The following is a 57,671-nucleotide window of genomic DNA, read 5'->3' on the forward strand; positions in this document are numbered from 1 at the left end:
ATCGGCACAAAATGGCGTTAACATTGAAGTTCAGCCAAGCACATTCAGCCTGAAAAAAGGCGAGAGCCAAACCATTATTGTTAAAGCATCAATTATGGACACCCAAGATTGGTTTAGTAACGCAGAAGTTGAATTGCATAGCCGACTAACTTTCAAGGCTGAACAGGCTGACATTCCTGATGCGCAGTGGCCAGTGGTGTTTAAATATGATCGTGGCGACCTTCCATCATCGGTGAAAACAACAGCGCATGCAGACCAAGGTTCATTTGTCGTTAATAATGTAAACTTACCAAATGTGGCTGCACCTGTGGCTCAGGCTTATAAGCCAGTTAAAGCAACTGTTGAAACCTTTGTAATACCTAAAGATAGTGACCAAGTTTTCCCATGGGCAATGAACCGCACTGATGACGTTAACCCAGATGATATTTTAGATGAAGCAACGGCCACTAAATTTGTAACAGTGCCTGCAAATGCTAAGCGTTTTACTGTTGAAGTTGTTGGTATTGAATCACCTTTTGAAGGCACTCATAATCGAGGCAATCCAAACGTTTACATCGGTAAAGATTACAACGGTGATGGTATTATTCAACCGCAAGATGAGATCCTATGTGTATCAAGTCATGTACTTTACAAAAACTTTTGTAATATCAACAACCCAGAATCAGGTGAATATTGGGCTGTTATCTATAACTCAAAAGATCCAGGTCAAGAAGGGGTTGAAGAGACGTTTGATGTTGCATTTGCTGTGGTCACTGATCAATACGCAGATGAAATTGACGTAACACTACCGGGTAGTGATGGTGTTGAAACCGTTGATATGACTATCAATTGGGATATGGCAATGGAACCAGATGCCATTTATTATTCAATGATTGATGTAGGCACATCTGCTGTTAATGTAGGTAATATTGGCTCAGTACCATTGAAAATTGAACGTGGTGTTGATGCGGTTAACTTAGATGTTCCTAATTCAACTGCTAAAGTGGGCGACCGCATACCATTCACTTTTGAAGTATTAGCCAATAACTCAGGGCAAGATCGCGATTTCTCATTCGAGCTTGATATTCCTGAGGGTTTAAGCGTTCGTCCTAGCGATGTACTTGTTGGCAGTGCTAGTGAGGTAAGTACAGAGGTTGTTGACGGTAAAGTTATTATTTCAGGTGTGCAGCAAGATACATCAGATTTATCGGCTGACTATATTGTCACCAATAACATCACAGACGAAATGTGTAAATTGCCAGATTTAGGCAATAGTAACCCAGGTGGCTATATTAACTTATCTGAGTTTGGCATTAATCCGTCACTGAGTGGCTTTGATGACAGAGGAATGATTCAATATAGCAGAGGTTGGGTTGTCCCATTAAATACGTTATTTGGAGGTTACTATGATGCCTTCAGCTTGTATAACAATACTGAGGATAGCAACGTACCAGGCTCTTTAATACAAATCAAAGGTAATGGTATGGTCGACTTTTCTGGTGCACCAATTAGAGGCACAGGGCATTCTCGTTTACCATTTAATACCTTCCCCAATGAAGTATTAGCACCATTGTGGCGTGCTGAATACAACTCTAAAGATACCGGTTTGAAAGTTAAAGACATGATGTCAGTTGGCTTATCGGTTAATGAAGGTATCTCAATGGCCAGTACAGCCTCCGGTTGGGCTATTGTTGAATGGGATAACGCCGCTGATTATGGCGATATAGCGCAAGACCCTCAGACACGTCAGATCACTTATACTAAGCGAGACAATAGCTTTGACTTTCAAGTGTTATTTAATGCCAATACACGCTTTGGTAAAAATGAGCACGAAATCTATTTTGCCTATGACAATATAGACTTTGGCAGTACCCAAGGTCAGGGAAGTATTGGTATACAAGGCTTTAAAGGCATGTGGGATTTATGGGGCCCGTTAAATGGCCACAAAGGCGATAGCCAAGCGTATAACAACTTAGATGAAGTTATAAAAGACGACTACATCATTTGTATGGATTACGTAGGCCCAGAGTCATCAAAATTTGAAGTAACGGCATGGGCAGAAGTACTTCCTTCAGCATCAGGTCAAAACCTTGCAATTACAGCGACTACATCAATGTCAGGCATGGCAGATACAGCTGTGACTAAAACGGTATCAGTACCGGGTAACATCACGGTTGCGCCATTGAATGATATGACTACCACAGAAGAAACCGCTATTACGTTTGATGTTAGCTACATTGATGAAATGAACTCGAAGAATCAAGTTTCAATCATTGCAGATAACGCCAGCTATACAGTTGATGGTGATACGGTAACGTTAACACCAGCAGATAACTTCTTTGGTGAGATTGCAGTAGAAGTTGTGGTATCAGATATTGAAAACCCAACAGATGCAGCAAGTACAATGTTTACATTGACAGTTACCGGTGTTAGCGATGCACCAACGGCTGAAGTTGCTACAACGGATGTGGTTATTACTGAAGGTGAAGTAGTCACGCTAGATGCATCAACATCAGTTGACCCAGACGGCGATGAGATTACCTTTGCATGGTCAGGAAATGGCGTGATTGCAGATGCCACAGCAGCAATGACCACAGTATCAGGTCTTATGGCAGGTGAGCACACGTTTACAGTAACAGTGTCAGATGGTGAACTTGAAGCAACAGCTACAGTAAATGTAACAGTAGTGACAGTTGCTGAGCGCTTAGCGATTGATGCGATAACAAATCTATCAGTTGATGAAGATAACAGCACAGAAGTAGCCGTGAACTTTGATAATCAACTAGGTAAAGAAACCGTTATTACAGCGATGGCAAGTAACGCAAGTGTTGAAGTGATGGGCCATGAAACAGGTTCAATGCTAAAACTAACACCAAATGCAAACTACAATGGTGACATTGAAGTAACAGTTATGGTTGCTTATGCAGATGAGCCGACAGCGGTTGCACAAACGACATTCACATTAACAGTGAATGCAGTGAATGATGCACCTGTTGTTGAGCTAAGCGAAACGCATATCTATGTTCGTGAAGACCAAGTACCAACGTTAACAGCGTCAGCGACAGACCTAGATGGTGATGAGCTGAGCTTTACATGGGAAGGTCCAGGTAGCATTGCAACGCCAACTGCAGCGAGTACACAAATCTCAGGTCTAGTACCGGGTGATTATGTGTATACAGTGACAGTAAGCGATGGCAGCGAGAGTGTATCGCAAAGCATGCAAGTGTCAGTGACAGCCGCTCCTGAGGTTGTAGAGCCAGAAGATAATGATGATTCAAGCGGTTCATTAGCTTGGTTAACCGTGTTGATGGCAGGTTTTGCAGGATTAAGACGTCGTACTGTAAAACGTAAATAATCACTCCCCTAAGTGTGTTATGTAACAAAGGGCCCATTCGGGCCCTTTTTTCGCATATACGAAAATTAATATTAGTAGCGGTTTCCTATATTTTAATGATATATCAATGATATACTGGTTAGTGCTAATAGCTTACTAATGTAGCAAAATGTACCGCTTATTTAATTTTTCGTGCATTGTGTTACATTGCAATGAGGTGGAGTTTTATCTTATCTATTTAAATTATTATACAAACTTTTAAGTAGCAGATATGCTCTGTAAATTGTTACTGTAATTGATGTTGAGTAATTGCATCACTTCTCTAAATAAGCTGATAAATTAAGGTGGTTTGAATACAATGATGAGGTTTTTAGGGTTGCTGTGTTTTATATGCACAAGTGCAAGTGCGAAAGATGAGTTGAAACAGCAACAATTAATAAAAAAATCAACATTACATGCCAGTATTACTGTCGGCTATGGCGGTATTCAAAACCCTTTGGTGAATTCCAAAAATATCACATCCCCAGTTTTACCTAACTTTTCATATTATGGTGATCGTTGGTTTATAGATAATTTTGCAATTGGTTATAGCCTTGTTGAAACAGATAGTTACTATATAGATATAGCAGGGCGCTTTAATGATGACGGTTTTTTCTTTGAGTTAGACGGTATTGATAAGCTGTTTGCTAGTGGAATTATCTCTGATAATCCTAAAGCACCTACACGGCCATCAGCTCCAACAGTATCATTAACACCAATAAAGCGTGACCTTTCTTATTTAGCTGGATTGTCTAGTGGTATCAAGATTGCTGATAGCACCTGGTTAGAGCTTTCCTTAATGCAGGATATAACAGGTGTCCATGATGGTCATGAAGCACAAATCAATGCGTTTAAATCGCTCAAACTTTATGATGGTTTATTGGGTATTGAATTAGGTGCTAGTTATAAAAGTACAGATTTAATCGCGTATTATTATACTGTAGGTAAGTTAGAGGCATTAAGCCGATTACCTAAATATGAGATTAGTAGCGCTGTTAACTACCATCTTAAAGTCGTTTATGAATACCCTATCAACGAACAGTTTAGTATCGACCTGAAGCTTAAACATACCTGGCTAGACAGCGAACTTGCTCATAACCCTATGCTTGATGAAAATGGCTATTTTTCTGGTTTTGCGGGCATTACTTACCATTTTTAGAGCAGTATTGACTGTTAGATATTATAGCAATTATAAACTCCAGCCAAAGCGACGCTTAATTCGGTAATCCTTAGCTTCATAGCTGGCAATTGATAGTTCTTGTTCTTTGATAACTAAGTTTGTTAGCGGATCAATGAGTAGAACTTTAAGAGAGCGATTTGTATTAATTTTAAATCTTTCTTCGATTAGACCGTCGCGAGTATAACATTGGGTGTACTGGGGTCGGTTGGAAACTTCTAGGCATAGCTCTTTAAATGGAGCTAGTATGAAATTGACTTGGATATTAACTTCACATAACGCTTGTTTAGCTTCGGTAATACACACAGTAGGTGAGACTTTAAAAAAAGGCTTATTAGTTGATTTTGCAAAGCTATCTATACTGCTAACTATACAATAAATACACACTATGTTGATTAATGCTTTATGTCGGTTTTTCACTTCAGTTTAAAAATCCTTGGGGTGTTACACAACTGAGTACCTATTAATAATGGCGTTACATTCTATTTAGCTTTGGATCCCGAAAATGTTGTCAGTTTGTTAGCACAAAATAATACACTTCATTAAAGAGGGAGTAAATCCCAGCTAAAAATTAATTTACGTCTATTGGCTTATATCTGCTTGAATAAGTAGTAGGAAATTATTTACTAATAAAAAAGCCGCGCTAGAAAAATTAGCACGGCTTTTTTATGGATTGGGTTCGCTTAGACTTTAAACTTATCCACAGATAAACGTAACTCTTCAGCTAGTTTTGCCACTTCTGAGCTGGAGATATTGGTTTGATTTGCCCCTTCAGCCGTTTGTTCTGCAATCGCGACAATTGACTCAAGGCGTTCACTGATTTCTTGCGATACTTGCTGTTGCTCTTGTGCTGCGGTTGAGATCTCTTCACTCACGTCATGAGCTAAGGCCACAGCTGCGGTGATGGAATCTAATGCTGTATTGGCTAAATCGGACTGCTCAACACAGGAATCAGCTTGTTGTTTCCCTTTCGACATTGCCGTTACGGCTGCTTCAGCGCCTGTTTGCAGTGATTCTATCATAGCTTGAATTTCTTGTGTCGAGGCTTGTGTTTTACTTGCAAGCGATCGAACTTCATCAGCAACAACAGCAAAACCACGACCTTGCTCACCAGCACGGGCTGCTTCAATAGCAGCATTAAGTGCAAGTAGGTTGGTTTGATCTGCAATACCGCGAATAACGTCAAGGATGCTACCAATCGAGGCGCTATCTTGATGAAGTTTATTAATGACTTTAGATGCAGACTCAACTTCACGGGCAAGTTGTTCAATAGTTGATTTATTTTGGTTAGAAATACCTTTAACGCGATCTGCTTCTTTATCAGCGTTTTTAATTTCTTTAAGTGCTTGTTGAGCGCTATTACTGACCGTTTGTGAAGTGCTACTCATTTCTGTGGTTGCCGTTGCAGCTTGCTCTACTTGCGCTTGCTGGTTACGAATAGCTTGGCTTGATTCACCTGTAATTGCTGAAGTTTCTTCAGAAGCAGCAGCAAGCTGTGTAGAGCGAGAAATAATGCCTTGGATCAAGCTGCGTAAACTTGTGATCAATGTATTACAGCTACGCGATAATTCACCAAATTCATCTTTGGCACTGTCATCAAGGCGCTGTGTCATATCGCCACTGGCGACGATATCAAGAATACGATTAACTTCAGCCAATGGTTTGATGATGCGATTGACCGTAATATAAGCAACAATGATAGCTAACAGAGTGGCGCTGATCATACCAATCCAAGTCCAAAGGTTTGCAGCAGCAACATCGCGGCTTACTTCTTTTTGCAACTCAAAAGCGACATTACTTGCTTGGCCAACTAACTCATTAAGTTGTTTTAATGCGGTTGTTGTTGCTTGCTCTGCTTGAGCGAGTTCAGCTTCGGTAGTGGCAATAACATCGATTAAACGTTTTTTGTTAGCCGAAATACTATTATTGCCGAGAATGTTATCGCGAATAGAGACAAAGTAATTATTTAGGTCATTATATAAACCCGGCTCTGTAGCTTCCACCGCAGGTTTTAGAAGGTTTAAGCTACGCTCTATTTCTTCTAAATAATAAAGTTGCTCATTTTTAACGATATCTAAGGTATTTTGAGTTTTCACTGTCAGCATGTCAGTGCTATTTGTTACTAACGATAAAAAGTTATTTTCTAATTTATTGGCTGCTTGATACGCTCTGTTATCATTGCTTTCTAAGCCATCAATATCAATGATATCTAAAACTACAGAATTAGCGTCTTCCGCCGCAAGTTCAATAGCTTCCAGTTGGGCGCGAAGCGATTTATTGAGTTCTAGTTGATTACTTTTATCTTGTAATAAATTTTCTACTGATTTAATAAAGCGTTTGTAAGTTTGCTCAACGTTTTGGCTACTTTGATTAAGCTGTGGATTGCTATGAACAACCTGCTTTAATTGCGAGTAAGATTTATCAAAGCGTTGTTTTTGTTCTAATACAGATTGTTGAATTGGCGCAAGTTCCGCGGCTGATGCGGTGTAAAAACTTGCTTGTGCAGCTTTACTGATTAAAATAAATTCAACTTGTAGTTCTGAGCTTTGCTCTAAGGCTGGCAGCGATAATTGATTTACTTGCTGCGCTGAATTATTAATGTTTGCGATTCTAAGCAGTGAATTCCCCCCAATTAAAAGAAGCAATAAGGTGATACATATAAATCCACCCCAAATACGCTGGCTGACAGTTAAGTTCATATAAAATTCCATAAAGAGAGAAGCAATTAGACTTTATCGGCTTTATTGCGGATAAGTTAAGTAATTAAATTTAATTACTTTTAACAATTAGTAAACTAAATCTAACAGAAGATGAATTTTTTTTCAGGTTATTTAGATAGAATTAGCTGAATTAATGCTGAATCGCTGCTTATTTTTTAATTCTAGCAAGGTCATGGCTCCACCCCACACACAGCCTGTATCTAAAGCATGGATATTAGCCTGCTCGGTTATGCCTTCAAGTGCAGCCCAATGACCAAAAACAATGTGCTTTTTAAACGTATTAAAGCGTGGGTGTTTAAACCAAGGGATCATTGCATTTGAGTCAGTAATACCACCTTTAAATGTCAGCTCTAATTGATCATCAAGGGTCAAAAAGCGCATTCGTGTAAAGTAATTTACAATATAGCGAAATTGCTCAAACTCAGTAAGTTGTTCATTCCAAACCGCAGGGTGTTGCTCATACATATGTTTGAAATAGTCACTTGCATCAGATCCCTGATAACAGTGTTGTGCAAATTGAGCATGCTGTAGAGCTTCCTTAACAGACCAAGCAGGGTTTAGACCTGCGTGGCTAATAAATACCTGTTCTTGTTTAAGCCATAGCGCCAGTGGTTGCTGCTGCAACATGGCAATATAAGCAGGTAGCTTTTCTGAACTCAGTAGGGCGGCGAGTTTATCTTTGGGGTTAGCTGGTTTGCTTAGCATGTAGTTGGCAATCAGGTGTAAATCATGGTTGCCTAAGGTAACGGTGATACTATCTTGGTGTTTATATAAGTAATCTAAGCAGGCGAGGGAGTCGGGGCCGCGGGCAACAATGTCGCCCACTAAATAAAGGTGATCTTTGCTAGGGTTGAAATCAACGTGTAGCAACAAAGCTTGAAACTCTTGATAACAGCCTTGTAGATCACCTATTGCATAGTTAGCCATTTAATGCAAAATATTAGGCTGTGCTAAGCGAAAAACATTAATAGGTGCATCAAACTCGGTGCCAAATTCATTTTTCAAGGTGTAATAACCTTGCATTGTTCCTACTGGCGTATCCAGTACTGCACCGCTGGTGTATTTATAGCTTTCACCAGGGCCAATAGTTGGTTTTTCACCGACTACACCTTCACCTTGTACTTCGACTTCTTTACCATTTGCATCAGTGATCAGCCAATAGCGGCTAATTAACTTAGCACTGCATAAGCTGTGATTTTTAATGGTAACTGAATAAGCAAATACATATTTATCAAGCTCAGGTTGTGACTGACCTTCAACATAAAATGTTTCTACCGAGACTTTAATAGGGGAACCCAAATTACTGCTTGTTGTCATAAATCCAATTAGCTATATCAATAAATTGTTGTAATGAAAGGCTTTCAGCGCGTAAGGTGATATCGATACCGATACTTGTTAATTCATCTGCAGTGACTAAATTAGCTAAGCTATTACGCAGTGTTTTCCGGCGTTGGTTAAAAGCCTCTAAGCACACAGTGTTAAGAATTTTAGTACTTTTTGCTGTGCGTTGTTCTGGTTTTTTCGGAATTAAGCGAATAACGGCAGAGTCGACTTTAGGAGCTGGTTTAAAGCACTCAGGTGGCACTTCAATAACAGGCATGGCATTGCAGTAATACTGCGTCATCACACTTAAACGGCCGAAAGTTTTGCTGCCCGGGCCTGCAACCATGCGCTTAACTACTTCTTTTTGAAGCATAAAGTGCATGTGCTCTATGTTGTCAGCAAACTCAAATAAGTGAAATAGCAATGGCGTTGAAATATTGTAAGGTAGATTTCCAAACACTTTTAATTTACGCTCATCTTTCATCAAGCTTGAAAAATCAAACTTCATGGCATCGCCTTGATGCACGCTAAGCTTTGGCCCTAAAAATGGGTGTTCAGTTAAGCGTTGGGCTAAATCTTTATCGAGTTCAACAACCGTTAAGTGGCCGCTTAATTCGCTTACTGGTTCAGTGATAGCACCTAGACCAGGACCGATTTCAACTAAATTATCTTGCGGTTTAGGATCAATTGCGCTGACAATTTTATCGATGATCATCTCATCACATAAAAAGTTTTGCCCAAAACGTTTACGGGCGCGGTGTCCTAAATGTACTTTATCTGTCATTGATTTTGTGCTTTTTCATGGGCGAGCTTAATTGCTTCGCGGATCGCTAATTCAAAACTACCAACATCAGCATCACCACTGCCGGCTAAATCAAGTGCCGTACCGTGATCGACTGAGGTGCGTATAAACGGCAAGCCAAGTGTTATATTCACTGATTTACCAAAACCTTTGTATTTTAGCACAGGTAGGCCTTGATCGTGATACATTGCCAACACCGCATCGGCTTGTGATAAATATTTGTCTTGGAACAAAGTATCAGCCGGTAATGGACCAATCAAATTCATTCCCTCGCTGTTGAGTTTTTCTAGCGTAGGAGTAATGGTATCAATTTCTTCATGGCCTAAATGACCATCTTCACCGGCATGAGGGTTAAGCCCACAAACTAAAATACGTGGCTTTTCGATACCAAACTTAGTTTGTAAATCGTGATGTAAAATCCCCACCACTTTGCTCAGGCGTTCACTGGTGATAGCGCGCGATACATAAGCCAGTGGGATATGGGTCGTTACTAGTGCTACTCTTAAGCCCTCAGTAGCTAACAACATTACAACATCAGGTGTATTTGACTGCTGCGCAAAATATTCGGTGTGGCCGCTAAATGAAATCCCCGCTTTGTTAATAATACCTTTATGAACAGGGCCAGTTACGACCGCTGCAAATGTACCATTCATGTTCATTTCACAGGCGATGCGCAATGTATCGAGTACATACTGACCATTAGCATCATTTAACACACCCATTTCAACATCAGCACCTAAATCAACTTGGTGTAGATACACACTGCCAGCAGGTGCAAGTGCTGCTGGGGTATTTTCATCAAACGGGATCAAGTTGATTGTTAAACCAAGTTGCTTGGCTCGCTGCTGCAATAACTGTTTATCAGCAATTACCACCAGCTGTGCTGGCCAGTCATGTTGAGCAAGTTGTAACAGTAGATCAGGGCCAATCCCGGCAGGCTCGCCGGGAGTAATTGCAATACGTAGTGTCATTGGTTATTCATCAATTGGGAAAATTTCAACATGGGCTTGTTCGCGCATTTCTTGCTGCCAGTTAAAGCTTTCTTCTTTAAATTTACGATTAAATAGCATGCCGTGAGCGCGGTTTCGTTTCGCTATTTCTGTTTTATCGGCTACGCGTTTATCTAATAATTGCACTATATGCCAACCAAATGTAGTTCTAAACGGGTCACTTATCTCGTTTTTATCAAGCGATAACAGGGCATCTCTAAACTGCGGCACATACGTTGTAGGATCTGTCCAATCGTACTCGCCGCCTTTAAGTGCAGAACCTGGATCTTCTGAATATTCTTTCGCAAGTTCGCCAAAGTCAGCAGTCCCCGCACGTAAATCTTTAGCAAAACCATTGAGCATATTACGGGCTTTTTCTTCGCTTAAGATGATTGATGGCTTGATCAAGATATGACGTGAACGTACTTCTGTTGTTTCAACAACTTGGCGGCCGCGAATATCTTGTACTTTAATGATATGAAAACCAGCGCCTGAGCGAAGTGGACCAATAATGGCATCTTTTTTGGTGCCTTTTACAGCTTCAGCAAATAAAGACGGCATTTCATTAATGCTCATCCAACCAAGTTGGCCGCCTTCAAGTGCTTTTGAGCCACTTGATGATGAAATAGCGATACGTTTAAATTCTTTGCCGTCTTGTAAAAACTCGATCACTTTATCTGCACGGGTTTTAGCACTAGCAATTTCGTCAGCAGTGGCGTTATTAGGAATATCAATTAAAATATGGCCAATATCGTACTCTTCAGTATTTTGCCCTTGGCTTTCCATTATTTTTAATAGGTTATCGACTTCTTGTGGGCTGATATAAATACGACGGTCAACGTTTGCACGCATTACTTGTTGAGTGGTAATTTCTTTACGAATTTCTTCGCGATAAGATTGAAAGCTCTCGCCTGATGCTTCAATTGTACGGCGTAAGTCTGCGATCGACCCGCCTTGCTCTTTCGCCATGCCAATCAATGTTTGATCAAGTTGGCTATCAGAGATTTCTAAGCCCATGCGATCTGCCATTTGCATCATCAGTGTTTGATTTACTAAACGTTCCATTGCTTGGATACGCAAAGTTTCATCGGATGGCAATTCTTGACCTTGTTCTTTGGCTTGCGCTTTTACACGGTTAACAATAGTGTCAACTTCACTTTGTAAAATAACCCCTTGGTTTACAATACCCACCACCTTGTCGATTTCAACAGGGGCTGCGAAAGCACTTTGGCATAAACCAAGCGTTAATAATGCGGATGCTAATAATTTTTTTAAATTCATACTTTTTCTAATACTCTTGCTAATAGTACGGTAATACTAGTTATTAAGAAAATACGGTCTACGATAGCCAAAAATACCTTGTTGTAATAATTTTTGTGCATCATAACGGCTTTTACTACCTAACCCTTTTAAGACAATGTTAAATCCAATACTTGAATCAAAAGTGGCTTGTTCTTGGCCTATCGCTTGATTTAAATCAGTTTCAATTTGACGACGGGCTGTAATTTGAAAGGCCCAACAGCAAGATTCATATTGCAATCCACTGAATACCTCAACGCTACGGCCGCTTTCTAAATCGCGGTGATAGCTACTTACAAATTGCCATTGCTCACTTAGCGGGAAGCTAGTAAATAAGCCAACTTGCTCGATTGTATTGCCTGAGACATCATTTGCATAGCGATGGTTCAATTGTACCAGCTGATTATCGTCACCTTTATAATCTAAGGTCACATTCGACTGGATGATTTGCTTACCATCAGTGTCATATTGGATCCCGCCAGATAAATACCAACGACGGTGCCAATGTAACATGGTTTGCGCGGCAAACAAGGCATTATAGTTAGTATCTGAATCTAAGTTTTGTGCGGTTGGCTTGGCTGAATCGCTTAAATAGAAGATTTGCCCGGCGCTAAAGTTAAACAATTCTTCACTGTTATCGTCAAATAATCGCGTAGTGGCACCAAGCGTAAATTGATTTGCTGCGGCGATACGGTCGACGCTTGAGAAGCGGCTATCACGGAACAAACCAAAAAAATCATCTTGTAATTTAGTGGTGTCATATAGGCCGATATCAGATTGATCTTTGTCTGGTGTGTAAAGATACTGTACTTGCGGCTCTAACGTTTGAATACCATTGGCAATCATGCTGGTATCACGTTCAAAATTCAGTTGGCTGTATAAGCGCACTTTCGGCAAGGTACGCGATACTGTTTCAGCATAGTCAGTATTCGTTAAATCACCTTCTTGCTTATAATTAGTGTGCAGCACACTAAATTCAGATAAAAACGACCAAGCATGCTCTTGATAACCGTAGCTGGCTTTAGGTTCGATATGTACCCGAGTTGCTTTTTCTATTATTGCCGTATCATTGGTAAAATGGCTTAATTCACCATTGAATGTTAATTCAATATCGCTAAAGCGAAACGGTGTGGTTTGCGAAAAGCTAATTTGCGGTAACGCAGCATAAGATTCGGTATGATCGCCCAAAACTTCAAAGTTTTGGACTTTAATATCCGTGCGCCATGTTTCACCTAAGTAAGACAGTGAACCAGTACGATAAAGTTGCGTATCTGTACGTGTTGCGTAATTAGAGCCTAAATCAGTGAGATAGTTGTCATCACTGACATTAGTTATATCTATAGCCGCACGCCAGTTTTCATTAAAATAGCTTTGTTGTTGCCAGTGAAATAGAAAGCGTTCTTTGAGTTCTGGCTCTGAGTCATCTTTATCTAGATACTCAAGCGCAACCAAACCTTCGTTACTATCGCTTAAATATCGAAATTCACTTTGTAATTGCAGACCTTTTTTAGACATATAGCGTGGCGTGATAGTGGCATCGTAATTAGGCGCTATATTCCAATAATACGGTGTGATACTTTCAATACCATAACGGTCTGAACTGGAAATGTTAGGCGTTAATAGGCCTGACTTTCTTCGCTCATCAATCGGAAAAGTAAAATAGGGTAAGTACAGCACAGGCGTATCCATAATACGCAACACCATATCATGGGTTTCACCCCAGCCTTCTTCACGGGAGAGGAGTATTTCTTCTGCTTGAATTGCCCATAATGGCGTTTCATTTGGGCAGGTAGTAAAGCTTGCGTTCAGTAGCTCTAAGCCAGACTGATTCACTGTGAGCTTTTCTGCACCGCCGTGGCCTTGTTGATCGGTTAATTTATAATCGGCACCGAGTAAGCTGATTTCAGAACTATTTAAATCAGCATTGAGACCTGAGCTATTTACTTCGCTTATTCTATCACGGTAAGTAATAGGGCCAGTTGCATTAAGTAACCCACGCTGTTTGTCAATTAGCGCACTTTGTGCGGACAAACTCATAGTAAGGGTGTTAATATCAACATTACCGGTAAATTCTGCGCTTTGGGTACCAAGTAGTTCAATATCATCTGATTGGATATCGACCATGCCTAAATCAAGGCCAGCAAGCGGTTGCCAAGCTCTGGTTTGCATTGAATTGCCACAAAAGTTGTGTGTCAGTTCAGTTTCGGCAAGCGATGGTGCGCTGATCACACTTAGCATCATTATGCCCCAGGTTTTGCTCATTTATTAACCTTAATACGCTGTCGTTGAATATAAGAGTGACATAATAAAGGAAAACAATGGCAAATACAGTAATTGACTTAGTGAAAAATAGATATCTTACGAAATGAACCGTTATAAAAGTTTACAGCAGTTTTTAAATCCGCACTTCGAAGATGAAGTATATCAGCTTGCTGCGATCACGGGAGATGCGAGCTTCCGCCGCTATTTCCGCTTAAATCGTGGCCAAGATAGCTACATAGTAATGGACTCAGATCCAACTAAATTGGATAACACACCTTATATAGAACTTAATAAAGTTTTTTCTGAGCATGGTTTCAAACTACCAAAAATATTACATGCCGATGAAAAACAAGGGTTCTTCTTATTAAGTGATTTAGGCAATGTACACCTTGCTGATATGCTCGATGATAAAGAACGTATCAATCACTATAAGCATTTAATAAAACTCAGCGCGCAGTGGGCAAAAATGCCTGCGGTTGAACATATGAAAGATTTTGACCGTGCGTTTTTAGAATTAGAACTGAGTATTTTTTTACAGTGGCTAGTTGAAGAGTTTTTACAACTGAAAATCAGCTCAGCTGAGCGCTTAGTATGGCAAACTAGCTGTGAGTTACTGATTGCTAATGTGCTTGCTCAACCAAGTGTGACTGTGCATCGCGATTTTCATAGCCGCAACATTATGCGCAGTGAGCAACAGTGGGCGATTATTGATTACCAAGACGCTGTGCAAGGACCGGTTTGTTATGACTTGGTTTCGCTACTACGAGATTGTTACTTTAAGCTCCCTCACGATGAGCTCGAATATCTGCTTGAACATGCATTTAGCGAGTTTGAGCAACAGGGACTGATCAGCAATATTAGCTTTGCAACCTTTAAACAGTGGTTTGATTTAACCGGCATTCAGCGACACTTAAAAGCCGCGGGTATTTTCTGTCGGTTGAATTTGCGTGATGGTAAATCCGGATATATGAATAATGTACTGCCAACTCTACGTTACATTAGTGATGTTGCCCAAGATCACCCGTCCTTAGTGGAGTTAGGTCAGTGGATCAACAACACTATTATACCGGCTACTATTGTGGCACTTGATAAAGCAGCTGATAAATAATGAAAGCGATGATTTTAGCCGCGGGTCGCGGTCAGCGTATGATGCCATTAACCGCAGAGTTACCTAAACCAATGTTAAAGGTACAAGGTAAACCCTTAATTGAACATCATATTGAACGCCTAAAAATCGCCGGAATTACTGATTTTGTGATCAACCTTGCATGGCAAGGCGATAAAATTCGTGATTACTTTGCCGACGGTAGCCAGTTCGGTGTGCACATTGAGTATAGCCAAGAGCCACAGCAGGGACTTGAAACTGCGGGCGGTATTATCCAAGCACTGCCTTTACTTGGTGAGCAATTTATTGTTATTAACGGCGATATATTTACCGATTATGACGTCAGTTCATTACTGCATATTCATTTAGATGCAGGGGAAGGGCATATCGTCTTAGTTGAAAATCCGCCTCATAACCCACATGGTGATTTTAACTTGCGCCATTTAGATGCCAGTAGCCCAAAATACACATTCTCTGGGATCAGTCGTTTTCATCAACAATTTTTCGCCAAAATTGCTGCGGGTTCACATCGCTTAGGCCCGTTATTAAAAGAAAAATTAGCTGAACAGCTTGTCTCTACTGAGCTTTATATTGGTCGTTGGGATGATATTGGTACGCCTGAACGATTAGCGCAATTAAATGAGTCACTGATAGCGCAGCAAAATAATTTTCACAGTCTAGGAGCGCCACATGTGGGGTAAAATTTTAGGTGCCTGTTTTGGCTTTATGTTTGGGCGCATTATAGGCTTATTTATAGGCTTATATTTAGGCCATATGTTTGATAAAAGTTTAAAGCAAAACTTTGACAAAGCCGGTGGTTTCTCAAGTTTATTTAAAGGTGATGATGATATTCATCAGCGCCAAGCATTGTTTTTCACCAGTTGTTTTGGGGTGATGGGGCACATTGCTAAATCAAATGGACGGGTAAGCGAAACTCATATTCGTGCTGCCAGTCTCTTTATGGATGAAATGGGCCTTACGGGTGATGACCGTAAAGAAGCACAAGATGCTTTTAAAGCGGGAAAAGACAGTGATTTTTCGCTCAAAGAAACCGTCTTCGATTTTAAAGAGCGTTTTGCTCGCCGCCATGACTTATTGCAGCTGTTTTTAGAAATTCAGATCCAAATGGCATTTTCTGATGGGGTACTGGCCGCACAAGAAAAAGAATTGCTACAAGAAGTCAGTAAGTTATTAGGGGTTTCTAAAACTCATTTTGCGTTTGTACTTAAACGTTACCAAGCAGAGTTTTCATTTCGCCAGCAACAACAGCGCTATCAACAGCAGCAACAACGCCAACAAGGGCAGAGCAGTAGTTACCGTGAAGGTTCAGGTCACCATGTACCGCCAAATAGTGGCATGAGCCGCCCCCAAGCTTTGGCTTTATTAGGGTTAAATAATGAAGCAAGCGAGCGAGAAATAAAAGTAGCGTATCGTAAGCTGATGGCACAACATCATCCGGATAAGTTAGTTTCTCAAGGGTTACCTAAGCACATGATGGAATTGGCGGTAAAGAAAAGCCAAGATATTCAGGCAGCTTATGAATTCTTAAAAAAGGCGGCGTAAAAACCCGTCTACTTCTTTGGTGAGGCGTTCATGTTGCTGCGGCTCTGAGCGCAACCCAAATAACTCACGCTGGCGGTAATCATATTTACTATGGCGTTTTACCCAGCGCTTTCTATCTTCTATATTAAGTAATAAATCAGCGCTATCAACACTGTAGTAAACATCCAATAATGGTGGGCTAATTGTTGATACTATTGCGTTAAGTTGCTGATTACGTTTGCTGTTTGGTAAATAGCTACTGAGACTGACAAATGCATCAATATTGGTATTTGGGTATTCACCATAGTACTCAAGCAACACTGCGGCACTCGCGCCTTGGGCAATGACCACTATTTTACCATCTTCATTCAATGCACTTTGATACAAGGCATTAAAGCGTGCAATTAAGTTGAGTTTGTAATTATCGATTATCGCATTGCTTATTTGAGCAATCGCATCAACATGTACAGGGGCTTTGAGGGGAGCTTCAGAAGCGGCCGATTCGCTGTTGTCTGCTTGGTTATTCTCAGCAGGCTCACTTTGGGAGTTTTTCGGATCAGCAGGCACAGCTTGCCAGTCAATATCAGGTACCGTCATCGCCAATGTGGCATAGCCTAAATCATTAAGCTGGGTACGTAAAAAGTTAATGCCGTCATTATTGGTAGGTAAATGCTGCCAGTCAGGAATGATCAATACCACACCTCGCTGCTGGGCACTCATGTGCTCACGGTATAAACTCAAAAATTCAGTGTCACCAGCAAGCAGCGGCTTTAGTTCATCTTGCGGCATTAAGCGTGATAAATCACTACTGACAACGGTTGACCAGGGAGTAGGTGCTATAAAGTCGGCAGCTTGAATAGGCATCGTCAGTGCAATACCTATAGCCAAGCTCATTAATTGCGGTATTTTAAATTGTTTACCAGTAAACATATCAGCCACCAAGATGAATCAATAAGTCGTTATCGGCTTAAATGGCTAAAAGTTTAGGTTGATTTTAGAGTTTAAAAATCAGGCTCAGCCGTAAATGTCATGACTTGACCTGTTACCGGGTGCGCTAGTTGCAACATTTGAGCATGTAATTGTAGTCGTTGTGCAGCAGCTAATGCATCGTCATGAGCATAGAGCCTATCGGCTAGAATTGGGTGCCCAAGTGATAACATATGTACACGTAACTGATGAGAGCGTCCGGTGATTGGGGTGAGTTCGACCCGTGTTGCTTGCGCTTCATATTCAATAACGCTGTAGTGGGTTAAAGATGGCTTACCATTTTCATGATCAACCATTTGTTTTGGCCGATTAGGCCAATCACAGATCAGCGGTAAATCAACCGATCCTGTCAGTGGTTCAAGTTTTCCATAAACTCGTGCTATATAACGTTTAGCCGTTTGACGCTCTTGAAACTGCATACTTAAATTACGATGCGCGGCTTTATTCATCGCTAAACAAATGATGCCAGAGGTTGCCATATCTAAGCGGTGTACTATTTTAGCACTAGGAAATACGCGATTAACGCGAGCAATCAAGCAGTCTGCGTGCTTAGGATCTTTTCCTGGTACGGTTAATAGTTCACTGGGCTTATTCACAATCAGCAAATCATCATCTTGAAATATAATGCTTAAATACGGATCTAATGGGGGATTGTAGTTGATTAACACGGCCGACCTCAGTGATTTATAGGCACGCTATTTTAGAGAAGTCACCGCTTATATACAATGAGTTTGGGTTTAGTTGTTTTTCAGGCAAAAGAAAAGCGCGAACTATCTCTAGTCGCGCTTGCGGAATCTTCTAATTTTGCATCCTGCAATTGAACTTAATCAACTCCTAATCTTTACAAATCCATGTGATCACGCTGTTACTTGTTCGTTCTGCGTGATGAAGGCGCTCCGAGCCTGTCTCCTGTGTGCTTCCTTGTCATCCCTGTTGGTAATGTCTATTACCTATCCTTTACGCATCATCCTGATGCTATCCATTTATTAACAGTTCCATTGCGTTACCCTTTAGGGCCTGTCCATTCGTCCGCTTTTATAACATCCTGTTTAACAACTCTCTTGCGAGCCCTGTTGTTTATCCTTTTCGCATCATCTTGACGCTGTCCGTTTACTTACTATCCTTAGTGCTACTCATCCTGAGCCTGTCCGTGCGTCCATTTTTTCCTAACGTAACCTAGAATTCGAGGTTGATGAGTAATCAATCCTTGTCCGTTTACTCATTTAAGCGTCATTGCTTAACCGATGAAAGTAAGTATAGAGAGTATTTGCAAACAAAATAGGCTGAAAATAGTAACGAAAATAAAGTCATTATTTTGTAATTTAATTAAAACCCTATAATTTCATGTGGTTAGTTATTTTTAAGGACGTTTTAATGATGCTTTATACTCAATAGCTGTCATAACCGTGAGATATATCGCACAACTGATTTCCATTCTGGGCGTGGTCACCTTTGATTACCATTTAATGAGTGCGTAGATCTGAGGGACAAGTTATCATTGCATGATAATAGTTATTATTAATATGGAAGCGATTTATGAAAAAGACATTAGCAATTTTAGTCGGCTTAGTGGCTGCTGCACCTGTATTTGCAGATGAGGCCGTCAATATTTATTCTTTTCGTCAACCGTTTTTGATTCAGCCTATATTAGATGATTTTACTCAGCAAACGGGCATTAAAACCAATGTGGTATTTGCTAAAAAAGGCTTGATTGAGCGCGTTAAGCGTGAAGGCAAACATAGCCAAGCGGATTTAGTACTGACGTCAAATTTTAGTGACTTAATCCAATTAGAAGAGCTTGCGTTAACACAGACAATTAACAGTGATGCAGTGAATGCCAATGTGCCTGTAAATTTTCGTGATGCTGATGGGCAGTGGGTTGCATTGACTAAACGAGTACGTAATGTTTATTCGTCAAAAGAACGCGTGGGTGCATTACCGCATTTAAGCTACGAAGAACTGGCTTTACCTAAATACAAAGGTAAAATTTGCACGCGCTCGGGTAAGCACCCTTATAACCTAGGACTGGTAGCATCAATGATTGCCCATCATGGTGAAGTTGAAACTAAAAAATGGTTAGAAGGGCTGAAAGCCAATTTAGTTCGTAAACCGCAAGGCAATGACCGTGGACAAGTAAAAGCAGTGAAAGAAGGCTTGTGTGATTTAGCACTGGGCAATAGCTATTACTTTGGAAAAATGATTGAAGATCCTGAGCAAAAACCATGGGCTGATGCAGTTCACATTAACTTCCCTAATCAAGACAACAGAGGTTCACACATTAATGTCTCTGGTGTGGTTATGACCAAGTACGCTAAAAACCCAGAAAATGCCTTGAAACTTATCGAGTATATGACCGACAATAAGGCACAAAACATGTACGCCTCGGTCAATATGGAATATCCGGTAAAACCGGGCGTTGAATTATCAAGCTTAGTAGCATCGTGGGGCAGCTTCAAGGAAGACAGTTTAGCGCTTGATGAAATTAGCAAATATCGTCCTTTAGCACTTAAGCTAATTGATGAGGTGAAGTTCGATCTTTAATGCGTTTTAAATTCTCGCTGTCACGATGGCAGTTTTTTGCATGGGTTATTGGCATAGTGCTAATAACCCCGTTATGTTTTTTGCTGTTTGAATCTCTGCAAGGTGATTCCGAGGTGTTTAGTCATCTCTGGGATACAGTGCTATGGGATTATACTCGCAATACACTGTTACTTATTTTAGGAGTTGGCGTTGTCAGCTGTCTAATCGCTTTGCCATTGGGTTGGTTAACAGCTTATTGTGATTTCCCTGGGCGCAGGCAGTTTGAATGGGCGTTAATGCTGCCCTTAGCAATGCCCACGTATATTATCGCCTATGTGTATACTGACTTGTTCGATTATGCTGGACCTGTGCAAATAGCACTGCGAAACTGGTTTGATTGGCAATCCCCTTCCGATTACTGGTTCTTTGATATCCGTACCTTACCGGGTGCAATTATGATGATTGCTTTAGTGTTGTATCCATATCTGTATTTGATTTTTAAAACGGCACTACGCGAGCAATCATTTAAGTTAGTACAGGCGAGTCAGTTAATGGGCTTATCGCCAAGGCAAAGTTTTTATAAGGTTAGTTTGCCGCTCGCACGAGGCGCAATTGTGGCGGGCCTTGCGCTGATCAGTATGGAAGCAATGGCCGATTTTGCCACGGTAAATTACTTTGCAGTAAGCACGTTAACAACGGCGGTATACGATACGTGGTTAGGTTATTACTCATTAACGGCAGCCGCAAAAATATCAGCAATTATGCTGCTTATTTTATTCTTAGCGCTGGCGATGGAGCGCTACAGTCGTCGCAACCAAGCGGTATTTGAACGCCAATCAGGGGTTAATAGTGATACGTTATATAATTTAACGGGTAAAAGTGCTTTCTTAGCAACGGGGTTTTGTTGTGCAGTGCTGTTTTTTGCCTTTGTATTACCGGTTGCAGTGCTGATTGGTTATGCCGTTTCGTACGCCGAACAGGCGTGGAATAGCGCCTTTTTCTTGTATGCGTGGCAAAGCTTTAAAATCGCCGTGGTTGTCAGTGTAGTGACAATTGCGCTGAGTTTGCTCGTGGTGTTTTATCAACGTATTGCTAAACAAACACACCCACTTATTCCTGGCCGCCTAGCCAGTACGGGTTATGCATTGCCCGGTACCGTATTGGCAATCGCAGTGTTGTTACCTTTGACCTTACTCGACGATAAATTAAACTCTTGGTTAGAGCCTGCGGGCTTTTCACCAGGCTTATTATTAAGCGGTACTTTATTTGCTATTATTTTTGCCTATGTGGTGCGCTTTTATGCCATTGCTCACGGCGCCGTTGAAGCAAGCTTTATGCGTATAAGTCCCTCACTGGATATGGCAAGTCAATCAATGGGTAAAAGCCAAGGACAAACATTGCGTAAAGTACATATCCCGTTATTACGGCGCGGTATTCTAACGGCTGCGTTGTTGGTTTTTATCGAATGTATGAAAGAATTACCAGCCGCATTGTTACTAAGACCGTTTAATTTCGAAACGCTAGCCACCCATGTTTTTCAATATGTTAGTGACGAGCAATTAGAGCTGGCCTCTATTTCTGCGTTAGCAATTGTAATGGTGGGGCTAGTGCCTCTGTATTTTGTTAATCGCTCGATGGAGCAACGCAGTTAAATGAGATGTTAAATGAGCAGTTTAGTGTTAGAAAACCTATCGTATCAGTATAATGGCACTGCAGTCATCGAAGGCTTGAATTTAAAAGTCGCAAAAGATGAAATTGTCTGCTTGCTTGGTGCCAGTGGTTGCGGCAAAACCACCACCTTAAAAGCGATAGCGGGGTTATTAGCAACCAAGCAAGGTAAGGTATTTATTGACGGGAAATTAGTTAGTGATGAGCGTACGTTCTTAGCGCCTGAGCATCGTAATATTGGTATGATGTTTCAAGACTATGCGCTATTTCCACATTTAACGGTTGCAGATAATATTGCCTTTGGCTTAACAAAAATGAGCAAAGTGCAAAAACAACAACGTGTTAATGAAATGCTCGAGTTAGTACATTTAGTTGGTTGCGCTGAACGTTTTCCCCATCAGTTATCCGGTGGCCAGCAGCAACGTGTGGCAATTGCCAGAGCGCTGGCTTACAAGCCGAGTTTATTGTTATTAGATGAGCCGTTTTCAAATATAGATACCCAAGTGCGCTTTGAGCTTATTGCAGATATTCGGCGCATTATTAAAAATCAGCAAGTATCCGCTGTATTTGTCACTCACTCAAAAGAGGAGGCGTTTGCATTTGCCGATACTCTCGCGATTATGGATTGCGGTAAAATTGCGCAACAAGGCACTCCAGAGCAGCTTTTTAACGCGCCAAACTCAAAGGTAGTTGCAGAATTTCTTGGTCAGGGCATATACTTAGGCGCAGAAGCATTAACTGCAACTGAATATAGTACTGCTTTTGGGCGAGTTGATTCATTGCTTGCGCATAGCCATACAAAACGTGTTGGGCAACTGTATGTTCGCCCACATCATCTAGAGCTAATGCCTTTGCAATCAGATTGCCGCTCTGCAAATACGGTGACGATATTAAACCGCCGCTTTGTTGGTTCGCACTTTGTGTATAAGGTGATCATTGATGGGCAAGAAATTGATGTTGCTGCTCAGTTGGGTCAATCATTTTTAGTCGATGATGATGTAACTATAAGAATAACACCGCACACGGTTAACTTTTTCGCTGAATAACTACATTCGCGTTCTGCCGTGTAGGACTTTTGAGTTAAGGAAATACCATGGCGCAAGCGCAGTCAGGGATTTGTGCTGAAGCAAACTTGCACGGTTTACATTTATTTTTTAATGTACTTGATGGCCACGATGAGTCATTACGAAAAAAATTAAAATATGTTAGTGCTATTCAAGATGAGTTTTCAGATCAGTTTTCTGAATCAATGCTCTCTAGTGTAGTTGCTGTAGGGGCGCAGTATTGGCCGCATATTTTGCCTGACTTTCTGCCGAGTCAATTACAGAGTTTCCCTAACATTACCCATAGCGATCATGTTATGGGCGCACAGCCGTTTGACTTGTTTGTGCAAATTCGCTCTGACCGAGAAGATGTGAATCATCTGTTTGCATTGCAAGTACTAAAGTTATTCTCTCCTGATGTTGAACTAGTTGAACAGGTAAGAAACTTTCGTTTTCTCGATGGCCGCGATTTTAATGGCTTTATTCTCGGTGGCGACACGCCACATGGTCGCCAAAAACGTCTTACTGCGTTAATTAATAAACCTAATCACTTTGAAGATCAGGGCAGTTATGTGCATATCCAACGCTATAAACATGATTTAAGTGTGTGGCAAAATCTACCACTGAGTGAACAAGAACAAATAATGGGCCGTACGCGTTTAGATAATAACTTAGTTGAACCCGCACTGGAAAATAGCCATGCAGTACGCACAGAGCTTAAAGATGAGCAAGGTCAACCACTGCAGTTGAATCAAAACATGCCTTATGGTGATGTTTATGAGCAGGGGATATTAGCGATCAGTTATGCGGCGCAGGGTAATGCGTTTGAGCAAATGTTATTGAGTCGATTGGGGCAGGGCGATTGCTATGACCACTGGCTCGATTTTACGCAAGCTGACATGGGTTCAGCATTTTTCGCCCCATCAATTAGCTTTTTAAAGCAGCTATAACAGTTTAAACCGTATCAAATAAAACGCGTACGCGCTCGAGTGTTACGTCAATCTCGGAAATTTTTGCTGGGGCGATAAAAATAGTATCGTCACCGGCGATAGTACCAAGCACACCATCGGCTTTACCTAATGAGTCTAATAATCGAGCGATCAGCTGTGCAGCACCTGGGCTGGTACGAATGATGATCATCATTTCGTTATGCATAATATCAATCACTAACTGGCGCAACGGGCTTTTTGCCGTTGGAACACCCATTTCAGCAGGCAAACAATAAACCATTTCTTGTTTGGCATTACGTGTGCGAACTGCGCCGAACTTGCTTAACATGCGGGAGACTTTACTTTGGCTGATATTATCAAAGCCCTGTTCTTTTAAGGCATCGACTATCTCGCCTTGAGAACCAAAATTTTCTTCTTTTAAAAGTGATTTAAAGGCTTTAACTAACGCTTCTTGTTTATCTTGTGGTTGCATGTTGTTGTTCTGCTCTGTTATTTGATGACCTAAATTCTACACAAAAATGCATATTTATGCAGTAGTTGTTTAGCTTTGCTTACTCTTTGGCCTTTGTAAATAAAAAAATTTACAACTATGGTCGAAATTATATGCAAAATAAGCAGGATAAATTTGTCTTTAGGCGTTAATTTCTTTATCTTAGTGCCACAAATATTTTCTACCTTAAATTACGGAGAATTCCAATGAAAGTTGCTGTATTAGGTGCTGCTGGCGGTATCGGCCAAGCGTTGTCTTTATTATTAAAAACAGGCTTACCAGCTGGTTCTGAATTATCACTTTATGATGTTGCTCCAGTTGTTCCTGGTGTTGCTGTTGATCTTTCTCACATCCCAACTGACGTTAAAGTTGCAGGTTTTGGTGCTGATGCACTAGATCAAGCATTAACGGGTTGTGATATCGTGCTTATCCCTGCTGGCATGCCACGTAAGCCTGGTATGGACCGCGCTGATTTATTCAACGTAAATGCTGGTATCATTAAAACATTAGCGGAAGGTATTGTTGCTAACTGCCCTAAAGCATTAGTAGGTATCATCACTAACCCAGTAAATGGCACTGTGCCAATTGTTGCTGAAGTATTCAAAAAAGCGGGTACTTACGATGCGAAACGTGTTTTCGGTATCACTACTTTAGATGTGATCCGTTCTGAAGCGTTTATCGCTGAGCTTAAAGGTGTTGATGTTGCAACAGTGAAAGTACCAGTAATTGGTGGTCACTCAGGTACAACAATTCTACCGCTTCTTTCTCAAGTTGAAGGTGTTACTTTCACAGATGAAGAAGTTGCTGCATTGACTCCTCGTATCCAAAATGCCGGTACTGAAGTAGTTAACGCTAAAGCGGGCGGTGGTTCTGCTACATTATCAATGGGCGCTGCTGCTGCTCGTTTTTGTATGTCGCTTGTGAAAGGCCTACAAGGTGAAGACGTAGTCGATTACGCATACGTTGCTGTTGAAGATGGCGATGCTGCATACTTTGCTCACCCAGTACGTTTAGGCAAAAATGGCGTAGAAGAAATTCTTTCTTACGGCGAGCTAAGCGCATTTGAACAGCAAGCTAAAAACGACATGCTTGATACGCTTAAAAAAGATATCCAAGAAGGTGTTGATTTCATCAACGCATAATCTTGATTTACCTCGGCAGTTAGTTGAGGTAAAGATTAAAAAAGCCTGCAAATGCAGGCTTTTTTGTGCTCGAAGTGTTGGGTATAGATATTAATGACTACGGTCCACTGCAATGCGAGCTAAACTAACCAATGCTTCTTTATATGGTGAGTCAGCTAATACTGACAAACAAGCAATGGCTTTATCAGCCTCTTCATCTGCTTTACTCATAGTAAACTCTAGTGCATTTGTTTCACGTAGGGCGGTTAATATAGCCTCAAGATGATCCATGCCATTACTGTGTTCAATCGCATCACGGATCAGCTGCACTTGCTCTGTATTGCCGTGGCGCATTGCATAAAGTAGAGGTAGAGTTGGCTTACCTTCAGCTAAATCATCACCAATATTTTTACCTAATTGCTCTGCATCTGCATTGTAATCAAGCACATCATCTACCAGCTGGAAAGCCGTGCCTAAGTGCATACCGTATAAGTTAAGCGCTTTTAAGGTTGCCTCGTCTTGTTCGGTGATGATAGCAGCAAGGCCTGTTGCAGCTTCAAACAGTTTTGCCGTTTTCGAGTAAATGACCTGCATGTAACTTTCTTCGGTGGTATCAGGGTCATTACAATTCATTAGCTGTAACACTTCACCTTCGGCAATCACATTGGTTGCATCGGCGAGTACTTGCATGACTTGCATCTTACCAATACCGACCATCAGCTGAAATGAGCGAGTGTAAATAAAGTCACCAACCAGTACGCTGGCAGCATTACCAAACTCAGCATTGGCTGTTGGTGTACCGCGGCGTAAATTTGATTCATCAACAACATCATCATGCAATAATGTGGCAGTGTGAATAAATTCAACAATAGTTGCTAACGTGACATGATCTTTGCCTTCATAGCCAAGTGCTTTAGCCGCTAAAATAGCCAACATAGGGCGAACACGCTTGCCGCCGCTGTTAACTATATACAAGCCGAGCTGATTGACGAGTGCTACATCAGAGCGCATTTGTGCGTAAATTAGTTGATTGACGTCATTCATATCGTTTTCGATTAACGCCTGGATAGCTTTTATATCCATTGATCTCCGAGCCAATTTTAATGGGTATACGGGGCTGATTGTACAACAAAAAACAGCTTTGCTCGACAGTTTGTGACGATTCGCTGAAAAAACACGGTTAAGCTGCTTAATTTAACCTTAATTAGCAAAGATAACTTTTTAATTAAAGAAATTAACGACAATCCAACATGATTGTTTTTTATTCTCAGGGGGCGTTTATCCGTGGTGTAATTTATTTGTCATCAAACGCTAAAAAGGCTTGGCATAATGCCAATTTAATATAAAATAGGGGAAAATATTGAATCGCTCTCAATGCAGCTATTTTTTATTCATTTAATTAATAAAACAGGCTTGCTAGTTTTTGCACATTAGCGTAAACTTCGCGCCCTATTGAATAATATTTTAGTTGCGTCGATTTGAGGGCGCACAGACGGAGTTAATTATGTACGCGGTTTTCCAAAGTGGTGGTAAACAGCACCGTGTGACTGAAGGTCAAACAATTCGTCTTGAGAAATTAGACGTTGAGACTGGTGCAGCAGTTGAATTTGATTCAGTACTTTTAGTTGCTGATGGTGAGAAAATCGAGATCGGTGTACCGTTCGTAAACGGTGGTAAGATAACAGCTGAGGTTGTTTCACATGGTCGCGGTGAGAAAATTAAGGTTGTTAAATTTAGACGCCGTAAGCATTCTCGTAAGCAAATGGGCCATCGTCAATGGTTCACAGAAGTTAAAATCACTGGCATTAGCGCTTAATTAGAGGTACTTAGAAATGGCACATAAAAAAGCAGCTGGTAGTACTCGTAACGGTCGCGATTCAGAAAGCAAACGCCTTGGTGTTAAGCGTTTTGGTGGCGAATCAGTTCTAGCGGGTAGCATCATTGTTCGTCAACGTGGAACTAAATTCCATGCTGGCACAAACGTAGGTATCGGTAAAGACCACACTATCTTCGCAAAAGCAGATGGTAAAGTTCAGTTTGAACAAAAAGGTCCTTTAAACCGTAAATACGTAAGCATCGTATCTGAGTAATCAGAATCGATTCTTAAAAAACCCCGCCTTTGCGGGGTTTTTTGTTTTAAGCAAAAATATATACCTAAGCCAAGCCTGCAATCAGCTTGGCTTAGGTATATAATAGTGAAATTAACAAGCCAATCCCTAAAGTGAGTAATCATGAAGTTTGTAGATGAAGTAGAAATTCGCGCAGAAGCTGGAGACGGTGGTAGCGGCATCGTATCTTTCCGTCGTGAAAAATATGTCCCAGATGGTGGACCAGACGGCGGTGACGGTGGAGATGGTGGTAGTGTTTATCTACAAGCTGATGAAAACTTAAATACCCTTATCGATTATCAGTTTGAGCGTTTCCATAGAGCTGAACGTGGTACTAATGGTCGCAGCCGTAACTGTACCGGTAAAAAAGCTGATGACCTCTATGTAATGGTGCCTGTTGGTACTCGTATCACCGATGTGGATACGCAAGAAGGCTTGGGTGATTTAACTCAACATGGTCAAAGAATTTTGGTTGCAAAAGGCGGTTTCCACGGCTTGGGGAATGCGCGTTTTAAATCAAGTACTAACCGAGCACCTCGTCAAAAAACGTTGGGCACACCTGGTGAAGTACGTAACCTTAAACTAGAGCTATTATTATTAGCTGATGTAGGTTTATTAGGTTTACCTAATGCAGGTAAATCAACCTTTATTCGCAGTGTGTCTGCTGCACGCCCTAAAGTGGCTGATTACCCGTTCACTACGCTTATCCCAAATTTAGGTGTGGTACGTCCTGAAGCAAACAAATCATTTGTTATTGCTGATATCCCAGGCTTGATCGAAGGGGCTTCTGATGGCGCAGGTTTAGGTATTCGTTTCTTAAAGCATTTAGAGCGTTGTCGTGTATTACTGCATATTATCGATGTAATGCCAGTTGATGGTTCAAATCCGGTAGATAATGCATTTGCTATCATCAATGAGCTGCATCAATATAGCCCTAAGCTGGCTGAAAAGCCGCGCTGGTTAGTCTTTAATAAAATTGACTTGTTACCAGAAGAAGAAGCTCAGGCGCTGTGTGAGAAAATCGCAGAAGAGTTAGGTGAGACTGAAAATATCTATCATATTTCAGCAATTAACAAGTTAAACACGCAGCCGTTGATTCATAATATTATGACTCTGCTTGAGAGCATGCCGAAAGAAAAGTTTGTACCAATTGAAGATGAAGAAGTTGAATTCAAGTGGGACACTTATCATAAAGATGCAACTAAGAAGAATGACGACGATGACGATTGGGATAGTTGGGATGATGACGACTATGACGTTGAAGTTATTTACGAGCGTTAATAAAAAATAGCGTGTTATAAAAGGAGCCTTTGCTCCTTTTTTCTTGTTTAATGAAAAAGTATTAGGGTTTTAATGTGAAAATTTCAATGATTGCAGCCATGGCTAACAATCGTGTGATTGGCCAAGATAATAATATGCCGTGGCATTTACCAGCTGATTTACAGCATTTTAAAGCGGTTACTATGAGTAAGCCGGTGATCATGGGACGCAAAACGTTTGAGTCAATTGGTCGTCCATTACCAGGTAGACGAAATATAGTTATAAGCCGTAATACAGATTATGAAGCTGCAGGAGTTGATGTGGTTTCATCGCCAGAGGCCGCTATTTCATTGGTTTGTGAGCTTGATGAAGTGATGGTGATTGGTGGTGGTAACGTATACCAGCAATTCTTAGAACGTGCTGACACTCTCTATTTAACGTTTATAGATCTTGATGTTAAAGGGGACACTCAGTTCCCTGATTATGAAAAAGTTGCCAACTGGAAAATTGTTGAAGAACAACATAATCAACCTAATGAAAAGAATTTACATGCATATACCTTCGTTACATTGGATAAAATTAAGTAACATTATTGCGAATAGGCTGATAGGTTGGTACAATATTGGCCAACTAAGGTAGTTATAAAGTATTACACAAGGGTATATAATGATTAAATTGTCAACATTCCTCATCGCTTCGGCTGTTGTTTCTGGTTCTGTTGCTTTCAGTGCACCTGTTAAAGCAGACGATCAGTTAGCGGTTTCAATCTGTGAATACATAGCTGCAGATGATAAAAATCGCTTACGTGATAAATTAAAAAGCTCACGTGTAAAAATTCGTAATATTTACGATGCAGTACAATGTAATGGCCTGAATTTACTACGCCATGCAATTGCTAGTAATGCCGCTGATGCGGGTGAGTATGTTGTGAAAAATTTATCTAAAAGCTCTTTAGAAGATGGTGCTGATATCGCATGGGCAGAATCAAATGGCCATGCAGGATCTGCATTAATACCTGTAATTAAAGATCGCGCAGGTTTATAAATATAAATTTAACTAAAAAAAGCCGCGTTTATCGCGGCTTTTTTGTTGCAGTTTAATGAGTTCTATTGGCTATCTTTAGGCCAGCTAAGTGTAATTTTAGCGCCGCCAGTGATATCACTGTTAGCCATCACAACATCACCGCTGTGCCAACTAGCAATTCGTTTTACGATATAAAGCCCTAATCCATAACCGCTGGCAAGGTTATCATTTTCACCCTGTTGAAACGGGTCAATCAAAGAGGTGGCATTGACAGGCAGCCCTTGACCATCATCTTCAACGCTTAAATAATAATTTATATCATCCTCATAGGCACTAATATTGATTACTCTTCTTGCATACTTTGATGCATTGACCAATAAATTTTGCACAGCAATAGCAATGTAATTAGCTTCACAATAAAGAGTTTCGATGTTGCAGCTTTGCGCTATGGTTAAATTTTCATACAGTGCATATTTTTCAATTTCAGTCTGAATTAACTCCTTAATATTGGCATGTGCTTGTAAGAAGTGCTGCTGCTGATGTTCAATACGGGCAAAGTGTAAGTATTGGTCTAAACGCTGCTCTATTTCATCAATATCTTGCTGGATCTGCTCGTTTATCAGATCATCTTCAGTTAAAGAGAGTGCAAATCGCATTCGCGTTAGCGGGGTGCGTATTTCATGAGAAATAATACGTGATAGATCACGATGTAAATGGATGAATTGTTCAATCCGTTGAGACATCTGTGAGAATGTATTGGCCAAGGGGGCAATTGAAGAATTTGCCTTGATTGCGGGTTGCATTGTGACAGGCTGTTGGCTAAATCTATCTGCGGCGGTTTGTAAGATACTTAAATCTCTAAATACAGGCCTTATTAATATGAGAATAATGCTGCCGAGTAAAATATAGAATGCAAAAAATACAATTAAATTATTATTTTCATTATGCTCTTGAGGCAACGGGCCAACTTTATATACAAAGCCAGGCCGAACACTTGGTAAGTAAATAACTCGTTGATTATTTTGATTGTTAACCGTAATGATCCCTTGGGTGGATAATTGTGCATGCAGCGATTCAGGCAATGCTAAATCAGCGTCTGGGACTTCAGTAATATGGTGTTCTTTGCTGGCAATTAACTGCTGAAAATTATTCACGGTAAACGAGATACTGGGGGTACCTTGTGCAAAAAAGTAATTGTACAACTGACCAAAAATAACCACTAAAACAATTAAACTTGCCGTAATAAAAATATAAAGTCGCAAAAATTGTTGGGTCATAGGATATATTCTATTTGTTTGCTTCTGCGTTAATAATATCTAGGCAATAACCTTTACTACGTACAGACTTTATATCTAACGTAATAGTGCTTTTATGGTTACTAAATAGTATGGTAAGTTTTTTTCTCAATCGACTTATTTTTAGATCAATGGCACGATCTAGGCCATTGTAATTGCGACCAATAACTTGTTTGAAAAGTACCTCTCTCGATACTGGCTGTGGCGAATTTTTTATTAAAAAAGCAATAATTTCGAATTCGCTGTCATTTAAATTTAATGGTATCCCTGTGAAATAGGCTTCACGTTTAGTGTGATTGAGCGTAAGTGGTTTCTCTGTACTATCGCATGGTTGGCTTGTGTCACTTTGTCGCAAAATAGCGTTAATTTTTGCAAGCAATAGCTCCGGTTTAAGTGGTTTGATTAGATAATCATACGCCCCTAAGTTTAAGCCCTTGATATGGGATTGGTCAGAGTCTAACGCGGTTAAAAATATGATGGGGCAAGTATGTTCATCGCTTAACTGTTGAAATAATTCAAAGCCATTACCATCAGGCAGCATAACATCACAAATAATTAAAGCCGGAATAAAAGTTGCTTTATGTTGTTTGTAATCAGCTACACTGTTAAACACATCAATAGTAAACCCTTGCTTTAATAAGAATAACTGGATTAGTTTTGCTAGTTTTAAATCATCTTCAATTAAATAGATATGCATTTATAAGCTCCTACCACATAGGCATTTTGCGCGCTATGATCCTTATTTAGTGATGGGGACTATTCTTTTTGTTTTCCCTCAACGTATGCTCAATAGGATCAATGCGTAGTATTATAAATTTTTCAATATTACTTTAAATTCTAACAGCGACTGTGCAGCGGCCAGAACGGGAGTATTACAGATAACCAAATTATAAAAATCAAATTACCACATCGTGTCTATTACCGTCCTTATTATTCACTATTACAGCGTTATTATTAATAACTAGTACATAACGTTACTTTTGTTAATTTTTTATTTGAAACAAAAGTTTAACAGATTCGACCTCTATTGTATTTTTATCTGGTAGAATAGGCAGGTTATAAGCAGTTTAAGCAGTGAACAACTATGTTAAGTCCTTTTTATCAGCAACATGCTGATCATATCTCTATATCGCGTGAGCAAGGCTGTCGTTTCGCAAAATGTGTTGCCGATGATTACAACCCGCTACACGATAAAGATGCAAAGAAATTTTGTGTCCCTGGAGATTTACTATTTTCATTGGTATTGAGCCGTTATGGTATCAGTGAAAAAATGGAATTTACCTTCGCAGGCATGGTTGATGAGAATACCAAACTCAACTTCCCTGAGGGCGCCGATGAGTTTGATATTAACAGCGGCGAAAAAGTAATGCTCAAGGTAAAACGTGAAGGGAAAACCAGTCAGTGTCAAACACTCACCGACAGTCTAATAAAAAATTATGTTGAGTTTTCTGGCACAACTTTCCCGCATGTGATTATTCCACTTATGGGCAAGCAAGATGTGATGATCAACCCAGCTCGTCCTATGGTTATCTATGAGTCAATGTTAATTAACCTTGATACCTTAGACATTCATGCACCTACGTTAGAGTTTGCTGAGCCAAGTTTTGAATATACCGGTAAACGCGGCAAAATTACTCTACGCTTCAACTTACTTGAAGATGGTAAAAAAGTAGGTAGTGGTGAAAAGCACATGTTAGTTTCTGGTATTCGTGAGTATTGCCAAGATACTGTTGATGATCTTATTTCGTTTTATAATCAGCGCAAAGAAACGCTAAAGCCCGTTGCATAAGCAACACTTGCTTTAAGATTTAAATAGAAGGCGCGCAAGCGCCTTTTTTGTTGCTTATTTTGTGCGTACAATAGCGCTATTATTAGTTATTTCAAGTCTATGCTATGTCTGCTGCAACCTTTAGTGATCTTCATCTCGACCCTTTACTGCTTAAAGCGCTTGAGCTCAATGAATATCAAACGCCTACGGCTATTCAACTACAAACAATTCCATTAATTTTAGCCGGTCACGATGTGATGGGCAGTGCGCAAACGGGCACAGGTAAAACAGCGGCATTTGTGCTTCCTCTACTACATAAATTGTTAACCAGTGATAAAAAAGATGAGCAAGGCACTGCACGGGTATTAATTTTAACGCCAACCCGAGAGCTTGCTCAGCAAGTGTTTGCCAGTTTTGAGAAATACGCACAAGGCTCTGATATTAAAGGCGCATTGGCATATGGCGGCGCAAGTATTGGACCTCAAGTAAAAGCAATGAAAGACGCGCAAGTTGTCGTAGCAACACCTGGGCGGTTACTTGATCACATCATCAAAGGCAGTATTAAACTATCAAGTGTTGATTCACTGGTGTTTGATGAAGCAGACCGCATGTTAGATATGGGCTTTATTGATGAAATAAAGCGTATCTTACGCTACGTACCAAGCGATCGGCAGACCTTATTATTCTCAGCGACTTTTGATGACAGTGTGTTTGAACTGAGTAAAAAGCTACTCAAAGATCCTAAATTAGTTGAAGTTGATAAGCGTAACTCAGCTGCTGTAGAAGTGGAACAAGTGATTTATGCAGTAGATGAAGACCGTAAACGTGAACTCGTCTCACATATGATTGGCATGAAAAACTGGCGCCAAGTACTTATTTTTACCCGCACTAAACAAATGGCCGATAAGCTTGCTAAAGAAATGTGTAAAGACGGGCTTAAAACAGAGTCAATCCACGGTGATAAATCACAAGGTGCCCGAGACAGAGCGCTACAAAACTTTAAAGAGGGAACCACCCGCGTATTAGTGGCTACCGATGTGGCAGCGCGCGGTTTGGATATTGTCTCACTAAAATATGTGATTAACTTTGAGTTGCCGTATATAGCAGAAGACTATGTACATCGCATTGGCCGTACAGGCCGCGCAGGCGAACAAGGTTTGGCGATGTCGTTAGTGAGCTTAGATGAACAATGGCTACTGGAAGAAATTGAAGTGCTACTTGATACTCGCCTGACCCCTCAATGGCTGGCAGGTTATGAGCCCGATCCAAATAAAAAGCCAAAAGATAATCGTAAAAACTCTAATAAGTCGCGAAAAGACCGTGATAAAAAACGTATTACAGGGCAAAGAGCACCCAATAGACGACGTAAATAGAAGCTTTCAACTTTTAGCTATCAGCTGTCAGACAGATAAGAGCTGTGAGTTCAACCAGTCATTGAAAAAGTTAAATTTACTTCTGCTTTTTTGAGTAGGAGCCTAATTTTGTCCTATACCATTATTAAACGCCGTTTAGGGGCAAAATAATATGCTTAATTTCTACCTGTTTTAATTACCTGTTTACAAAGGTAATTATTGGTGAAATTATTAGGGCATGTAATATACGCCGTTTTGGTGTGTTATAAACCACCGAATGGTGTTCAATAAGCTGTTAGCTGTACTCAGGAGGTTAGATGAAATCTGAAGTTTTAGAAGTATTTAATCCCGTAGGTACAACTGAAGTTATAAACCTCAATTTTGATGTCGAGTTTTTAGAAATCACAATATCAGTTGATGGTGAGAATATTGATGTTATTTTCGAAGAGCCTGCTGGCTTTAGAGTTTTAGATGAAGGCGACTTATTAGAATTTTGGCCTGATTGCTCTATGAGTATTGGCTGGCTACATGAAATAACATCTGGTGGTTGGTTCGATTTAGAAAAAAATCGTAGTGGTTTTTTATCATCTGATAGTTCAGATATTATTGAATATCTTATAGTGGGGGTTAATTACTGTGTAAGTATACTTGCATGGGAAAAGCCAAGAGTGCAGCAAAATACGCGCTAACAAGAGAATGAATAGTGATTCACTTTAGTTTGTCATTTTTAGTTGCAAACAACGCAATAAAACTGCCAAACTAGTTCACACATTATTCAGGCGTTAGATGTTTCTCAGGTATGGAGTTCAAATGGGATTTAAGTTTTGGTTCGTTAGAGCATTAAAAGTATTTCTTGGAGTGGCAGCCTTACTTTTTATAGTTGAGTTGCTTAAACAGCATTCAGTTCAAGAAGCATTAATTTTTGCTTGTACTTGGTCTTTAATTACAACAACAGTGTTTATATGTTCAAGATTATATCAATCACGTAAAGGTGTAGAGTGTGCTTTATGTAATGATATTCCAGACAAAAGTGATAAAAACACCTAACAAGCGCCTTAACTCCGACAAAAGATTAAATAGCAGATTAAATAGGACAAGCACAAAAATTTTTGCAAAAATCACAGTATCAACTACTGTTGTTATATACAGTTAAAGTAAAGTTGATATTTTATGACTCGCGCAAGAAAAAACCTGATTGATTTAGCATCTACATCTTATTATCACTTAATTTCACGATGTGTTAGGCGAGCATTTTTGTGCGGAGATGATAAATATACAGGTAAAAACTTTGATCATCGACGGGAGTGGCTAGTCGATCGAATAAAGCTATTAAGTAGTGTATTTTCCATAGAAATTGCGGCTTATGCAGTTATGAGCAATCACTACCACCTTGTTGTTAACGTCAATAGGCGGCAAGCACTTGATTGGTCTGATGATGAAGTAATTAACCGCTGGTATCAGCTTTACAATGGTCATGTTCTGGTTGATCGCTACTTAAATGGAGAGAAGTTAAATAAGGTAAGTGAGCTATTTTTCAATGAACTCATCGCAAAATGGCGAGAAAGATTGTATGACATCAGCTGGTATATGAAAAACCTCAATGAGTACATTGCTCGCGAGGCCAATAAAGAAGATAACTGCACGGGCAAGTACTGGGAAGGGCGCTATAAATCACAAGCATTACTAGATGAAACCGCAGTGCTCAGCTGCATGGCCTACGTTGATTTGAACCCTATCAGAGCAAACATAGCTGATACGCTTGAAGACAGTGATTTCACCTCAATTCAAGAACGTATAGCGCATTTCAAAGCTTTTACCACAGACACGGTTGAAGCGAACAAGGTTCTTAAACAAAAAAATAATATTCAGCATGAAAGTCAACCAGCACAGTTAAAACCATTTGGTGGTAATCACATTACACACACGATCCCCTTTACCTTACTGGATTATATTGAATTAATCGACTGGAGTGGCCGCCACCTAGATCCAAAGAAAAAAGGGCATATCAATAAAACTATGCCAAAAGTGCTGCTTACTTTAAATATAGAAGAAGCACAATGGCTAGAATCAATAAAGCGATTTAGGCAGCAGTACTCAAATTTTGCTGGTAGCAAACAACGGTTAAAGCAACAAGCCGCCAGCAACGATGTAAAATGGTACAAAGGCACAGGCTAAGCAAATTCAGCCCAATTAATTTATTGATACAAAGTAAAGAATTCAATTTCTAGCTTATATTTATAACCTAAAATCCTTCCCAAGCGACTCAACTTTATACTCTATAGCTAGCTGAGTGAAAAAATAATGGTAAGTGCTACCCACAACGGAAAAATAACGTAATCTTTCTAAAGAAAATATGTGCCTGTCCCTTTTTATTTGTGTCCCTTTTTATTTGCTTAAGCGACTCAACTTTATACTCTATAGCAAGCTGAGTGAAAAAATAATGGTAAGGTTACCTACAACGGGAAAATAACGTAATCTTTCTAAAGAAAATATGTGCCTGTCCTTTTTTATTTCTCGCCTAACGCCGCAGTGGTTAGCGGGCTATGAACCGGATCCCAATAAAAAGCCAAAAGATAATCGTAAAAACTCTAATAAGTCGCGAAAAGACCGTGATAAAAAACGTATTACAGGGCAAAGAGCACCCAATAGACGACGTAAATAGAAGCTTTCAACTTTTAGCTATCAGCTGTCAGACAGATAAGAGCTGTGAGTTCAACCAGTCATTGAAAAAGTTAAATTTACTTCTGCTTTTTTGAGTAGGAGCCTAATTTTGTCCTATACCATTATTAAACGCCGTTTAGGGGCAAAATAACATGCTTAATTTCTAGCTGTTTTAATTACCTGTTTACAAAAGTAATTATTGGTGAAATTATCAGGGTATGTAATAAACGCCGTTTTGGTGTGTTATAAACCACCAAAATGGTGTTCAATAAGCTGTTAGCTGCTTTTGGTATTTAGCGGCACTTTATAATCGATAAGGAAATTATTATGAAAACTTTAATTAAATCTAGCCTAGTTGCTCTTGCTGTAATTACTTCGAATATTAGCTTTGCTAATAGTATTTCACCTGAGTTCTTAATTAATGAAGTAGACGCTGCTCATAAAGTGTATCTTCATGGTTCAACTGAAGTTGCAATCTATGCAATGGAATCTATTGTAAGGCTTCAAGAGTCAGATCAATCTAACGAATTATTACGAAAAACTGGCCCATCTAGTCTTTCATTTTCTTATATTCGTTTAGGTTTTTTATATGAAAAATCAGGCTTAATGCAAAAAGCAAATAAAGCATTCTCTAAAGCAATTGCTACTTATAAATCACCATATAATAAAAGTGAAGCTGTAGTCCTCAACGAATTAAAAAGTGCTGTTCAAAGGCTGGATGCAATCAGCAGCTAACAAGCTGTTAAACAAGGACAAAAAACAGTTGGTTTTGCTCCTTCGTCGCTAATTTTAACCAACTGTTTTTCGCCTGTTAACAGGGCGTTAGGTAACAAACATAGTAAGGAGCAAGAATGAAAATTCAGGCAGGTGTAGGAACAATCGATATCTTAGGTCATTTAATACTTTGGTTTATTCTGATACTAATAACCTTTGGTATTGGAGCGTTCTTTTTTCCATACTCATTCTCTAAATTTATACTTAATCGTTCGCGAGTAATTGATGAACATGGTAACCCTAGGCAGATGGTTTGCCACACCGACATATTTGGAAATATCGGTCATGTAATTATTTGGATTATTATTTCTTTAATTACATTTGGTATAGGTTACGCTTTTTACTTTTATAAGGTTTGGAATTACTCAATAAACAATACAACTATAGAGTAATTTGTTACCAAGGCCGTTAAACCAAGGACACAAAACAGCAGGATGTGCTCCTTCGCCGCCAATTTTAGCCTGCTATTTTGTGCAGTTTACGGCAAGCGTTATGTAGCAGGTGAAAATTTGAGTCAGCAGTGCACAAAATGTGATAGTAAGATCAATCCGATAGAAGTTAAGGTATCAGGTCATTATTCACATTTTAAATGCCCAGTTTGTAGTGCAAATGTATCAAGCAATAGAGGAAAAGGCATTCTAGCTCTAATTGGTATTGGTTTAATCGCTTGGGCTTTGGGCTTTGCTTATCATCACTTAGCAGGCTGAATTGGAGTACTGACAGTTTAGCTACATAACACATATGAGTCTTAACTCTGTCAATAGGCAATAGTGTTCTTTTTGACCGTTTTTATAAATTGACGGTCAATTCCAAATCAACTCTAATTCAATAAGCAAATTCGTTTACTTCGTCTGTCGATGTGGCTGTTAAGCAAGTAGCTTACGGCAAACACATATGTGCAATGTCCGCAAAAAACCTTACGTTATTATCACAGCATTTACTTATTGCCCTCTAAAGCGCAGCGCCTCTCAACCTCTTTGTGAATAATTCAATAAAAATTAATTTTAAACGAGTTATGCTACAGGCCCGTTAGCCGTTTTTAACAAAACTTGCGTTTACCATCAAAAAGGTATACTTTTTACTCTACGTATATTTTTGAATATGATCCTAATAAAAGCCAAATTAATCTCGATAAACATGGTATCGATTTTGAGGAAGCTAAATTATTGTGGGATGATCCTGACTTACTCGAGATCCCTGCGAATACCAGCGATGAAGCTCGCTTTGTGATAATCGCATTTCACAACGGAAAACATTGGTCAGCTGTAATAACCTATAGAGATAGTAATATCCGTATAATTTCAGTTAGACGTTCAAGAACTAGTGAGGTTAAATTTTATGAAAGCTTCTGATTTCGATAAAGAATTTGATGATGGCAATGACATTCTTGCTAATCTTGATTTATCTCAAGCTAAACGAACAAAGCAAACAACTAAAAGGGTTAATGTTGATTTTCCTGAATGGATGCTCGATTCACTAGATCGTGAAGCTAGTCGTGTTGGTGTAACAAGGCAGTCAATTATCAAAGTTTGGCTCGCTGAGCGTATAGAGAACTTGAACCACCATAATATTAAACACGGCTAATCGGGTAGCCGGAGGTCTCCTCCAGCCCACACCTCCCATCTGCGCTTTTGATTAACAGGAAGCGCAATGGGCGGTTTACCCCAAGCGCCTACTTTTGGCACAAATCTGACAGTTCAAGATAGGCCTTATTCAAATAAACGAAGCTAACTACTTGAGCAGGCTTATTCTATGGCGCTTATCATTATTGCTCGAAGCTCGAAGCTCGAAGCTCGAACCTAAGCTATTTGCTTTTCAGCTAGGTTCAATTCCATTGTCGCTTTTAATAAACGATAAAGGTTGATTGATGCATCAATTTCTTCTTTACGGTTAGTCAAGCTTTCAATGTTTAAGCCCAGTGGTACATCTAAATGGGCGCAACTTTTTAGGATTGAATCTAAGTTTTCGCGGCAAATACGCACTGATTCACTCAATGGATTTTGTGAATCTAACATACGCCATTTGGTTGCTTCTGGTACTGAAATACCAAGCCATTGCATAAACTCAAGTGTTTTTTCACTGCCACACGGTGTAAACGTTAAGATGATACGGTTTGGTTTAATCCCCTGTGCTTTACAGCTGCGTGCGTAACTGGTGATCAAATCAATGGTCGCTTGGGCGTTGTAAACTGCTTGTGAGATGAAAAATTGACACCCTTGTGCGGTTTTTTTAAGTAGTCGCTCATGCTCGTTACGTTTACTTGCGTGGCGCTCTGCAATGGTGACTCCACCTAAAAAGAAGTCATCCGCTTGCTCTGCCAGTACTTTATAGGCATTTGGTAAACTTAACTTTATATCGCCATCAGAAGAAGGGCTGCCCACTAGCACTAAGTTCTTTAAGTCATAGTCGTTTTTAGTCTCATCAAGCCACTGTTTAAACTCAGCTTCGCCACGCTGTGCAACACTTTTATAAGTGATCACATCAAGGTGCGATAAGCTACGTAACAAGTGGCTGTATTCACGTGGATCAACCGTTTGTTTAAACGGAAAAGGGCGTGGCTTATCAGTACGGCTGCTCTCGTCTTGAATGTCGTAAATAATCACGCCATCGTATTCAATTTCATGTAAACGGTCTAACAGCTTTTGAGCGATTGTTTCAAGCTGCGCTTTATCAGTACCAATACGTGGTGGGGTAGTACCAATTAAGTACACACCTTGATTGGTATCTTCAATTTTCTGTTGTAGTGATAAAGCCATAATCCTCATTCCAGCTAATTAGTTTCTATAGTAAACAATATAACAGCCATTTAGACGTCTAGATAGATTTTTTTAATAAAACTTTCTCAATAAATATGAATTTATCTCATGTTGTTTTAAGTTGAGCGATGAAAAATACACAACTGTTTACATAAAATGTGCTGCAAGGTCTCTTATCGTGGTCGGCTTTGTTGCATAATCAGTGTGGTAAATAAGTAGTTATAACTAAAAAAATATTCAACTAACAAGGGATAGCAATGAAATTTAAATTATTAGCAACTAGCCTAGCGGTAACGCTCGCACTGGGCGGCTGTGCAAGTAACAGCGGCGCTAACATGGTCAAAGAAGTTGAGATTGAACAATCAACGGTCGCCAGCAGTAATGATCGTGTGTTCTCACAAGATTATTTATTAGAAGAGCTTGATAACGGTTTACGCGTTATGGTGGTGAAAACGGATTACCCTGATGTGGTATCACTACAAATTCCGGTATCTGTTGGTTCTCGTAATGAAGTAGAAGCAGGTAAAACTGGCTTTGCACACTTTTTTGAACATATGATGTTTAAAGGCTCTGAAAAATTCCCGCAAGATGTGTATTCTGACATCCTAAAAAATTCAGGTGTCGATAACCGCGCATACACGACTAATGATTACACTAATTATCACTTAAATTTTTCAAAGCAGCATCTTGATAAAGTTCTAGAGATTGAAGCGGATATCTTCCAAAACCTCACTTACTCAGAAGAGCAGTTCCGCACTGAAGCGCTTACCGTTAAAGGTGAGTACCTGAAAAATAATGCCAGCCCAGTGCGTAAGTTGCTCTCTGCTGTGCGTAATGAAGCATTTGAAAAACATACCTATAAACACACCACCATGGGCTTTTTTGAAGACATTGAAGCCATGCCTGATCAAATGGCTTATGGTAAAGAGTTTTTTGAAAAGTTCTATAAACCTGAATATGTATCGCTGGTGATTGTCGGTGATGTCGATCCGCAAGCAACCATGGCAATGGTGAAAAAGCATTGGGGTAATTGGCAAAAAGGTGACTATGTTGCCGATATTCCAACCGAGCCGAAGCAACAAGCAGCCAAGTATGTCCATGAGCAAAACGAAGGTCTGCCAGGGCATTGGTTATTGGTTTCTTATAAAGGTGCTGCTTGGCAACCAAAGTTAAAAGACCGCGCGGCACTTGATTTATTGTCACAACTTTATTTTTCTAACAACTCTGATTTATACCAAGAGCTAGTGGTTGATAAGCAAATCGCTAGCCAAATGTTTAGCTATAACCCTGATACTAAAGATCCTGGTTTACTACACGTATTTGTAAAAGTTGAAAATGAAGCCGATTTAGCGGTTGCCCGTGATGCCATAAATAGCACTTATGCTAAAGCGCGTACGGAGCTGGTGGATAGTCAAAAGCTTGCTGATTTAAAATCTAACCTTAAATATAGCTTTATAAATGGCCTCGATTCATCGCAAGCGATTGCATCAACCCTTGCAAGTTACATGCATTTTGAGCGCGATCCTGAGGTTGTAAACCAGCTATATGCCACCGCAGATAGTATTAGTGCGCAAGACATTCAAGACATTGCTAATAAGTACTTTGTCGATAGCAGCCGAACAACTGTAACTATGTCTGCGCTTGATAAAATTGCTGGTTTTGAGCAAGAAGTTGATTTAAATAGCCTTGTTGCTAGCAAGCACACAGTGCAAGAGCGTCACTTTAAAGTACTTGATAAAACCAATAGCTCACCGTTGATTGATATTAATTGGCTATTCCACACGGGTGCGGCAGCTGATCCTAAAGGTCAAAAAGGCGTGGCTGCGCTAACCGCTGCAATGCTTGCGCAAGGTGGCTCAGAATCTAAGAGCTATAACGATATCAAAAAAGCACTGTATCCACTGGCTGGCAGTTTTGGTTATCAAATTGATAAAGAAATGATTTCTTTACAAGGGCGAGTACATAAAGACAATGCAGCACAATGGTACGCATTAGTTAGTGAGCAGTTACTTAACCCTGGCTTTAGAGAAGATGACTTTAAACGTTTGAAGAAAGAGCTGATTGACGGTATTAAATCAGGCCTTAAAGCCTCTAATGATGAAGAGTTAGGTAAAGAAGTACTTTACCATAAACTTTATCAAGGTCATCCGTATGAAAGCTACAATTATGGTGATTTATCCGATTTAGAAGCGCTGACATTGGATGATGTGAAAGCGTTTTACGCAAAAGAGTTTACTCAAGCTAAATTGACTGTCGGTTTAATTGGCGCAGTGCCTGAATCACTAAAAGCTACCATGTTTGCTGATTTAACTCAGCTGCCTAAAGGTCAGCAAAGCCGTTTAACTATTGCTGATGCACCAGTATTAAAAGGTCATCATGCAACAATTGTAGAAAAGTCAGCGCAATCAACTGCGGTATCGTTTGGCTTCCCGATTGATACTATTCGTAGCAGCGAAGACTGGACAGCACTGTGGTTAGTGCGTTCATACTTTGGCGAACACCGCAGTTCAAATGCATACCTGTATGAACGTATTCGTCAAACCCGTGGTATGAACTACGGCGATTACGCTTATATCGAATACTTCCCACGTGGTATGTTCCAAACCAAGCCGGATGCTAACCTTGGTCGTTCTGAGCAGATATTCCAAGTATGGTTACGCCCGCTGCGTTCCAACAATGACGCGCATTTTGCAACTCGTACCGCTTTATTTGAACTTGATAAACTAATCAAAAATGGCATGACAGAAAAAGACTTTGACGCAACGCGTAATTTCTTAATTAACTTTGTGCCACAAATGGTCGCCAGTCAAAACCGTCAACTAGGTTACGCACTTGATAGCGAGTTTTATAACACTGACACGTTTGTGAAGTATGTAACGAGCCAGCTTGAAAAGCTGACTTTAGCTGATGTTAACCGTGTAATTAAAGAAAACTTACAAACAGATGATATCCAGTATGTATTTATCACCGGCGACGGTAAAGACATGCAAAAACGCTTAGCGTCTGAGCAAACATCCCCAATGGTGTATAACGCAGAAAAGCCGGCTGAGCTGGTGGCTGAAGATAAAGTGATCGCTGATTACAAACTAGCAATTCCTGCGAAAAACATTGAAGTACTTGCTGTAGATGAAGTGTTTCAATAAGTGTAATTAAAAGCTGAATTAAAGTGCCTCAATTATTGAGGCACTTTTTAGTGATAGTCACTTTTTATTTAGCCATTTGTCCATTGCTTGATCGTAAGCCTCTGTGACTTTTGTATTGGTACAATCAATTGCTTGTATATAGCTATCAGGTAAGTCACTTTTTGGTATAACACCAGCCCCCATAGATACTTTCTTAAAGCATCTATCACCGTAGCGATAGATAGAAAGCTGCATACTTTGTTTTTCAATTTTTAATGGGTCTATGCTGCTTGCTTGGTGTGTCTTTGGCACCGTAATACGCTGTGGTTGAGTGGACTTATTTGATTGAGATTGCGTTGCAGCTATTGTAGTTTTTTGTTCTTTAAGTATATGTTCCAAGCCTAGTTTTAGATCTATCTTTTTGTAGTTGTTAGTTTGTTCATCAGTAGTAGTGGGCGGCGATTTCTTTTGCTGTTTAATTTTAACGCTGGGGCTTATGCTCGTAGCTACCGTTTTCGGTTGCGTATTCGGGGAGGTCGCTTCGATTTGTTGTTTTGGCTTGCTAGGGATAGGTTGCTGCGGCTTTTCAGTCACAGATAAAGACTTAGTGCGAGAGGGCACTGTGATCATATATGCTTTAATGGAAGCTGTTCCTTGCTCTTGTAGTTTTGGTATTTTAATGGTTGTAAAGATTAAAAAAATTATCCCGTGGAGCAGTAATGAAATAAACAGAGGCCAGCGCCACGTTGTCACAATATATTCCTTATTTGTGCTAGCTATATGATGACTTTATGACCTTTTAAGGCACAGAAAGTTTCTAACCAAGGTTAGATTTATTTAATAAAACTGCGGATCAAGCAGTAAAGTTATATCTAATAACCAGAACAAATAATTACAGTGTTAACACATACGTGATGAAATCCGTTAAACTGAAACAAAGCACACCCAGTATTAATTTAAGGCCGTCCTATGCGTCATGAAATTTGGCAACAGCTTCGCTCAGAAGCAAAAGAAGTCGTTACCCGTGAACCTCTATTAGCGAGTCATGTGTATTCATGCATTTTAAATCATGAGTGTTTGGGATCTGCGCTGAGTTTTATCGTTGCCAATAAGTTATCTGATGCTGTGGTTTCGGCATTTACTATTCGTGAATTATTTGATCAGGCGTTTGTCGAATGCGATCGCATGTTAACCCATGTAGCCCATGATATTAAAGCGGTTAAAGATCGCGACCCTGCTGCCGATACTTATTTAACTGTGATCTTAAATTTAAAGGGTTTCCATGCAATTCAAGCACATCGACTCGCCCATTGCCTTTGGTTACAAAACCGTAAAGAGCTCGCTCGTTTTATTCAAAGCCGTACCTCAGAAGTATTTGGCGTTGATATCCATCCTGCTTGTAAAGTCGGCCATGGTATTATGTTTGACCATGCAACTGGTATAGTCATTGGTGAAACTGCGGTTATAGAAGATAATGTATCAATTTTACAATCAGTTACCTTAGGTGGTACAGGTAATGAAAAAGGCGATCGTCACCCGAAAATTCGCGCAGGTGTCCTCATTGGTGCAGGTGCAAAAGTGCTCGGCAATATCGAAGTCGGTGAGGGTGCACGTATTGGTGCTGGCTCTGTTGTATTAAGCGCGGTACCGCCACACACCACAGTTGTTGGGGTACCGGCTAAAATTGTTGGCAAACCAAATTGTCCCTGTCCAGCGCAAAGTATGAATCAAAACTTTTTAGATGTGGATGAGCCGCAAAACGAATCACACACCAGTGCAATGCTATAAATAAAAATAACTTAAAAGGAATTAAGCATGAATAAACATAATCCACTTTCGCTTGCCCTGGCATTTATTGCAGGCGTAGTTTTAACGTGGGGATATATTAAATTAAGCTCTGATGAAGTCGCCACAGTGGTAACGACACAAGCTCAGGTAGTTGAACAAGAAGTCAAAATATTACCTGCCAAAACTGGAGCCGCAGAGCTTGAAAGAGTGTCTCAGCCTCAGCAAGTTGCAGCAGTTACTGAGGCTACGGAAGCTGAAGCTAGGCTATCGAAAAGCACCGATGAACAACCACTAGAAGAGCAGTTGCAACAACTTAAGCTTGAATTAGCGCAGCAGCGAGCGCTAGTTAAACGTTACGAAACACAAGCTCAAGCCCCTTCTGATTTTGAACAAGCGCTTTTAGATAAGTTTGAGCAACAAAGCCGTAATGAAGAATGGGCATACCGAACAGAAACAGCCATGAAAGACTTTTTGCAAACTGCGGATCTGAGTGTGAATCCCGAATTAATTAGCGCGCAGTGTAAAAGTTCGATATGTAAATTTGAACTTGCAGCACCGAAAGATAGTGATGAGTTTGATCACACCCAATGGCGAGAGTTAAGTGATCAGCTTGTAAAACAAGAGTTTTGGCAACAATTTACCTTCAGTACTTCTAAATCCAGCGATCGCGACTTTTCTCTATTATTAGCTACTGAATCTGACTAGCCAGATTCAGTAACAATAAATGGCTAACTAACGACCGATTGAATGACCCCATCCGCTAATTCAGTATGCAGTAAATCTCCTTGATTCACCTGTGACGTTGACTTTATAACCTTTCCTTGCTCGTTTTTAGTAATACTGTAGCCACGAGCGAGTACGCTAAGTGGACTAACAGATTCTAACCGACTCGCTTGTAGCGCCAGCGTATTTTGGCTGCTGCGTAATTGCTGTTGCATACTTTGTTGTAAGCGCGCTTGTAGTTGCTGTAATTGATGACTCGCTTGAGCAAGCTTTCGATCCGGAGAGCGTTGCATCAAACGTGGCATTAAATTAGTTAAACGACGTTCATATTGATAAAGTCGCTGCTGCATTGCTTGCTGTAGTGCTAAAGACAGCTCATCTAAACGCTGTGTTTGTTGATTTAGTTGATTGCGCGGGTGGCATAATGTTAAGCGGTGCTCAAGTGCGGTGGCTGTACTTAGCTTAGTTGATAACTGATGCTTAAATGCATTTGCTAAGCGGTTTAACTGTTGTTGAATTTGGTTATAGAGTTCACTGCTATTAGGGCTGACAAGCTCTGCCGCTGCGGATGGGGTGGCAGCACGGACATCTGCCACATAGTCACTGATCGTGGTATCAATTTCATGGCCTACGGCACTAATAATAGGAAGTTTACTGGCATAAATAGCCCGTGCTAGCAGCTCATGGTTAAAGCACCATAAGTCTTCCAAAGAGCCACCGCCGCGGCCTAAAATAAGCACATCAACTTCATTGCGGGCGTTGGCCAAATTAATTTTATCAATCAATTGTAAGTGGGCGTCTTTGCCTTGCACCATAGCGGGGTAGATCACCACTTCAAGTTGTGGTGCACGGCGTTTTAGTACCGTTAAAATATCTTTAATTGCGGCGCCCGTCGCTGATGTGATCACACCTACACGATGCACAACGCTTGGCAGTGGCTGTTTGTATGCTGAGCTAAATAAGCCCTCAGCTGCGAGGCGCATTTTCAGTTCATCAAACTGTTGTTTTAATTGGCCTTCACCGGCCGCTTCCATGTGTTCAACAATCAGTTGATAATCGCCGCGAGGCTCATATAAAGACACCCGAGTGCGCACTGTTACTTGTGCACCGTTTTCGGGGCGATAGCGTTGGCCGCGATTATTGCCACGCCACATGGCGGCTTTAACTTGGGCGCGATCATCTTTAAGCGTAAAATACCAATGCCCAGACGCAGGCGTAATGAAGTTTGAGATCTCACCGGTTAAAATTAACGATGCGAAACCTTGTTCAAGCACGGTTCTAATTTCTCTGTTTAGCCTAGAAACGGTATAAATCGTTTGCTGCTGGGATGTTATGGCCATAAAGCGACTCTAAAAAACGATGATGGCGGTATTTTATCATAAATAATTGTGAAATCTTATTTACTCATGCCCATAACGCTGATAAAATTTGGCCGCAATTCCTTATACAAGATCCACATGTGAGAAGTTGCCAAAATGCTTAGAATTGCTAAAGAAGCTCTTACCTTTGATGACGTACTTTTAGTACCAGGTCATTCTACTGTTTTGCCACACACGGCAAACATTTCAACTCGCTTAACGCGTGGTATCAAACTTAACTTGCCGCTAGTTTCAGCATCTATGGATACTGTTACAGAAGCACGCTTAGCGATCGCGCTAGCGCAAGAGGGCGGTTTAGGTTTTATCCACAAAAACATGACAATTGAAGAACAAGCTAAAAACGTACGTAAAGTTAAAACGTACGAAGCCGGTATTGTTTCTTTTCCTGTTACTGTGACAGCGGATTTAACTATTGCAGATGCGATTGTACTTGCTGAAGAAAAAGGCTTTTCAGGTTTTCCGGTAACGGATGCTGAAAACGGCCTTGTTGGTATTGTTACCAGCCGCGATATGCGTTTCGAAACCAAACTTGAGCAACCTGTTTCAACAGTAATGACTAAAAAAGAAAAGTTAGTCACTGTTAAAGAGGGCGCAGCTCGCGAAGAAATCTTAGGTTTAATGCACGAACACCGCATCGAAAAGATTCTTGTTGTTGATGATGCCTTTAAACTTAAGGGTATGATCACCGTAAAAGATTATCAAAAAGCCCAAGATAAACCACATGCATGTAAAGACGAACAAGGTCGTTTACGTGTAGGTGCTGCTGTTGGTGTAGGTCCTGGTACTGATGAGCGTATTGCCGCATTAGTTGAAGCCGGTGTTGATGTATTACTTATCGATACTTCTCACGGTCACTCACAAGGTGTTATTGACCGTGTAGCTGCTACACGTCAAGCATTCCCAGATTTACAAATTGTAGCGGGTAATGTGGCTACTGCTGAAGGTGCGATTGCTCTTGCAGATGCTGGTGTTGATGCGGTTAAAGTGGGTATCGGCCCAGGTTCTATCTGTACTACACGTATTGTTACCGGTTGTGGTGTACCACAAATTACAGCTATTTCTGATGCAGTTGAAGGCTTAAAAGGCCGCGACATTCCAGTGATTGCTGATGGTGGTATTCGTTTCTCTGGTGATATCGTAAAGGCACTAGTTGCTGGCGCATCATGTGTAATGGTTGGCTCAATGCTAGCAGGTACTGAAGAAGCACCTGGAGAAGTTGAACTTTACCAAGGCCGTTACTACAAATCATACCGTGGTATGGGTTCACTTGGTGCGATGGACCAAAAAGAAGGTTCATCAGATCGTTACTTCCAAAAATCAAACCAAGCAGACAAACTTGTTCCAGAAGGTATTGAAGGTCGTGTGGCTTATAAAGGCCCAATCGCGACAATCATTCACCAACAAGTTGGTGGCCTGCGCAGTGCAATGGGTTTAACCGGTTGTGCCACGATTGAAGAATTAAACACTAAACCTCAGTTTGTACGTGTTACTTCAGCAGGCATGGGTGAGTCACATGTTCATGATGTGCAAATCACCAAAGAAGCACCTAACTACCGCTTAGGTTAATCAATATACTTTATTGAAATTACTGGGCTAGCTTTTGCTGGCCCTTATTTATTTTTAGTCATTCAGGTTACCTGAGTGCTAGTTCTTGACTAACGAGACCCTCAATGAGCAAAGACATTCACGATTCACGAATTCTTATTTTAGACTTTGGTTCGCAATACACGCAATTGATCGCCCGCCGTGTGCGTGAAATTGGTGTTTACTGTGAACTGTGGGCATGGGACGTAACGGAAGAGCAGATCCGTGAGTTCAATCCACAAGGTATCATTCTATCGGGTGGCCCTGAGTCAACAACCTTAGAAAACAGTCCGCGTGCTCCTGAGTACGTATTTAATGCTGGCGTGCCAGTGTTGGGTATTTGCTACGGTATGCAAACAATGGCTACTCAGCTTGGCGGCAGCGTTCACAGCTCTGATAAAAAAGAGTTTGGTTATGCGCAAGTTGAAAAAGTAGGTAACTGCGCATTATTTGACGCGATTGAAGATCATATAACCGATGGCGGCAATGGCGTACTAGACGTATGGATGAGCCACGGTGATAAAGTAATGGAAATTCCAGATACTTTTAAAACTACAGCTAAAACATCTACCTGCCCTCATGCGGCAATGTCTAACGAAGAAAAGCGTTTTTACGGCGTGCAATTCCACCCAGAAGTAACCCACACTCATCAAGGTCAGCGTTTACTTGAACGTTTTGCGATTGATATTTGTGGTTGTGAAAAATTGTGGACAGCCTCAAAAATCATTGATGACGCAATTGAACGTATTAAAGCGACAGTAGGCGATGACGAAGTGATCTTAGGCCTATCTGGTGGCGTTGATTCATCAGTGGTTGCTATGCTTATTCACCGTGCCATTGGCGACCGATTAACCTGTGTATTTGTTGATAACGGTTTACTGCGTTTAAACGAAGGTCAGCAAGTGATGGATATGTTTGGCAACAAGTTTGGCCTAAACATCATCAAAGTAGATGCCGAAGAATTATTCTTAGCTGACCTTGCTGGTAAATCAGACCCAGAAGACAAGCGTAAAGCCATTGGCCATACATTTATTAAAGTATTTGATAGCGAATCTAAAAAGCTTAAAAATGCAAAATGGTTAGGTCAAGGTACTATCTACCCAGATGTTATCGAATCAGCAGCGTCTGCAACAGGTAAAGCACATGTGATCAAGTCTCACCATAATGTGGGTGGCTTACCAGATGACATGGAAATGGGCTTAGTTGAGCCACTACGTGAATTATTTAAAGATGAAGTACGTAAAATCGGCCTAGAGCTGGGTTTACCGTATGACATGCTTTATCGTCACCCGTTCCCTGGACCTGGTCTAGGTGTGCGTGTACTTGGCGAAATCAAAAAAGAGTACTGTGACTTATTACGCCGCGCCGATGCTATCTTCATTGAAGAGCTACACAAGGCTGAGCTTTACCATAAAGTAAGCCAAGCGTTCACGGTATTCTTACCGGTGAAGTCTGTAGGCGTTATGGGTGATGCACGTAAGTATGATTGGGTTGTAAGCCTTCGTTGTGTTGAAACTATCGACTTTATGACTGCACGTTGGTCGCATTTACCGTATGAGTTCTTAGGTCTGGTTTCAAACCGCATCATTAACGAAATCGACGGTATCTCACGCGTTGTTTACGATATTTCAGGTAAACCACCGGCAACGATTGAGTGGGAATAACTGCTAGAGCGTTTTTCTAACTGATTATAAAAACGGCGAATTAGTTGACTAATTCGCCGTTTTGTTTATTTAAAAAGCAATCAAACTAAAAAAGTAATTTTTTTCTTTACCTTTAGCGAAAGGTCTCTATAATTCGTCGTCATTGCAGGGGCGTAGTTCCAATTGGTAGAACAGCGGTCTCCAAAACCGATGGTTGGGAGTTCGAGTCTCTCCGCCCCTGCCATTTCTTCTTTACATCGTTTTTATTACTTCTTATATTGTTCTTGTGTTTAAATCTACTGAGTTGTTATGCATCCACGATACGCAGCTATTTTTGGTATAGAAAACCTTGAACTAAATCAGCACTTTCGATCTGACCCAATTGTCGAGCAAGCTGGTGATCACGTAATCACAGCACAGCCGATAGCTATTGAGCTCAATACACAACTATTCGCCGACTTAAAGCGGGCTGTTGCGCCGTTACAAATAGAACAGGTTGTGCAAAGCGATCACTTTGCTTGGCATAATGGTTTGCTTAGCGTACCAAGCTCACAGCTTACTGCCGATAATAAACGCGCACTCTGGGCGCTGATGAGTACACACCTTGATAATCTTTAAACCTGTAACTGAATCATCTATTGATGCGCTGATGGGCATTGAGAACGCATGCCACAGTCATCCGTGGGCACTGAATACTATGCAATCATGTTTAGCTGGACGTTACTTTAATTTAGCGGCATTTCAGGCAGAGCAAATGATCGGTTTTTATATTGGTGAAAAAGCCGGGCCTGATTTTACCTTAATGGATATTTGCGTTGCGCCACAGTTTCAGGGGCAGGGCATTGCTAAACAATTGCTAAATGCGTTTATTAGCTATGGTGAGCAACACAATGCAGAAAACTTATTTTTAGAAGTGCGTGAAACCAATACCCGTGCCATAGCCTTGTATGAACAGGCGGGCTTTAGTGAAATGTCGGTACGTAAAAACTACTACCCCAGTGATGATCCCGCAAAAAATGGTCATGAAGATGCTATTTTAATGGGTATGACACTGCTATTTGGCTAGTTCAGGCTAACTGCTTTCAGATTTTATAGTTCGGGTAGCGGTTCTTGCTGCAAAGTATATTTAATCGACTCAATTAAGCTTAGTGCTAAATAATCACGGCGGCTCTGATCGCGACCTCGTAAGTTATCCTCAAGAGCCGCAGCTGCATGATGAATATTACTAAAGCCAAAACACCCAGCACTGCCTTTTAAGCTATGTGCAAGCCCCCTTAGTTGTTCCCACTCATTGGCACTGTGTAATTGCGTTACTTGGGTTAAATAATCAGGTAATTTTGACCGGTAGTCGTTATTGATCTGTTGAAACTTCTCACTATTGAGCAAGCTGTCCCATTTATTTCGTGTGTCTTTTTCAATATTTAGATAGGTAACCAGCACACTTTCTAACGCATCTTTGTCGATAGGTTTAGCGAGTGCCTCATCGCAACCAGCTTGTAAATAGGTATTTACATCATGCTTCATTACATTAGCAGTTAGAGCGATGATAGGGCCGTCATAGGCTGCGTGACGTAACATCTGAGTGGCTTCTAAACCTCCCATCACAGGCATTTGCATATCCATAATGATCAGCTGATAGTCGTTTACCAGCGCCATTTCAACAGCCTCGGCACCATTGTTAGCAATATCAGGTTCAAGCCCCCATGTTTGCAGTAGTAATTTGATCAACACTTGATTATCGGGGTTGTCTTCTGCGACCAAAATATTGGCATCAAAGCTGTTTTGTGCAAATGAAAGCTGCAAATCTTTTTCAGCAGCGAGTTGGCTTTGCTCAGTTAGCATCAGAGTAGACAGTTCGCTATCTGCCGCTAAGTTGCAGGCAATTTGCACGCTAAAACAACTACCTTTACCGGGTGTACTTTGTACATAAACATCGCCACCGAGCAATTGTGCTAAATTTTTAGAAATACATAAGCCTAAGCCTGTCCCGCCAAAGCGACGTGTAGTGGTGGCATCAGCTTGCTCAAACGGTTTAAATACTCGCTCAACTTCACGCTCAGACATGCCAATACCGCTATCTTGAATTGCAAACTCAATTAGTTGTGAGTCGCTATCATAAGTAATATCTAAGGTGATCAGGCCTTGCTCAGTAAACTTCACCGCATTACTGGCAATATTAATGAGAATTTGCTTTAAACGAGTGCCATCACTATTAATGATACGCGGCAATGGTAAGTGAAAGTTGATATTGCAATTGAGTTTTTTCTCTTGTGATAAAGGCCGAATAATTGAATCTATATCATGCACTAATTGCACAATATCCAGCGGCTCTTGTTCAACGGCTAGTTTTTCGGCTTCGATTTTAGATAAGTCTAAAATATTATTAATCAGCTCAAGCAGGTGCTTTGAATTACGTAATATAGTACTGAGATGTAAAGCATCACCGCTGGTTTTATTGCTATGTAACAGCTGCTCGGTAAAGCCCATAATTGCGGTTAGTGGCGTGCGAATTTCATGACTCATATTAGCTAAAAAGCGGCTTTTTAATTGATTCGCTTGCTCCGCTTGGGCAATGGCAACTTCTAGCTGACTGTTCATGGTTTCAAGCGCTTTAGTACGGCTTTCAACTTTATCTTCAAGGTGATGTTTGTATTCTTCAAGTTCGTCTTGATAGTGGCGAATTTGGTTTACCATGTGGTTAAAGTCGTTAAATAACACGCCCACTTCATCGTTATTGTGCGCGGGTAAATACACCGATAAATCACCATCACCAACACGGTGACTGGCAGCACCTAGTAACTCAATTGGGTTCAGCAGTAAATTACGGACCACGATAAATATCAGCATCGGTAGGGTGATCACTGAAATGATCACAATTAACGCGGTAATTAAGCTGATTGCTTTGCCTGATTGGTATAGTAAAGCTTTCGGAATAGTAGAGACATAATAATAACCGCCGCTCATTTGGATGGCGTAAATCATCCGCTCCACTTTATCTATACTCGATAATTCTATGGTTGAAAGCTTGCCCAAGTCAGCGAGCTCATGAATTTGTTTAAGCTCATATTCACTAATATATTGACCACGTTTATCGTAGTCTGAACTAAATAATATTTTACCGCTATCGGTGAGTAGTAAATTTAAGGTGTTGTTATAAGGGGCTTCTAAAATGCTGGTATTTAAAATCGATGGCTCAACATGTACAACAATAAAACCAAGTTGTTGCGGGCGCTTTAAATAGTAATCTGCACTGTAAATACGTTGAATAAAATACAAACTGGTGGTGCCATCTGGCTTCTGCACCATAAACTGCTGTTGACGTAAGTTACTTTGTAATACTTGAGAAAAAAACGGGTAGCTGGTTGGCGCGGTATTTAAATTACTGGAGTAATAAGCGTCACTTTGGCCGTTAGGTGAAATTAAATTCACGCTAATAATATCAGGGTAAGCTTCTGAATAGCTGGCAAATACATCCATTAGTGCGCCTAGCCTGCGAGTGTAATTACCATTGTCGCGTAGATCATCAGCTAAAAAATCACTAAGTACGGGAGAGGTTGAAAGCAATTTTGTGGTTGAGTGGAACGAATCAATGTAGTTAAACATTTTTTGCTGTTGCTGCTCAACAAAGCGACTCACTATAAGTTCAGCTTGCTTTTGCGTAGAACTGGTTACGTTGGTGAGCGTAAAACCACCTAAAAACAGCAACGGCAAAATCACCAACGGCGTGATATACCATAATAATCTTATACTTAGCTTACTGGTTTTCATACCCAAACAAAATATCCTCCATGCAATCTATCAATAGTATGCGTTAGCGTAAAATTACACAAGTTTAGTGCGTTGGCTGCGCCAATAGGGCTGGCTTTATTTGAAACTAAATTATCGGCTAATTACTTACAATCGTTGCTTTTTTGGCTAAGACAAACAAGGTATAATGCTGGCAATTCTATTTTCAAATTACAGTGCGCAGCAAAGCCCTTTGCTTAGGGTTGTTTTAGTGGCGCCTTGTTATGACTTAAAGCGGCTTACATGTCTAATTTAATAAACGAAATCAATACGCGACGCACGTTCGCTATCATCTCGCATCCGGATGCTGGTAAAACCACTATCACCGAAAAAGTACTGTTGTTCGGACAAGCTATTCAAAAAGCGGGGACTGTTAAAGGCCGTGGTTCTAACCAGCATGCAAAATCAGACTGGATGGAAATGGAAAAAGAACGTGGTATCTCGGTAACTACCTCTGTAATGCAATTCCCATATAATAAAGCGCTTGTTAATTTACTGGATACCCCAGGACACGAAGACTTCTCTGAAGATACTTATCGTACTCTTACCGCCGTAGATTCATGTTTAATGGTTATCGATGCGGCAAAAGGTGTAGAAGATCGTACCCGCAAATTGATGGAAGTAACGCGCCTACGTACCACGCCAATTGTTACCTTTATGAATAAGTGTGACCGTGATATACGTGATCCAATGGAGTTGTTAGACGAAGTTGAAACTGAGCTAAATATTGCATGTGCACCAATTACTTGGCCTATCGGCTGTGGGAAAGAATTTAAAGGTGTTTATCATATTCACCGCGGCGAAACCTTGCTCTATAAAACGGGTCAAGGTCATACAATTCAAGAAGTACGCAGTATTAAAGGTCTTGATAACCCAGAACTCGATGAAGCCATTGGCGATGAACTAGCTGAGCAACTACGTGAAGAGTTAGAGCTGGTTATTGGGGCTTCACACGAATTTGATTTAGACCTATTTTTAGCCGGTGAGTTATCGCCAGTTTATTTTGGTACTGCACTTGGTAACTTTGGTGTTGATCATGTACTCGATGGTTTGACTGAATGGGCGCCAACGCCACTGCCACGTGAAACAGAAGACCGTACAGTTGTTGCCACGGAAGAGAACTTCACTGGTTTCGTCTTTAAAATTCAAGCGAACATGGACCCTAAACACCGTGACCGTATTGCGTTTATGCGTATCGTATCAGGCAAATACAGCCAAGGTATGAAAATGAACCATGTACGAATTGGTAAGCAAGTCAGTATTTCTGATGCGGTGACCTTTATGGCCGGCGACCGTGAACGCGCAGGAGACGCTTTCGCAGGCGATATTATTGGTTTACACAATCACGGCACAATTCAAATTGGTGATACTTTCACCCAAGGCGAAAAGCTTAAATTTAGTGGTATTCCAAACTTTGCGCCGGAGTTGTTCCGTCGTATTCGTTTACGCGACCCACTAAAACAAAAGCAACTACTAAAAGGCTTAGTGCAGCTGTCTGAAGAAGGTGCAGTGCAAGTATTTAGACCACTTATCAATAACGATTTAATCGTAGGTGCGGTAGGTGTGTTGCAGTTTGATGTAGTTGTGGCGCGCTTAAAAGCAGAATACAACGTAGATGCTTTGTACGAAAGCGTGAATGTAAATACAGCACGTTGGGTAAGTTCGACTGACGTTAAAAAGTTTGAAGACTTTAAACGTAAGTGCGAGAGCAACTTAGCACTTGATGGCGGCGATAATTTAACTTACATAGCGCCAAGTCGTGTAAATCTTAATTTATCAATAGAGCGTTACCCTGAAGTGACGTTTAACCACACGCGTGAAAACTAAACTCAAAATTTAATTAAAGCCCGCAATGACGGGCTGACAAAGGTAACAAATTACATGAATATTCGTACGCTTCTAATCGATAAAGCCATTGCCGCGATGACAGCCGCAGGCCTACCTGCAGATACTAACCCAGCGGTTACACAAAGTACTCGTCCACAATTTGGTGATTACCAAATTAACGGTGCGATGGGCGCGGCTAAAAAAATGAAAAGCAATCCACGTGAGCTTGCACAAAAGATCATTGATAACCTAGATGTCAGCGACATTGCTGAAAAAACTGAAATCGCAGGCCCAGGTTTTATTAATATTCACCTCAAGCCTGAATTTTTAGCGCACAGCGTACAAGCTGCAAATCAAGATGCAAAACTTGCTGTTGCAGAGCATGCACAGCCGCAAACCGTTGTGGTTGATTACTCATCACCAAATCTTGCAAAAGAAATGCACGTAGGTCATTTACGTTCAACCATTATTGGTGATGCCGTGGTGCGCGCGCTTGAATTTCGTGGTGACACGGTTATTCGTCAAAATCACATGGGTGATTGGGGCACGCAGTTTGGTATGTTGATTGCTCACTTAGAAGATCAAATAAACCAAGGTGTTGACTTAGATTCAGTGGCACTGGCTGATTTAGAGACTTTCTACCGCGATGCTAAAAAACGTTTTGATGATGAACAAGGCTTTGCCGATAAAGCACGTGATTATGTTGTAAAACTGCAAGGTGGCGATGCGCATTGTGAAAAACTGTGGAAACTATTTATTGCCACGTCTGTAAAACATTCAGAAGAAGTATACAAACGCTTAAATGTAACGCTTACTGCTGATGACATCATGGCGGAAAGTGCTTACAACAGCGAATTGAATAACATTATTGCGTTACTAAAAGACAAAAATATTGCGGTTGAATCGCAAGGCGCGCAAGTGGTGTTTTTAGATGAGCTTGCTAACAAAGACGGTGAGCCTTCTGTGTTTATCGTACAAAAATCAGGTGGTGGTTTCTTATATGCGACAACTGATTTAGCAGCTTGTGATTACCGCTCGAATAAGTTAGGCGCAGCTCGTATTTTAATTTTTGTTGATGCACGTCAAAGCTTACATTTCAATCAAGTAGAGCTTACAGCCCGTAAAGCGGGTTTACTACGTGATGAAACTAGCTATGAATTTTGCCCATTTGGCACCATGATGGGTGAAGACGGCAAACCATTTAAAACGCGTACTGGCGGCACGGTTAAACTTGCTGATTTGCTAGAAGAGTCAATTGTTCGTGCCACAGCCAAGCTTGCAGAGCGTGAATCTGATCTAACCGATGCAGAGCGCACTGAAATCGCGCGTAAAGTAGGTATTGGTGCAGTTAAATACGCTGATTTATCGAAAAACCGTACCAGCGATTACATCTTCAACTGGGATACCATGCTTAGTTTTGAAGGCGCAACGGCTCCTTACTTACAATACGCTTATACTCGCGTACGTAGTAT

The 57,671-nt window shown here is 40.6% G+C and carries 51 protein-coding genes, 1 tRNA gene and 1 pseudogene (2 of these 53 cut by a window edge); 35 read left to right on the forward strand and 18 right to left on the reverse strand.

Features of this window, described 5'->3' with window-relative positions:
* Nucleotides 1-3,334 carry the 3' portion of a S8 family serine peptidase gene (locus tag V7783_RS09045; RefSeq protein ID WP_335678453.1) on the forward strand. 2,537 nt of this gene lie to the left of the window's left edge, so the window shows 3,334 of its 5,871 coding nt (coding positions 2,538-5,871); its start codon lies beyond the left edge, outside the window; its stop codon occupies nucleotides 3,332-3,334.
* Nucleotides 3,335-3,671: 337 nt separating this feature from the next.
* Nucleotides 3,672-4,511 (forward strand): MipA/OmpV family protein, encoded by an 840-nt coding sequence (locus tag V7783_RS09050; protein WP_335678454.1) that lies wholly within the window; start codon nucleotides 3,672-3,674, stop codon nucleotides 4,509-4,511.
* A 30-nt stretch (nucleotides 4,512-4,541) separates the two neighbouring features.
* Here the strand turns inward: V7783_RS09050 and V7783_RS09055 are convergent, their stop codons facing one another.
* The 8 genes from V7783_RS09055 to lptD all read right to left on the reverse strand — a co-directional run bounded on the left by V7783_RS09055 (nucleotide 4,542) and on the right by lptD (nucleotide 13,924).
* Nucleotides 4,542-4,949 (reverse strand): DUF3019 domain-containing protein, encoded by a 408-nt coding sequence (locus V7783_RS09055; protein WP_335678455.1) that lies wholly within the window; start codon nucleotides 4,947-4,949, stop codon nucleotides 4,542-4,544.
* A 263-nt stretch (nucleotides 4,950-5,212) separates the two neighbouring features.
* Nucleotides 5,213-7,228, reverse strand: a complete 2,016-nt coding sequence (locus V7783_RS09060) for a methyl-accepting chemotaxis protein (RefSeq protein WP_335678456.1) — start codon at nucleotides 7,226-7,228, stop codon at nucleotides 5,213-5,215.
* 132 nt (nucleotides 7,229-7,360) lie between these two features.
* Nucleotides 7,361-8,176, reverse strand: a complete 816-nt coding sequence (locus V7783_RS09065; protein WP_335678457.1) for a symmetrical bis(5'-nucleosyl)-tetraphosphatase — start codon at nucleotides 8,174-8,176, stop codon at nucleotides 7,361-7,363.
* Complete coding sequence (apaG, locus tag V7783_RS09070) at nucleotides 8,177-8,566, reverse strand: Co2+/Mg2+ efflux protein ApaG (protein WP_064665540.1); 390 nt, start codon at nucleotides 8,564-8,566, stop codon at nucleotides 8,177-8,179.
* Entirely contained in the window at nucleotides 8,550-9,356 is an 807-nt protein-coding gene (gene rsmA / locus V7783_RS09075; protein WP_064665541.1) for a 16S rRNA (adenine(1518)-N(6)/adenine(1519)-N(6))-dimethyltransferase RsmA, read from the reverse strand. The genes apaG and rsmA overlap by 17 nt, the downstream gene beginning before the upstream one ends.
* Complete coding sequence (gene pdxA, locus V7783_RS09080) at nucleotides 9,353-10,345, reverse strand: 4-hydroxythreonine-4-phosphate dehydrogenase PdxA (protein WP_335678458.1); 993 nt, start codon at nucleotides 10,343-10,345, stop codon at nucleotides 9,353-9,355. Before pdxA ends, rsmA begins: the two co-directional genes overlap by 4 nt.
* Before the next feature lie 3 nt (nucleotides 10,346-10,348).
* Entirely contained in the window at nucleotides 10,349-11,644 is a 1,296-nt protein-coding gene (surA, locus tag V7783_RS09085; protein ID WP_335678459.1) for a peptidylprolyl isomerase SurA, read from the reverse strand.
* 36 nt (nucleotides 11,645-11,680) lie between these two features.
* Nucleotides 11,681-13,924 (reverse strand): LPS assembly protein LptD, encoded by a 2,244-nt coding sequence (lptD, locus tag V7783_RS09090; RefSeq protein ID WP_335678460.1) that lies wholly within the window; start codon nucleotides 13,922-13,924, stop codon nucleotides 11,681-11,683.
* A gap of 103 nt (nucleotides 13,925-14,027) precedes the next feature.
* Here lptD and V7783_RS09095 point away from each other — a divergent pair, with 103 nt between their 5' ends.
* Genes V7783_RS09095 through djlA form a run of 3 tightly spaced genes read left to right on the forward strand, consistent with a single transcriptional unit; the run spans nucleotide 14,028 to nucleotide 16,592 of the window.
* A complete protein-coding gene (locus V7783_RS09095) occupies nucleotides 14,028-15,032 on the forward strand; it encodes an aminoglycoside phosphotransferase family protein (RefSeq protein WP_335678461.1) in 1,005 nt (334 codons plus the stop codon).
* Complete coding sequence (gene murU, locus V7783_RS09100; RefSeq protein ID WP_335678462.1) at nucleotides 15,032-15,730, forward strand: N-acetylmuramate alpha-1-phosphate uridylyltransferase MurU; 699 nt, start codon at nucleotides 15,032-15,034, stop codon at nucleotides 15,728-15,730. Before V7783_RS09095 ends, murU begins: the two co-directional genes overlap by 1 nt.
* The gene (gene djlA, locus V7783_RS09105) at nucleotides 15,720-16,592 is read left to right on the forward strand and encodes a co-chaperone DjlA (RefSeq protein ID WP_335678463.1); all 873 of its coding nucleotides are present in this window, start codon (nucleotides 15,720-15,722) and stop codon (nucleotides 16,590-16,592) included. The genes murU and djlA overlap by 11 nt, the downstream gene beginning before the upstream one ends.
* Here djlA and V7783_RS09110 read toward each other — a convergent pair.
* Both V7783_RS09110 and rluA read right to left on the reverse strand, forming a co-directional pair.
* Nucleotides 16,575-17,501 (reverse strand): DUF3530 family protein, encoded by a 927-nt coding sequence (locus tag V7783_RS09110; protein ID WP_335678464.1) that lies wholly within the window; start codon nucleotides 17,499-17,501, stop codon nucleotides 16,575-16,577. The two genes, djlA and V7783_RS09110, sit on opposite strands and share 18 nt — an antisense overlap.
* A 71-nt stretch (nucleotides 17,502-17,572) precedes the next feature.
* Complete coding sequence (gene rluA, locus V7783_RS09115) at nucleotides 17,573-18,226, reverse strand: bifunctional tRNA pseudouridine(32) synthase/23S rRNA pseudouridine(746) synthase RluA (RefSeq protein WP_335678465.1); 654 nt, start codon at nucleotides 18,224-18,226, stop codon at nucleotides 17,573-17,575.
* Between the two features lie 868 nt (nucleotides 18,227-19,094).
* Here rluA and V7783_RS09120 point away from each other — a divergent pair.
* The 4 genes from V7783_RS09120 to V7783_RS09135 are packed head-to-tail and all read left to right on the forward strand — an operon-like array spanning nucleotide 19,095 to nucleotide 23,739.
* Nucleotides 19,095-20,099 (forward strand): Fe(3+) ABC transporter substrate-binding protein, encoded by a 1,005-nt coding sequence (locus V7783_RS09120; RefSeq protein WP_335678466.1) that lies wholly within the window; start codon nucleotides 19,095-19,097, stop codon nucleotides 20,097-20,099.
* A complete protein-coding gene (locus V7783_RS09125; RefSeq protein ID WP_335678467.1) occupies nucleotides 20,099-21,730 on the forward strand; it encodes an ABC transporter permease in 1,632 nt (543 codons plus the stop codon). Before V7783_RS09120 ends, V7783_RS09125 begins: the two co-directional genes overlap by 1 nt.
* A 12-nt stretch (nucleotides 21,731-21,742) precedes the next feature.
* On the forward strand, nucleotides 21,743-22,792 hold the full coding sequence (locus tag V7783_RS09130; protein ID WP_335678468.1) for an ABC transporter ATP-binding protein: 1,050 nt from the start codon (nucleotides 21,743-21,745) through the stop codon (nucleotides 22,790-22,792).
* A 47-nt stretch (nucleotides 22,793-22,839) separates the two neighbouring features.
* Nucleotides 22,840-23,739 carry a Dyp-type peroxidase gene (locus V7783_RS09135; protein WP_335678469.1) on the forward strand — a complete coding sequence of 300 codons (900 nt, stop codon included), beginning with the start codon at nucleotides 22,840-22,842 and terminating at the stop codon, nucleotides 23,737-23,739.
* A 4-nt stretch (nucleotides 23,740-23,743) separates the two neighbouring features.
* On the opposite strand, the gene argR is transcribed toward V7783_RS09135, so the two are convergent.
* Entirely contained in the window at nucleotides 23,744-24,211 is a 468-nt protein-coding gene (gene argR, locus V7783_RS09140; RefSeq protein WP_335678470.1) for a transcriptional regulator ArgR, read from the reverse strand.
* A gap of 224 nt (nucleotides 24,212-24,435) precedes the next feature.
* On the opposite strand from argR, the gene mdh reads away from it, so the two are divergent.
* Nucleotides 24,436-25,371 (forward strand): malate dehydrogenase, encoded by a 936-nt coding sequence (mdh, locus tag V7783_RS09145; RefSeq protein ID WP_335678471.1) that lies wholly within the window; start codon nucleotides 24,436-24,438, stop codon nucleotides 25,369-25,371.
* A gap of 90 nt (nucleotides 25,372-25,461) precedes the next feature.
* On the opposite strand, the gene ispB is transcribed toward mdh, so the two are convergent.
* Nucleotides 25,462-26,433 carry an octaprenyl diphosphate synthase gene (ispB, locus tag V7783_RS09150; protein WP_335678472.1) on the reverse strand — a complete coding sequence of 324 codons (972 nt, stop codon included), beginning with the start codon at nucleotides 26,431-26,433 and terminating at the stop codon, nucleotides 25,462-25,464.
* 421 nt (nucleotides 26,434-26,854) lie between these two features.
* On the opposite strand from ispB, the gene rplU reads away from it, so the two are divergent.
* The 5 genes from rplU (at nucleotide 26,855) to V7783_RS09175 (ending at nucleotide 29,762) form a co-directional block, all read left to right on the forward strand.
* Nucleotides 26,855-27,166, forward strand: a complete 312-nt coding sequence (gene rplU / locus V7783_RS09155) for a 50S ribosomal protein L21 (protein WP_006794538.1) — start codon at nucleotides 26,855-26,857, stop codon at nucleotides 27,164-27,166.
* Between the two features lie 16 nt (nucleotides 27,167-27,182).
* Complete coding sequence (rpmA, locus tag V7783_RS09160) at nucleotides 27,183-27,440, forward strand: 50S ribosomal protein L27 (RefSeq protein WP_064665557.1); 258 nt, start codon at nucleotides 27,183-27,185, stop codon at nucleotides 27,438-27,440.
* 141 nt (nucleotides 27,441-27,581) lie between these two features.
* A complete protein-coding gene (gene cgtA, locus V7783_RS09165) occupies nucleotides 27,582-28,739 on the forward strand; it encodes an Obg family GTPase CgtA (protein ID WP_064665558.1) in 1,158 nt (385 codons plus the stop codon).
* A 74-nt stretch (nucleotides 28,740-28,813) separates the two neighbouring features.
* Nucleotides 28,814-29,305: a type 3 dihydrofolate reductase gene (gene folA, locus V7783_RS09170; protein WP_335678473.1), complete on the forward strand. Its 492-nt coding sequence runs from the start codon at nucleotides 28,814-28,816 to the stop codon at nucleotides 29,303-29,305.
* A gap of 79 nt (nucleotides 29,306-29,384) precedes the next feature.
* On the forward strand, nucleotides 29,385-29,762 hold the full coding sequence (locus tag V7783_RS09175; RefSeq protein WP_335678474.1) for a DUF3718 domain-containing protein: 378 nt from the start codon (nucleotides 29,385-29,387) through the stop codon (nucleotides 29,760-29,762).
* Nucleotides 29,763-29,824: 62 nt separating this feature from the next.
* On the opposite strand, the gene V7783_RS09180 is transcribed toward V7783_RS09175, so the two are convergent.
* Both V7783_RS09180 and V7783_RS09185 read right to left on the reverse strand, forming a co-directional pair.
* Nucleotides 29,825-31,018 carry a sensor histidine kinase gene (locus V7783_RS09180; RefSeq protein ID WP_335678475.1) on the reverse strand — a complete coding sequence of 398 codons (1,194 nt, stop codon included), beginning with the start codon at nucleotides 31,016-31,018 and terminating at the stop codon, nucleotides 29,825-29,827.
* A gap of 10 nt (nucleotides 31,019-31,028) precedes the next feature.
* Complete coding sequence (locus V7783_RS09185) at nucleotides 31,029-31,733, reverse strand: response regulator transcription factor (RefSeq protein WP_335678476.1); 705 nt, start codon at nucleotides 31,731-31,733, stop codon at nucleotides 31,029-31,031.
* 387 nt (nucleotides 31,734-32,120) lie between these two features.
* Here V7783_RS09185 and V7783_RS09190 point away from each other — a divergent pair, with 387 nt between their 5' ends.
* The 10 genes and pseudogenes from V7783_RS09190 to brnA all read left to right on the forward strand — a co-directional run bounded on the left by V7783_RS09190 (nucleotide 32,121) and on the right by brnA (nucleotide 39,175).
* Nucleotides 32,121-32,825: a DUF3581 domain-containing protein gene (locus V7783_RS09190; protein WP_335678477.1), complete on the forward strand. Its 705-nt coding sequence runs from the start codon at nucleotides 32,121-32,123 to the stop codon at nucleotides 32,823-32,825.
* 104 nt (nucleotides 32,826-32,929) lie between these two features.
* Nucleotides 32,930-34,177 (forward strand): DEAD/DEAH box helicase, encoded by a 1,248-nt coding sequence (locus V7783_RS09195; protein ID WP_335678478.1) that lies wholly within the window; start codon nucleotides 32,930-32,932, stop codon nucleotides 34,175-34,177.
* A gap of 296 nt (nucleotides 34,178-34,473) precedes the next feature.
* A complete protein-coding gene (locus V7783_RS09200; protein WP_335678479.1) occupies nucleotides 34,474-34,845 on the forward strand; it encodes a hypothetical protein in 372 nt (123 codons plus the stop codon).
* A gap of 121 nt (nucleotides 34,846-34,966) precedes the next feature.
* On the forward strand, nucleotides 34,967-35,203 hold the full coding sequence (locus V7783_RS09205) for a hypothetical protein (RefSeq protein WP_182197577.1): 237 nt from the start codon (nucleotides 34,967-34,969) through the stop codon (nucleotides 35,201-35,203).
* 123 nt (nucleotides 35,204-35,326) lie between these two features.
* Complete coding sequence (locus tag V7783_RS09210; protein ID WP_335678480.1) at nucleotides 35,327-36,331, forward strand: transposase; 1,005 nt, start codon at nucleotides 35,327-35,329, stop codon at nucleotides 36,329-36,331.
* Between the two features lie 337 nt (nucleotides 36,332-36,668).
* A pseudogene (locus V7783_RS09215) lies at nucleotides 36,669-36,818 on the forward strand (DEAD/DEAH box helicase); the annotation flags it as partial.
* Nucleotides 36,819-37,144: 326 nt separating this feature from the next.
* Nucleotides 37,145-37,552, forward strand: coding sequence for a hypothetical protein (locus V7783_RS09220; protein ID WP_335678481.1), 408 nt, complete (start codon nucleotides 37,145-37,147; stop codon nucleotides 37,550-37,552).
* 116 nt (nucleotides 37,553-37,668) lie between these two features.
* The gene (locus tag V7783_RS09225; protein ID WP_335678482.1) at nucleotides 37,669-37,983 is read left to right on the forward strand and encodes a DUF6693 family protein; all 315 of its coding nucleotides are present in this window, start codon (nucleotides 37,669-37,671) and stop codon (nucleotides 37,981-37,983) included.
* 657 nt (nucleotides 37,984-38,640) lie between these two features.
* Entirely contained in the window at nucleotides 38,641-38,943 is a 303-nt protein-coding gene (locus V7783_RS09230; RefSeq protein ID WP_335678483.1) for a BrnT family toxin, read from the forward strand.
* Nucleotides 38,930-39,175 (forward strand): type II toxin-antitoxin system BrnA family antitoxin, encoded by a 246-nt coding sequence (gene brnA, locus V7783_RS09235; protein ID WP_283711253.1) that lies wholly within the window; start codon nucleotides 38,930-38,932, stop codon nucleotides 39,173-39,175. Before V7783_RS09230 ends, brnA begins: the two co-directional genes overlap by 14 nt.
* Nucleotides 39,176-39,390: 215 nt before the next feature.
* On the opposite strand, the gene V7783_RS09240 is transcribed toward brnA, so the two are convergent.
* Nucleotides 39,391-40,347: a methylenetetrahydrofolate reductase gene (locus V7783_RS09240; protein WP_335678484.1), complete on the reverse strand. Its 957-nt coding sequence runs from the start codon at nucleotides 40,345-40,347 to the stop codon at nucleotides 39,391-39,393.
* 257 nt (nucleotides 40,348-40,604) lie between these two features.
* On the opposite strand from V7783_RS09240, the gene V7783_RS09245 reads away from it, so the two are divergent.
* A complete protein-coding gene (locus V7783_RS09245; RefSeq protein WP_335678485.1) occupies nucleotides 40,605-43,490 on the forward strand; it encodes a M16 family metallopeptidase in 2,886 nt (961 codons plus the stop codon).
* A gap of 57 nt (nucleotides 43,491-43,547) precedes the next feature.
* Here V7783_RS09245 and V7783_RS09250 read toward each other — a convergent pair whose 3' ends face one another.
* Nucleotides 43,548-44,222: a hypothetical protein gene (locus tag V7783_RS09250; RefSeq protein WP_335678486.1), complete on the reverse strand. Its 675-nt coding sequence runs from the start codon at nucleotides 44,220-44,222 to the stop codon at nucleotides 43,548-43,550.
* A gap of 216 nt (nucleotides 44,223-44,438) precedes the next feature.
* Between V7783_RS09250 and cysE the strand changes: the two genes are divergently transcribed.
* Nucleotides 44,439-45,257, forward strand: coding sequence for a serine O-acetyltransferase (gene cysE, locus V7783_RS09255; protein WP_335678487.1), 819 nt, complete (start codon nucleotides 44,439-44,441; stop codon nucleotides 45,255-45,257).
* 27 nt (nucleotides 45,258-45,284) lie between these two features.
* Nucleotides 45,285-45,962: a hypothetical protein gene (locus tag V7783_RS09260; protein WP_335678488.1), complete on the forward strand. Its 678-nt coding sequence runs from the start codon at nucleotides 45,285-45,287 to the stop codon at nucleotides 45,960-45,962.
* 23 nt (nucleotides 45,963-45,985) lie between these two features.
* Here V7783_RS09260 and xseA read toward each other — a convergent pair whose 3' ends face one another.
* Nucleotides 45,986-47,320, reverse strand: coding sequence for an exodeoxyribonuclease VII large subunit (gene xseA, locus V7783_RS09265; protein WP_335678489.1), 1,335 nt, complete (start codon nucleotides 47,318-47,320; stop codon nucleotides 45,986-45,988).
* 135 nt (nucleotides 47,321-47,455) lie between these two features.
* Here xseA and guaB point away from each other — a divergent pair, with 135 nt between their 5' ends.
* From guaB to rimI, 5 genes are all read left to right on the forward strand, one after another.
* A complete protein-coding gene (gene guaB / locus V7783_RS09270) occupies nucleotides 47,456-48,925 on the forward strand; it encodes an IMP dehydrogenase (protein ID WP_335678490.1) in 1,470 nt (489 codons plus the stop codon).
* A gap of 104 nt (nucleotides 48,926-49,029) precedes the next feature.
* Nucleotides 49,030-50,607 (forward strand): glutamine-hydrolyzing GMP synthase, encoded by a 1,578-nt coding sequence (guaA, locus tag V7783_RS09275; protein WP_335678491.1) that lies wholly within the window; start codon nucleotides 49,030-49,032, stop codon nucleotides 50,605-50,607.
* 146 nt (nucleotides 50,608-50,753) lie between these two features.
* Nucleotides 50,754-50,830: transfer RNA gene (locus V7783_RS09280), tRNA-Trp, on the forward strand.
* 65 nt (nucleotides 50,831-50,895) lie between these two features.
* On the forward strand, nucleotides 50,896-51,204 hold the full coding sequence (locus V7783_RS09285; RefSeq protein WP_335678492.1) for a hypothetical protein: 309 nt from the start codon (nucleotides 50,896-50,898) through the stop codon (nucleotides 51,202-51,204).
* Nucleotides 51,191-51,652, forward strand: a complete 462-nt coding sequence (gene rimI, locus V7783_RS09290; protein WP_335678493.1) for a ribosomal protein S18-alanine N-acetyltransferase — start codon at nucleotides 51,191-51,193, stop codon at nucleotides 51,650-51,652. Before V7783_RS09285 ends, rimI begins: the two co-directional genes overlap by 14 nt.
* A gap of 23 nt (nucleotides 51,653-51,675) precedes the next feature.
* Here the strand turns inward: rimI and V7783_RS09295 are convergent, their stop codons facing one another.
* The gene (locus V7783_RS09295) at nucleotides 51,676-54,354 is read right to left on the reverse strand and encodes an ATP-binding protein (protein WP_335678494.1); all 2,679 of its coding nucleotides are present in this window, start codon (nucleotides 54,352-54,354) and stop codon (nucleotides 51,676-51,678) included.
* Nucleotides 54,355-54,615: 261 nt separating this feature from the next.
* Between V7783_RS09295 and prfC the strand changes: the two genes are divergently transcribed.
* Nucleotides 54,616-56,199, forward strand: a complete 1,584-nt coding sequence (gene prfC / locus V7783_RS09300; protein ID WP_335678495.1) for a peptide chain release factor 3 — start codon at nucleotides 54,616-54,618, stop codon at nucleotides 56,197-56,199.
* 54 nt (nucleotides 56,200-56,253) lie between these two features.
* A protein-coding gene (gene argS, locus V7783_RS09305) for an arginine--tRNA ligase (protein ID WP_335678496.1) crosses the window boundary here: on the forward strand, nucleotides 56,254-57,671 show its 5' portion. 325 nt of this gene lie beyond the right edge of the window; the window shows 1,418 of its 1,743 coding nt (coding positions 1-1,418); its start codon is at nucleotides 56,254-56,256; its stop codon lies beyond the right edge, outside the window.

The sequence above is a fragment of the Pseudoalteromonas sp. genome (assembly GCF_036960685.1).
In the GTDB taxonomy this organism is placed as follows: Bacteria; Pseudomonadota; Gammaproteobacteria; order Enterobacterales; family Alteromonadaceae; genus Pseudoalteromonas.

Excerpts from the sequence above, each read along its gene's own strand:
- V7783_RS09050 (WP_335678454.1), top strand. The coding sequence starts at position 3,672 with ATGATGAGGTTTTTAGGGTTGCTGTGTTTTATATGCACAAGTGCAAGT.
- V7783_RS09060 (WP_335678456.1), bottom strand. The coding sequence starts at position 7,228 with ATGAACTTAACTGTCAGCCAGCGTATTTGGGGTGGATTTATATGTATC.
- V7783_RS09065 (WP_335678457.1), bottom strand. The coding sequence starts at position 8,176 with ATGGCTAACTATGCAATAGGTGATCTACAAGGCTGTTATCAAGAGTTT.
- apaG (WP_064665540.1), bottom strand. The coding sequence starts at position 8,566 with ATGACAACAAGCAGTAATTTGGGTTCCCCTATTAAAGTCTCGGTAGAA.
- rsmA (WP_064665541.1), bottom strand. The coding sequence starts at position 9,356 with ATGACAGATAAAGTACATTTAGGACACCGCGCCCGTAAACGTTTTGGG.
- pdxA (WP_335678458.1), bottom strand. The coding sequence starts at position 10,345 with ATGACACTACGTATTGCAATTACTCCCGGCGAGCCTGCCGGGATTGGC.
- surA (WP_335678459.1), bottom strand. The coding sequence starts at position 11,644 with ATGAATTTAAAAAAATTATTAGCATCCGCATTATTAACGCTTGGTTTA.
- lptD (WP_335678460.1), bottom strand. The coding sequence starts at position 13,924 with ATGAGCAAAACCTGGGGCATAATGATGCTAAGTGTGATCAGCGCACCA.
- V7783_RS09095 (WP_335678461.1), top strand. The coding sequence starts at position 14,028 with ATGAACCGTTATAAAAGTTTACAGCAGTTTTTAAATCCGCACTTCGAA.
- murU (WP_335678462.1), top strand. The coding sequence starts at position 15,032 with ATGAAAGCGATGATTTTAGCCGCGGGTCGCGGTCAGCGTATGATGCCA.
- djlA (WP_335678463.1), top strand. The coding sequence starts at position 15,720 with ATGTGGGGTAAAATTTTAGGTGCCTGTTTTGGCTTTATGTTTGGGCGC.
- V7783_RS09110 (WP_335678464.1), bottom strand. The coding sequence starts at position 17,501 with ATGTTTACTGGTAAACAATTTAAAATACCGCAATTAATGAGCTTGGCT.
- V7783_RS09120 (WP_335678466.1), top strand. The coding sequence starts at position 19,095 with ATGAAAAAGACATTAGCAATTTTAGTCGGCTTAGTGGCTGCTGCACCT.
- V7783_RS09125 (WP_335678467.1), top strand. The coding sequence starts at position 20,099 with ATGCGTTTTAAATTCTCGCTGTCACGATGGCAGTTTTTTGCATGGGTT.
- V7783_RS09130 (WP_335678468.1), top strand. The coding sequence starts at position 21,743 with ATGAGCAGTTTAGTGTTAGAAAACCTATCGTATCAGTATAATGGCACT.
- V7783_RS09135 (WP_335678469.1), top strand. The coding sequence starts at position 22,840 with ATGGCGCAAGCGCAGTCAGGGATTTGTGCTGAAGCAAACTTGCACGGT.
- argR (WP_335678470.1), bottom strand. The coding sequence starts at position 24,211 with ATGCAACCACAAGATAAACAAGAAGCGTTAGTTAAAGCCTTTAAATCA.
- mdh (WP_335678471.1), top strand. The coding sequence starts at position 24,436 with ATGAAAGTTGCTGTATTAGGTGCTGCTGGCGGTATCGGCCAAGCGTTG.
- ispB (WP_335678472.1), bottom strand. The coding sequence starts at position 26,433 with ATGGATATAAAAGCTATCCAGGCGTTAATCGAAAACGATATGAATGAC.
- rplU (WP_006794538.1), top strand. The coding sequence starts at position 26,855 with ATGTACGCGGTTTTCCAAAGTGGTGGTAAACAGCACCGTGTGACTGAA.
- rpmA (WP_064665557.1), top strand. The coding sequence starts at position 27,183 with ATGGCACATAAAAAAGCAGCTGGTAGTACTCGTAACGGTCGCGATTCA.
- cgtA (WP_064665558.1), top strand. The coding sequence starts at position 27,582 with ATGAAGTTTGTAGATGAAGTAGAAATTCGCGCAGAAGCTGGAGACGGT.
- V7783_RS09175 (WP_335678474.1), top strand. The coding sequence starts at position 29,385 with ATGATTAAATTGTCAACATTCCTCATCGCTTCGGCTGTTGTTTCTGGT.
- V7783_RS09180 (WP_335678475.1), bottom strand. The coding sequence starts at position 31,018 with ATGACCCAACAATTTTTGCGACTTTATATTTTTATTACGGCAAGTTTA.
- V7783_RS09185 (WP_335678476.1), bottom strand. The coding sequence starts at position 31,733 with ATGCATATCTATTTAATTGAAGATGATTTAAAACTAGCAAAACTAATC.
- V7783_RS09190 (WP_335678477.1), top strand. The coding sequence starts at position 32,121 with ATGTTAAGTCCTTTTTATCAGCAACATGCTGATCATATCTCTATATCG.
- V7783_RS09195 (WP_335678478.1), top strand. The coding sequence starts at position 32,930 with ATGTCTGCTGCAACCTTTAGTGATCTTCATCTCGACCCTTTACTGCTT.
- V7783_RS09200 (WP_335678479.1), top strand. The coding sequence starts at position 34,474 with ATGAAATCTGAAGTTTTAGAAGTATTTAATCCCGTAGGTACAACTGAA.
- V7783_RS09205 (WP_182197577.1), top strand. The coding sequence starts at position 34,967 with ATGGGATTTAAGTTTTGGTTCGTTAGAGCATTAAAAGTATTTCTTGGA.
- V7783_RS09210 (WP_335678480.1), top strand. The coding sequence starts at position 35,327 with ATGACTCGCGCAAGAAAAAACCTGATTGATTTAGCATCTACATCTTAT.
- V7783_RS09220 (WP_335678481.1), top strand. The coding sequence starts at position 37,145 with ATGAAAACTTTAATTAAATCTAGCCTAGTTGCTCTTGCTGTAATTACT.
- V7783_RS09225 (WP_335678482.1), top strand. The coding sequence starts at position 37,669 with ATGAAAATTCAGGCAGGTGTAGGAACAATCGATATCTTAGGTCATTTA.
- brnA (WP_283711253.1), top strand. The coding sequence starts at position 38,930 with ATGAAAGCTTCTGATTTCGATAAAGAATTTGATGATGGCAATGACATT.
- V7783_RS09240 (WP_335678484.1), bottom strand. The coding sequence starts at position 40,347 with ATGGCTTTATCACTACAACAGAAAATTGAAGATACCAATCAAGGTGTG.
- V7783_RS09245 (WP_335678485.1), top strand. The coding sequence starts at position 40,605 with ATGAAATTTAAATTATTAGCAACTAGCCTAGCGGTAACGCTCGCACTG.
- cysE (WP_335678487.1), top strand. The coding sequence starts at position 44,439 with ATGCGTCATGAAATTTGGCAACAGCTTCGCTCAGAAGCAAAAGAAGTC.
- V7783_RS09260 (WP_335678488.1), top strand. The coding sequence starts at position 45,285 with ATGAATAAACATAATCCACTTTCGCTTGCCCTGGCATTTATTGCAGGC.
- xseA (WP_335678489.1), bottom strand. The coding sequence starts at position 47,320 with ATGGCCATAACATCCCAGCAGCAAACGATTTATACCGTTTCTAGGCTA.
- guaB (WP_335678490.1), top strand. The coding sequence starts at position 47,456 with ATGCTTAGAATTGCTAAAGAAGCTCTTACCTTTGATGACGTACTTTTA.
- guaA (WP_335678491.1), top strand. The coding sequence starts at position 49,030 with ATGAGCAAAGACATTCACGATTCACGAATTCTTATTTTAGACTTTGGT.
- V7783_RS09285 (WP_335678492.1), top strand. The coding sequence starts at position 50,896 with ATGCATCCACGATACGCAGCTATTTTTGGTATAGAAAACCTTGAACTA.
- V7783_RS09295 (WP_335678494.1), bottom strand. The coding sequence starts at position 54,354 with ATGAAAACCAGTAAGCTAAGTATAAGATTATTATGGTATATCACGCCG.
- prfC (WP_335678495.1), top strand. The coding sequence starts at position 54,616 with ATGTCTAATTTAATAAACGAAATCAATACGCGACGCACGTTCGCTATC.